The sequence below is a fragment of the Neobacillus sp. S1115 genome (assembly GCF_055385565.1).
The window spans coordinates 4,217,440-4,274,660 of record NZ_AP038275.1 but is presented as its reverse complement, the minus strand read 5'-3'; the positions used below and the strand labels follow the sequence as shown (position 1 = coordinate 4,274,660).

Below are 57,221 nucleotides of genomic sequence, written 5' to 3'. Positions count from 1 at the left end.
GTTGATACTGAAATTTTTTCATGCATGGATAATTCATGTATAGGCTGGATGAGAAAGGATTTTGTATCTGACGATTTACTGTGCCCAATGTGTGGTAATGAAATGATACAGGAAATTCGTGAGCTTCCGAAAATATAATAAGTTTCGTGACAAAGACTGTCTTGCTGATGACAGTCTTTATCTATACCCATATCTTCTACAAATTTTCATTTTGCTGTCCGATTTCACCGGCGGCAATAATTGAATTGGCTTCTTTAAGTAATTCATGCTCATCGACCGAATCACCGGGAACATTTTTTAAATTTGGATAGATGGCCCCATTATTAATGGTAATGGTTTTTTCTTTTGGAGCGGTTGTCAAATAATCTTCCTTCTTTGCCATTTCATCATCTCCTTACGTACAGGTTTTGCATTCCAATTGGCTTCTATGCTTCCCTATTTTTGACCAAAACGGAAAAAACTCTCCGGTTCGTCCGGAGAGTTTTTGTTATTCTTCTTTCTTTGATAGGCAGTGGTCACATTCCATTAGGTAAGATTCAGCTTGCTCTTCCATATGTTGACCACATTCTGGACATTCTTTTTTAGGAAGGTTACGGAAAAATTCAACTGGGCTCATTAACATTATTAAACATCTCCTTTATAGTACAGTTATTTTTATTGTTGTTTGTTGTAGTACAGAATAGGCAAAAATAAAAGTTTCCCTCTTTTTATTCTGCTTTTTTAGATAAACAGCGATCGCATTCCATTAGGTAAGATTCAGCTTGCTCCTCCATATGCTGACCACACTCAGGGCATTCCTTTTTAGGCAGATTACGAAAAAATTCAACCGGACTCATTAACATTTAAAACTCCTCCTTTATTAATACAGTTTATTTTAATCCCTCTTGTTATAGTACAGTATAAACAAAAAAATTAAAAATGTGTAGCCTTTTTTCTAAAAAAGTTAAATTTTTTTAAAAATAAGTCTTTTATCCCGGACAAGTAAGTTTATTAATGATTATTTATGAAGGATTTAATTTAGGGCAAATTAAACAAAAATTTATCTTTCCTAACATTTTGCTTTCCATTACAATCATAGTAGAAATAGGTTAAATGGGGGAATGCACGTTAATGAATGCATTTTTAGGAGATTTTCATCCTTATCTTTTTATAATTGCTGTTGGACTAACCTTTATGGCTTCTTATACGGCCTTAGACATGTTTTCCTTAATTAGGTCCTCAGATCAAAATAAAAGGCTGCTTTTTATAGGCGGCACACTTTCAATGGGAATTGGAGTATGGGTAACTAATTTTATTGGATTATTAACGACAAATAGTACTCTGTTTGCTAACTACCATATTCCATTAACGATTCTTTCCATATTTATTGGAGTTGCGTTTACTGGAATGGCGTTTTTTCCGCTGTTTGGAAAAGAAATTAAGATGTCACATCTGCTTGCTGGCAGTTCATTACTAACAATAGCCGTTTTTTCCATCCATATTATAGGCATTTATTCTATGAATGTGACAATTAAATATCATTTCCTTTTATTTGCTTTTTCTGGACTGTTAATGTTCGCAGCCTTCTTCTTTTCTTTTTGGATTTTGTTTTCTGTAAGGAATTTTCCGACTGAAAATCAAGTTTGGCTAAAGCCGGTAAGTTCGATTATTTTAACTTCGGCGATTGCTGAGGGACATATTTTATTAAAGAAATCGACACTATTTATCACCGATAACAATATGGTTAATAGTTCTGCTCCAGATAGTCTGTTTTTTACTTATTTGGTGCTGTTTGTTTCCGTCCTTATAATGGCGGGACTGATTGTTTCAAGTACCTTAATTAGCAAACAGTTAGCCACATCCGATTTCAACTTAAAGGAATCAATTAAAGAAGTAAAAGATATTACCTTTGCTTTAGATCAATCATCCATTGTAGCGATAACCAATTCAAAAGGTATTATTACATTTGTTAATGATAAATTCAGTGAGATATCAAAATACTGTCGGGATGAATTGATCGGACAGGATCACCGCATTTTAAATTCCGGATACCATTCAAAAGACTTTTTTAAAGATTTGTGGAAAACAATTGGCCAAGGTAATGTTTGGCACGGAGAGATTTGCAACCGTGCCAAGGATGGAGGCCTATATTGGGTGGATACAACGATTGTTCCCTTTTTAAATAGTCACGGGAAGCCGTATCAATATGTAGCGATTCGGACCGATATTTCAGACCGGAAACGTGCTGAGGGACATTTAAAAGAAACAATGAAGGAAAACACTGATATTAAATTTGCTTTGGACCAGTCTTCGATTGTTGCCTTTACAGATTCACGGGGGAAAATTACCAGCGTAAACGACAAGTTTTGTGAGATATCCAAATACAGCCGGGAAGAGATCATTGGAAAGGACCATAATATCTTGAATTCCGGTTACCATTCCAGGGACTTTTTCAAAAACCTATGGAAAACGATTGGGGAAGGAAAGGTTTGGAAAGGGGAAATCCGCAATAAAGCGAAGGATGGAACTTTTTATTGGGTCGATACCACGATCGTTCCATTTCTCAATGAACAGGAGAAGCCATATCAGTATTTGGCGATCCGCAATGATATAACAGAACGCAAGAAGACGGAAGAAGTCCTCCACCGGCAGGATAAGCTTGCCGCGGTGGGGCAATTAGCTGCCGGCGTTGCACATGAAATCCGCAACCCGCTGACATCTATGAAGGGTTACACGGAATTTTTGCAGTTAGATGAGCAAGATCCTGAACGCCTTGAGTTTTTGAATATTATTTTAGATGAAATTGAGCGCGTCAATACCATTGTCGAGGACTTCATGGTCTTGGCTAAACCAAAGGCAGTGGAATTAGAAGAAAAGAATGTTGTACCTGTTATCAAGAATGTGGTTTCACTGCTTGAGTTTGAGGCGCGTAAGAAAAACGTCCGTCTGATGTTTAACTGCAATCAGGAAATAATCCAGATAGAATGTGATGAAAATCGTTTGAAGCAGGTCTTTTTAAACTTTATAAAAAATGGTATAGAGGCCATGCCGAATGGCGGGGATCTGCATGTTAAAACGGTGATTCATGAGAACAATGTGCAAATATCCATTCAAGATACCGGTGTTGGCATTCCAAAAGAAAAGCTGAAAAAGCTCGGAGAACCTTTTTTCACTACCAAGAAAAATGGAAATGGACTAGGGTTAATGGTCAGCTTTAAAATTATCGAAAGCCATAACGGGAAAGTATTTGTAGAAAGTGAACCAAATAAGGGAACAACATTCAATATTCTATTACCGGCAAAAACAGCCTAAAACGGAAGAGCCTATCTTCCGTTTTTTCTTTTTTGAAAAATAGACAAAATTTTTTGCGAAAAAGGAAGCCGTAAATGTAATAATTAGATTAATATGATTATATAGATAGTTTAGTTATCACAGGGAGGGAGCATTTTGGGTGAAGCAAATTTAGTGAAGACAATTTGCGGCTATTGCGGTACAGGCTGCGGATTAGTCCTAGAGGTTCAGGATAATAAAATCGTCAAAATCCGCGGTGACAAGGAAGCACCTGTTAACAAAGGACAAACCTGTGTGAAAGGTGCATTTGCCTATGAGTATGTCCATGCCAAAAACCGGCTGACAGCACCTTTAATAAGAAGGGCCGGGGAACTGGTGGAAACCACTTGGGAAGAAGCTTATCAATTTATTGCAAGCAAACTTTCCGACGTAAAAAGCAAGTGGGGATCAAATGCCATCAGCATGTTCGCTTGTGCGAGAAGCACAAACGAATCAAATTATATAACACAAAAATTTATGCGGACGGTTATCGGCAGTAACAATATTGACGGCTGCAACCGAACGTGACATGCGCCAAGCGTTGCCGGTCTGGCAACTATTTTTGGAAGCGGTTTCCCAACAAACACTTTGGAGGATATCGACAAAGCAGAGGTATTACTCCTAATGGGCTCTAACACGACAGAGGCACACCCGATTATCGCTAATCGCATGAAAAAAGCAGCAAAAGCCGGCCTCAAAATCATTGTCGTCGACCCAAGAAAAATAGAAATGACAAAAGTGGCCCACCGCCACCTGCAAATCAATGTAGGCACTGATATTGCCCTAATAAATGCCTTGATTCGGGTAATTCTAAAGGAAGGTCTTTATAATCAAAAATTTATTGAGCAATTTACAATTGATTTTGATAAACTGGCAAATCAGGTTGAGCTATATACACCGGAATATTCGGCCAAGATCACAGGTCTTGCCCCAGAAGAAATCGTGGCCACTGCCAGGGACTATGCAAATGCGAGCGCTTCGATGATTGCTTATACACTAGGAATTACCGAACATCACTGTGGGGTGAACAATGTTTTCGACATTGCCAATCTTGCCCTTTTAACCGGGAATATTGGAAAGCCGGGCTCCGGAATTATGCCGCTAAGGGGACAAAATAATGTTCAAGGTGCCGGTGATATGGGCTGTCTTCCAAATCAATTGGCAGGAGCAATGAGCTTAACTAATGATGAATACAGAGCACGTTATGAAAAGGAATGGAATATTACCCTAAATCCCCAGGCGGGCGACACCCAAACCAGGACCTTTGATCGGCTTGAGATGGGAGAGCTAAAAGGACTTTATGTGATTGGGGAAAATCCACTTCTCGCCGATGTTGATATGAACCATACAAAAACATTGTTGAAAAAGCTGGATTTATTAATCGTTCAGGACATTTTTCTGACTGAAACCGCGAAAATGGCTGATGTTGTGCTTCCTGCCCGTTCCTGGGGTGAAGTCGAAGGGACTTACACAAACACGGACCGGCGGATCCAACGAGTACGTAAGGCAGTCGAGCCAGGTCTGAATACAAAGGAAGATTGGGTCATTCTTTGCGAGCTGGCGACATTGATGGGTTATCCAATGCATTATAACAAGAGCGAAGAAATTTGGGATGAAGTCAGGAAAATCGCATGGGAAATGTACGGGGGCATTTCATATGAGCGGCTGGAGAAGGAATACAGCATTCATTACCCTTGTCCAGATGAAAACCACCCAGGTACATTTATTATGCATGAAAGGTTCCATCAAACCGAAGCGGCTTCTAAAAAAGCTCCTTTTGTGCCTGTCGATTATACACCGCCTATGGAGCCACCGGATGAAGAGTATCCTTTTACGTTGACGACAGGCAGACGTTATGAGTCGTACAACACGCATACACAGACTCGGCATTACGCTGCGGGAGTGAAAATAAAACAGACTGAAGAGACTGTTGATATCCATCCTGAAGACGCCAAATCTCTTGGAATAGTCGATGGGGAAGTCGTCCAAGTCCGTTCACGAAGAGGAGAACTTCAAGTAAAAGCCAAAATTACAGAACAGGTTGTACCGGGGCTTGTCTTTATGAGTTTCCACTGGAGCGAAACACCGACTAACGTATTAACTTTAAATGAATATGACCCAATTTCGGGAACAGCCGAATATAAAGCTTGTGCCGTAGCGATTGAGCGAATAAGCTAAATAAATAGTAAAGAATAGTGGAAATGAGCAATCCACTATTCTTTTTTTTCCTGTATCGCCAAATCATGGACAGACTGGAATGTTCTGATGCGTTAGAAATGCTATTGTAATATAACTGCCATTCTTGTTAATGAATTAACATCTCCTTGTTCTTTTTCTGTTAAGAAACCATGTTAAGATTACTTTAGACATGCTTCGATGGGAACATAGGAGGTAGTTAAATGATTTTTAAAATAAAAACATTCATTGCAGCTATTGGATTATCAGCGGGTTTTGGGGTGCATGCACATGCTGCAGCGCTAGCAGTGCCTCAAGTGGACTCTATAGAAGAACAGCCAATAATGAATATTACAAATGTGCAAACTTTTGATGATTGGATGAAAATATCAACTCTAAATGATATTCCAATGTTACAAAGTGAAAAACAATTGATTGTTAACAAAACAGATACTTTCTGGGACAGTGCTAATCACATTCAGGAATCAGTCGCTAAAGCAAATGAAACGATTATTAGTCCGGAAACACAGATTGTTGCTCCAAAAATTGTGGAGAACAATGAGCAGAAACCAGAAACTGCTGCACCAATACAAGACAAAACTGAAATAGCCGTTAGCCAGCAGGATAACAGCAAACCAAAGGAACAGCCTGTTGTCGAAAATAAGGCGTCTGCTGAAACGCCTGACAATAACAATCAAAATAATAACGCTGTCGAAGCAACTACAAATGATAATAATAACAACAAGACCATCGATGCACAGCCGGTTGTAAATCAAAATCAACCAAAGGAGATCACTGTAGATGCCACTGCTTATACAGCTTCATGTGAAGGCTGCTCCGGCATTACCAAAACGGGTATTGATATAAAGGCTAACCCAAATGCAAAAGTGATTGCAGTAGATCCAGCAGTTATACCACTTGGAAGCAAGGTATATGTTGAGGGATACGGTGAAGCAATTGCAGGTGATATTGGCGGGGGAATTAATGGACATGAAATTGATGTGTTTATCCCTTCAGAACAAGATGCACTTAAATGGGGACGTAAAACAATTACAGTTAAAATATTAAATTAAACAAGCCGGATTAACATCCGACCTGTCAAATTGCCGAGAAAGGGTATTCTTCTCGGCATTTTTTTTAGTAAATTTATTGTCTCTACTGGTGGGCCTGTTGATTTCCGCTCCGGGCACTCGCTTTCCGTGGGGAGGTCCTGGAGCCTTCTCGGCGCTTTGGCGCCTGCGGGGTCTCCAGTGACCTCTATATCCCGCAGGAGTCGAGTGCCCTCCGCTCCAATCAACAGGGAGGCAAATCAACCTAAGTATTGCCACACACATTTTCCATCCTTGAGAATCGCGTTGCAAGCTTTTTCATATCTTGGCAGGCTGCAGTAAGAAGAGCTGTTCTCTTACATTATTCAATCCCCGCAACACAATAAAAGGGACGAACTTTATCAGGAAGAAACGAGAAATCAATATATTTTTCAATCAAGCAAAGAAAGTGATCATCTGGAACCAATTCTTCAATAGAAACAAATTCATATTCACTTTGGCTTTACTCTTTTGGCTTAAATATTAACTTCACCAATTATTTTATTGGAGTTGAAAGATTTAATTGAATACACCTGTTGATTGGCGCGGAAGGCACGAAGACTCCCGCGGAAAGCGAAGTGACTGGAGCGCCAATCAACAGACTTGTTGAACAGCCTTATATTAATAATATTACAACAAATTAACGCGGTGAATCGTTGAATCGTTAAATAAAATGAGTAAAATAAAAGGCAGTCGAAAGTTTCTCGACAGCCCGACAAGCCGGATGATTATCCGGCTTGTTTTGCTAGTTCTTGGGTTTTTGCAACAGTAGCTTTTCTTTGATAGAAGTACCAGTTTAATGCGAATGAAATTGCATAAAATCCAATAAAGAAATAAAACGCTGTTACTGGTGTGCCTGTGGCATTAACAGACCAGCCGAATAGTTTTGGAATTAAGAATGATCCGTAAGCGGCAAATGCTGCTGAAAAGCCTATAACTGGTGCTGCTTCCTTTGGTATGAAAATATTTGGAATCATTTGGAAGGTAGAACCAGAACCAATCCCTGATGCAAGGAACAAAATTAAGAAAGAAATTAAAAATCCTGCAAATTGTTTAGCATTAAGGAAATAGATTACTCCAATAGCACCAATTGTCATAACAACAAATACATAGGCTGTAACCTTTGCTCCACCCAGTTTATCTGCAATCCAACCGCCTACAGGTCTAGCGGCAGCTGCCACTAACGCTCCAAGGAAAGCTAGTGAAATGTATTCAGGGAATTGGGATTTTAATAATAACGGGAATGCTGCTGAATACCCAATGAACGATCCAAATGTACCGATATAAAGAATGGTCATAATCCATGTGTGTTTCCGCTTAACGATCACAAATTGATCTGCTACTGATTGTTTTGCGCCTGGAACGTTATCCATTTTAAATGCTGCAAGTAATGTTACGATCACAATTGGGATAACCCAAACAAATGCTGCGTTTTGTAACCAAACTTCTTGACCGTTAGATAAAACCTGCTTACCGCCAATTAAGGCAAATGTTCCAGAAGTAATGACTAATGGAGTGATAAATTGAACAACTGAAACTCCCATATTTCCTAAGCCGCCGTTAATTCCAAGAGCAGTTCCTTTTTTACTCTTTGGAAAGAAAAAGCTGATATTCGCACTTGAAGATGAGAAGTTACCGCCGCCTAATCCGCACAGTGCAGCAAGAGTCAGCATAATAGAATATGGCGTATCTGGGTTTTGTACTGCAAAGCCAATTCCAATAGCTGGTATCGCTAATATCGCAGTTGAAATGACGGTCCAGTTTTTGCCGCCTATCGTTCCGACTGCAAATGTATAAACAAAGCGAAGTGTTGCTCCGACAAGACCAGGGATAGCGGCTAAAGTAAAGAGCTGTTCCTCCGTAAAGCTAAAGCCAATATCATTTAAGCGTATTGCAACCACTGACCAAATTTGCCAAACGATGAAGGCAAGCATTAATGATGGGACGGAGATCCATAGATTTCTTTTTGCGTGTTTTTTTCCTTCTGCTTTCCAGAACTTTTCGTCTTCTGGGTTCCAATACGTTATTCGAGCCATTTTGATTTCCTCCAATGTGGGATTTCTATTTTTAAAATGTTAGTTTAGTTGTTTATGATGTTAATATAAACCAAAGGATAACACGATTTTTGTGACGAACGTCACAAAAGTAGTGAAGGAACTGTGAACTCGCTCAAGTTGACAAAAAGTTGTAATAAATTTACCGTGTTGGCAAAAAAAAGAGACCTTCTTAACGAAGATCCCTGTACCTTTTTAACTTTACGCACTTTCCTCTTTAAACATCCCAACGTAATTTTTGGTTTCACCTAAATCATCTTTAATCGCTGTTATAGTCAGCCATTCCTTATAAATTTCATTATTTTTACGCTTATTCCAAATGTGCCCTTCCCAGTATCCTGTCGATGAAAGGCTCGCCCACATTTGCTTGTAAAATTCGTTGTTATGCTCTCCGGATTGTAAAACGCTTGGGGTCTTTCCGATTACTTCCTCCTGTTGATAACCGGTAATTTTCGTGAAAGCCGGATTCACCCTTAGAATGATTCCATGTGGATCAGTGACGCATATTCCATCGACGGCATGGTTCACAATTTGTGTGGAAATATCAAGTTTTTCTTGGAAGTAAAGCCATACGACGATGACCAGACTGGCCAATGAAAATTCAGATAGGGCCATGAATCCAATGGCATAATGACCTGTAAGATTAAAGAGAATGGTTAGTATAATTGGCGGAAAAAAGCCTCCAAGTCCTCCCATTGCGGAAACAATGCCATTAACAATTCCGGCCTGCTTTGAAAAATAGAGAGGAACCAGTTTAAAAATAGCCCCATTTCCGATTCCAGCAAAGAATGCAACTAATAAACAGCCAAAAGAATAAATAGGCAGGGAGGGGGTAAAAGACAGTAAAAAGCCGGCAAATGTAAGGCTGAAGAAAACTGTTGCAAGAATCATAAAAGGATTTACTTTATCCCCTAACCATCCGCCGACGGGACGGAAAAGAGTAGCCAAAGCAATAAATCCTGCAGTACGTAGACCTGCGTCCACCTTCGATAGCTCAAAGTGATTCACTAAGAAGGACGGCAGATAAATCGTAAAGGCCACAAAGGCTCCAAAGGTTATAAAATAAAACAAGCTTAAAAACCAAAGCTTCGGATTTCGATAAACTTTATTAATTTGTTCCGATAATGGAAGGTTAGCCCTTTGTTCCTCCCGGTCACCAAAAAGAAAATTTAATAAGGCAAAAATGATCACAATGATCAGATATATTTGTATCGTTGTTCTCCAGCCAAACTCATTGGCCAGTATTGGTGCGAGGAAGGATGTAATAGCTGTGCCGATATTACCTGCACCATATATGCCATTAATAAAACCATGCTTTGTTTTGGCATAATATTTTGGGAGAGAAGTTACTCCAACGGAAAATATTGCTCCGCCAATCCCAAGCACAAATCCGCCTGCAATTAACATAGACATTGAATTGGCATAACTGATGATGGCAATCGGTACCACGAGAAGTACAAAACTGATTGAAAATAATATTCTTGCTCCATAGCGATTAGTCCAATAGCCAATTGGAACTCTAAGGAGTGACCCAAGTATAACAGGTACCGCTGTGGCCCAGGCAATTTCCGTTGAAGAAAGTGCAATATCTGCCTTAATAAAAGGCATTAATGAAGAAATGAGCACCCATACCATAAACCCGCCGATTAGGCTTCCTGTTTGCAAAAATAGCTGCTTTGTTCCTTGATTCATTCATATTCCTCCTCTGCCTTACAATAAATTAAAAATAAATCTTCCTAATTTATTTCATGCACCACCAACGAATTATTTCCTCCGAAGCATTATATTACATAAAACTGTCACATTCTGTGAGGAATGACACATAAATGTAGGAAAATTGTTTATTAAAGTTCAAAATTCATCAGTATCAGCCAATGTTATAGGGTGAGAAGAAGGATAGAATGTCAATAGAATTCATATTTCATGGACGGAATGGAAAATATATGACAAGAGTTTCGACTTTTAGGCATTTTAAAGTTAAAAGGGTGAGGAAGGAATGTATGAAGCGAAAAAAAAGATTTTATCTTGACCCGCCACAAATACTTGTGCTTGGATTTGCTCTAATTATTTTGATTGGCGCAATCCTGTTGACCCTCCCGGTTTCTACAATGGATGGAAAAGGTCTGCATTTTTTAAATGCCTTGTTTACCGCAACTTCAGCCACCTGCGTCACAGGCCTTGTGGTGGTAGATACGGGAACCACTTTTACTTTGTTCGGCCAATTGGTCATTTTATCCATGATTCAAGTAGGCGGCCTGGGCTTTATGACGTTCGCCACCCTGTTTGCCTTCCTCCTTGGTAAAAGAATTTCATTAAAAGAGCGAATCCTCCTTCAGGAATCCTTAAATAATATTTCGATGGAGGGGATTGTCCGCCTCGCAAAACGTATTTTAATTTTTACATTCGTCATTGAGTTAACAGGTGCAGTACTATTAACCATTCGTTTTTCATTTGATTTTCCCATTGGAAAAGCCATTTACTATGGAGTATTTCATTCTATTTCGAATTTTAATAATGCCGGTTTTGATTTGATGGGTGAATTTCATAGCTTAACAAGTTATGTAGACGACCCAATTGTCACATTAACAGTTTGTGCATTAATAGTATTGGGCGGAATTGGCTTCATCGTTATGAATGAGCTTTACGAATATCGACTCTCCAAGAAGTTGTCCCTGCATACAAAGATTGTTCTTGTTACCACGATTTTTTTTGTGGCACTTGGAACAGTCGGAATTTTCCTCCTCGAACTTACAAATGATAAAACGATTAAGCCATTGACACTGTCTGGAAAAATCCTTGGTTCCCTATTTCAATCGGTAACAGCAAGAACGGCAGGGGCAAATACCTTAAGCGTCGGCGATCTAAGTCATGCTTCGTTATTTTTGATAATTGTACTTATGTTTATTGGTGCATCTCCAGGTTCTACTGGAGGCGGGATTAAAACGACCACTTTTACCACTTTAATGGGAGCGGTTTGGTCGCAAATCCGTGGGAAAGATGATGTGATTTTCTACAGGCAGCGAATTGGTTATGAAACGATTTATAAGGCCCTTACGGTAACACTTAGTGGACTGTTTCTCGTTATGGTGGTTACACTTGTCCTCACTATAACCGAAACTGGGAAGGACTTTTTAATGATAATGTTTGAAACGACTTCTGCATTTGCAACAGTCGGCCTCTCGATGGGACTGACACCAGAACTGTCTTCTATTGGCAAAGGAATCATTATATTTACGATGTTTGCTGGACGGGTTGGACCGCTCACAATCGCTTATGCAGTTACCATACGCAGAAACCCGGATGCTTTCCGATATCCTAAAGGCAAAATCATGATTGGCTAAACTGACAGCGAGGAGGATACTTCTAAAAATGGCAGATCAATTTGCAGTTATTGGATTAGGCAGATTTGGACTAAGCATCGCCAATAAGTTATATGAATCTGGAAGGGATGTACTCGGTGTTGATGTAAACGAGGAAAGGGCAGATGAAGCACAGAGCTATGTAACCCATTCCGTTATCGCTGATTCGACCGATCCGGAGGCGTTAAAATCAATTGGAATTCGCAATTTTGATACCGTCATAGTCGCAATCGGCAATGATATTCAGGCCAGCATCTTAAGTGTCTTGCTATTAAAGGAATTAGGGGTAAAGAAAGTCATTGCCAAAGCCTTAAATAAACTCCATGGGGAAGTTTTAAAAAAGGTAGGGGCCGATTGGGTTGTCTTTCCGGAGCGGGATATGGGAATAAGAGTGGCCCATCAACTGATATCCCCAAAGGTGCTGAACTTTATTGAATTGTCCAAGGATTATAGTGTTGAAGAAGTAAAAATACCGGAAAAAATGACGGATAAAACCTTAAGAGAACTCGATTTGCGTGCCAAGTATAATCTTAGCGTCATCGCAATTCGCCACCATGACGATATTTTTATTTCCCCTTCACCTGATAAAATCATAGACCATGGTGATGTTCTAGTCGTCATTGGAGAAAACCGAGACCTTGAGCGATTTGCAAATCTCGAATAATCTAAGTCCCCCCATTTGAATGGGGGGTTTTTATTTGCGAAAATATAATTATGTTGAGAGGAGAGGTCGAGATGAAATTTACTGATTTAGAAACCACTACAGAACGGTTAGAATTAATGAAAACATTAGCAAATCGTTTCCAATCGAGAGCCCATAAGGTAGATGCGGAGGGTGGGTTTCCTTTTGATAATATTCAAGACCTGAAAGACACGGGCTATACCACATTAACAGTACCTAAAAAGTATGGCGGGAAGGGAATCTCTCTTTCCGAAATGATTAAACTTCAAGAACTGATTGCTGAAGGGGATGGTTCAACTGCCCTGGCGATTGGCTGGCATATGGGCATTATTTATAATTTGAACGAAAAAAATTCATGGAAAGAACCTATTTTCAAATTTTTATGTGAACAGGTAATGGCAGGCTCGTTAATTAACAGCGCTGCCACTGAACCAAGAACAGGGAGCCCGACGCGCGGCGGCAGGCCGGAGACAACGGCTGAACAAAAGGGCGGCAGGTGGCTTCTCAATGGCAGGAAAACCTTTACCACCATGTCTCCAGTTCTTGATTATTTTATCGTCAGTGCAAGTTTAAAGGGTACTGAGGAAATTGCAAATTTTCTTATTCCTCGATCTGCTGAAGGACTAAAAATCGAGGAAACTTGGGACGTTATAGCCATGAGGGGGACGGGAAGCCATGATTTGGTATTGGAGGATGTCATTATACCAGAAGAGCATATAGTCGAGCCAATTAAACCGGGTAAAAAGAGGGCGATGGGCTGGCTGCTTCATATTCCTGCCTGCTATTTAGGAATTGCGAAAGCGGCAAAAAGGTATTCCATAAATTTTGCCAAGGAATATTCGCCAAATAGTATCCAAGGTACAATAATTGATTTGCCAAATGTTCAGCAAAAAATTGGGGAAATGGAATTGAAAATCATGCAGGCGGAATTTTTCTTGTATGGTGCCGCCAAACAATGGGATGAATCAACTGAGGAAGAAAGAGAAAAGCTGGCTCCTGTATTGGGGGCCGCTAAATTAACGGTGACAAATTCCGCTATTTCCATCGTGGACCTTGCAATGAGAATAGTCGGGGCAAAAAGTCTTACATCCCAAAACCCACTGCAGCGGTATTACCGTGATGTGAGGGCTGGGCTCCATAATCCGCCAATGGATGACATGACTATCCAGCTGCTGGCAAAGCATAGTATCACTAATAACTAACCTGTAGAAACCACCAGACCAATTAAAGTACAATAAAAATTGTAAGGCAGGAACTAAGCTTCCTGCCTTACACCATGTCCTCATTTTCCTTTTCGAGATCAGCCGGCTGCGGCTGTGCTTGTTGAGTAATTGTTCCTAGAACTTCCCTATCATATTTACCTGGGTCTTTTCCTGCACCAGGCGCAATATTAGACATCGGCAGCTGTTCCATTTCTTTCCCTCGCGGCATTTATATTCATTCCTTTATTATAAAGTAAGAAATATTTTACTCCTCGATAAGCTCGCTGATTTCCACTGTTGTTCTTTCTTCAAGCGGCCCGCGCAAATGGACGGTCGCGGTTCTTCCATCCTCATTTAACTGGTCAATCCATACAGATGCACCATTGTATTTAACCATGATATCAGCGGATGAAGATAGGATTTGTTTTACCCTATTGACATTCATTACTTTCACTCCTCCATTAATAATCATTTTAGTCTGTGATGAAAGAAGTGATTTTATGCAACGATCTATATGTAACCGCTTTCTTCTATTATATATACAAAAAACTCCTATAAAAGATAAGACTAATATCCGATTGCACACGAAGAACCGAATGTATATGCTAGTTAGAAATACAATTCTACAGAAAAGCCAGAAAGAAAAATAAGGCAGTCCCAAAAAATAAATTAATAAGAAAATGCTGAAACTAAATTTAATATCATTCGTCTAATATTATTGAGTTTGAAAATAGTCATGTCCAACTCCCTAATAGCATAAGAATAAAGGGACATTCAGCAACATGTTAATGTTTTTCTTTTTATAGAAAATATGATATAGTTATTGAGGTTCGTTTACCGAAGTTAAATTTGGTAAGTGAGAGGAGAAGTTTTAAAAATGATTAAGGAAAGACTTTTAAAAAAAGTAAACAAAAGTCATATTACATTTTACGTCATTGCCGTTGTTTTATTTTGGCTAAAAACCTACGCGGCATATCAAATTGAATTTAATTTAGGAATTGATAACAGCCTACAAGAATTTTTATTATTTATCAATCCATTGAGTTCGGCGTTATTCTTTTTTGGAATTGCCTTGCTCTTTAAAAAGCGTACTAAGCTTGTTATGATTATCACAAATTTTATACTGTCCTTTTTACTTTACGCAAACATTGCTTATTATCGCTTTTTTAATGATTTTATAACCGTACCTGTTTTAATGCAGACGAAAACAAATGCCGGACAATTGGGCGATAGCGCTCTTTCACTCATGTCCCCACTTGATATTTTTTATTTTACAGACTTCTTTATTCTAATCGCCCTTGCGTTAACCATGTTCAAACAAGTGACGGTTACAAACAGGAAGTCATTTAAAATCGTTCTTTTGTTTTCGATTACGACATTTTTGTTTAACTTGGGTCTTGCGGAAAAGGATCGACCGCAGCTATTGACTCGTTCTTTTGACCGAAATTATTTAGTGAAATATCTTGGTGCATATAACTTCACGATTTATGATGTCATTCAAAATATCAAATCATCGAGCCAAAGAGCATTGGCAAATTCAACAGATGTTACTGCGGTAGAAAACTATGTTAAAGCGAATCATGCCGCACCAAATCCTGATTACTTTGGCAAGGCAAAGGGAATGAATGTGATTTATGTTTCAATGGAATCATTTCAAACCTTTATGATTGATTACAAGATGCAGGATGGCCAGGAAGTTACACCGTTTCTAAATTCATTAACACATGATCAGAATACATTTTATTTTGAGAACTTTTTCCATCAAACTGGGCAGGGAAAAACCTCGGATGCCGAGTTTTTAATGGAAAACTCATTATACCCGATGGCTCAAGGTGCTGTGTTTGTTAACAAAGCCCAAAACACTTATCAGGCTATGCCGGCCATTTTAAAAGGGAACGGCTATAATTCCGCCGTCTTCCATGGCAACTATAAAACATTCTGGAATCGGAATGTAATGTATAAGGCCTTAGGGTATGATCAGTTTTTTGATGCGGAATATTACAACATGACGGATGAAAACACGAAAAACTATGGCTTAAAGGATAAACCGTTCTTTGCTGAGTCTATGCCAATGCTAAAGAGCTTAAAGCAGCCATTCTATACAAAGTTTATTACCTTATCGAACCATTTTCCTTTCGAAATGGATCCGGAGGACACAGACTTCCCTGCAGGTAATACCGAAGATACGGTCGTTAATCAATACTTCCAATCTGCGCATTATATGGATCAGGCATTGGAACAGTTCTTTAATGATTTAAAGGCTGCAGGTTTATATGATAATACAGTGGTTGTTATGTACGGTGACCATTATGGCATTTCCGAAAACCACAACGATGCTATGGCACAAGTGCTAGGAGTGGATGAAATAACTCCTGCTATTAATGCTAAATTACAGCGGGTCCCTTTATTTATCCATGTTCCAGGAGTACAAGGCGGGATTCAAAAGCAATTTGGCGGCGAAGTAGATGTTCGTCCGACCGTTCTTCATTTGCTTGGTATTGATACGAAGGATTACCTTGAGTTTGGCTCAGATTTACTGTCGCCAAATCATCGCAATTGGGCGTTATTCAGAAACGGAGATTTTGTTTCCTCAGATGTTATTCAAGTAAAGGACAAATGCTATTCGACCGAAACAGGTGAGCTTCTTGAGAATTCAGAGGCGTGCAAGGATATTGCTGAAAAGGTAAGCTCAGAACTGCAAATGTCTGATGAAGTTGTCTACAAAGACCTGCTTCGTTTTTATCAGCCGGAAGGATATACGTCAATCAATCCGAACGACTATGAATACCTTGGACCTAAAACAGGCAAGACATCTAAAACAACAGAAAGCAACTAAACCAGAGGGAAGATTAAAATCTTCCCTCTTTTGTTTTTCCTAATTTTTGAAATAAAAATGTTGAAAAATCCTAATAATAGTGTAAAATTTCACTAAAGGGATATAATTGTATTTAGTGGGAAAATGTTCATTAATGAAGAAGGTGATGAAATGGAACCTAGCAAAAGAGAAGAGAGGCGAAAAATTTTTCGCCAGGAGCTTTTCACTCTTAGGGAAGAAGGATACCTTTCTGAGGCAATCGTCGAAACGGTTGCAAAAGCACACCATCAATACCATTTGGATTTATTAGAGCATGAGAGAATACCTATTCAAACGAAAATAACGGAGCCTGTCAAAAAAACGGCACCAAAACCCCAAAAGGCTAAAAAGGTACTAACAGCGGAAGAGATTCGTGAGAGAAATATCACTTGGTCATTAAACATTGGAGTTATCTTTTTGTTGATTGGCGGATTATTCGTAGCCACAAGCAATTGGGAATCCATGACAAGTGTGATGAAAAGCGGATCCATTGCAGTGGTTGCATTAATGTTTTTTGGAATCGCCATGCTTGCAAAAAAGGTACTGAAAATTGAAAAAACAGCGTTTGCCTTTATTGTTCTTGGGAGTTTATTTCTGCCTATTTTTATCTTATCGTTAGGCTGGTTTGGACTATTAGGCGGGTATTTATCCATCAATGGGGAAGGCAGATATTTGCTTGGTATGCTGGGGAGTATTGTTCCGGTCATTGTTTATCTTCATTTCGCCAAAAACTTGGGATCTAGGCTGTTCGTCTGGTTTTCCTATGTATCGGTTTCTGCGGGTGCTGCTTTTTTGCTGGCAGGACTAAAACTAAATGTCGACTTCTTTTATTTTGGGATGATGCTGTTTAATGCGGTTGTTATTTTTATTTATCACCAGCTTAAAGGCAAAGAAAATTATAAATTGTTTACCAAAGAATTTGTGCCCTTTATACAGGTCAATCTCGTCCTTTGCACCTTATTCATGCTGTTTTTATATGACAATGAGGTTCTCTATAGTTTTAACCTTCTTTTGACCGCTGTGGTTTATTTATCGATGATGTATGTAAGTGGAAGAAAGGAATATCACTTCATATTTAGTGTGATGATTGTTTATGGAGCTTATCAGTTGATTGAAAACAGTTTCCTGGATTACTTTGGAGAGATTGTCTATGCCTTAATCGGTTTTGCCTTTGTGTTTATTCCGAAAGCGCTAGATAATAAGTTTTCACTTGATCGGGTATTTCAATATACAAGTGCCATTATCTCTGGTTTTGCTTTTATTTATATTAGCTTGGAGGGCATTTTACTCCGCTCCGGAAGCCCTTCACTTGTACTAATGCTTGCCTATTTTATCATAGCAGCAAACTTTATCTATTTAGCTTATAGCAGCGGAAAAAAACTATTTCCATATTTAAGTTCTACTTTCATGGCATCAGGACTTTATGAGGCAATCCAATTAGTCTTATGGAAAATCGAAGGTATTGATATTTCACTCTCGATATTTTGCAGTGGATTCCTCTTGTTCACTTTAATAGGAGTAGTAAGAGTTAAATGGCTATCTATTATTCATAAAAGTTCCAAGGATATTGGCTTAGCAGTAATGGCTGCTAGCTTAATGGCCGCTATCCTGTTTAACCAATGGTGGGAGCTTGGGGTTATGCTGCTTCTAACGGTTATGGTCACTTATTTGATTTTGAAGAAGGAAGCAAGCGTTATTTTTAAGGAAATGGCTCTTTGGACTCTGCCAGCTTCACTTGGTTTTTCAGTGGTTAGCTTTGGACAGGAATTAAATATACGAAATGAATACTATTCTGTTGAGTTTGGAAATGCTGTCAATTTTGCGGCAGGGGCCATTCTGGTGGTCTTATCAGCAGTACTTTGGAAAAAGTGGAGTGAGAAAAAGTTAAGCAAAACTTTCCTTTATTCATCGGCCAGCCTTTATGCGATTGCCATTGCCCATGCTTTATTTGGGCCAGTTAACCAGTTATGGGTACAGCCAATAATTATTGCAATAGGCGTTGCACTTTACTTTTACCTATATAAAAAGATTGGAACGGAGTGGGCACCGTTTCCTGTAAGCATCAACACAATGTTAGTTTATTTTTCGGTCATCCATTCCGTTTCCCTGAAGGTTGAATTTGGCCAACTCACGAGTTCCTTAATGGCTGCAACAAGTGCAGTTTTCTTGCTGGGGATCGCTTACTTAACCAGAAAAATAGATTCCGTCTTGTCAGCTGCCTTTGTTTGGACGGGGCATATCTTATATCCAATTGCGCTGACATCTACGTTGGTTCTTTATCACACGGAGGCGCTATATAGCTTTGCCATATCATTGATTGTATACGGTCTGAGTGCAAATTTGGCCAAAAAAGAATGGAATATCAAAATATTCCTTTATGGTGCTTATACTTCGTTATTTTTACTAATTTCAACGGGTATGGATAAATGGCTGGATTCTGTTGTGGGATTGTATGAATTCCCAATTACAGCGGCTTTCATTCTATTATTCTCCTTGCTGGTGAATGATGAATATAAAAAGAGAACGGCCTACTACTTGATTCCATTCGCTATTTTCGGAATTGGCTGTCTTCTTTGGACGTATCCGTTTACCTGGCAGCCTTATATCGTGATAATTGCATACACTTTGGTCACATTACTTTATTTGCATAAAACAAAATGGGATGTGCTTGGTATCATACCGTTGTTTTTCTTGTTTGCGGCAACGGCACAATTTTCTTATTTAGGCGACCTGACCCCTTTACAAAATTTGCTCCTTTCAGGCGGGGTGGGGATTTTGATGTCGGCAATTGGACATAAGGTATACGAAAAGCTGATAACCAAGGGAACAAATCTTATTGCTATCAAAATAGACGGCTATACCATCATTTCCTTTTTGTATTTTTGGCTTATGTACTTCTTTATGGATGAATCACTATGGAGTCATGCTCTCCCTGGCATATTAATTGCCGGTAACTTTTTCTTGCAAAGAAAAAGAGTACCAGCAAATTTCTCGGTTTTTATCGGGATAATCGGCCTCGCTTATTTATTGCAGCCATACTATGCCATTATTGGGCTCCTTGATATTCCTCTTTTATGGGCGAGGGAAGTCCAGGTGCTGCCTTTCATTGTCCTGGTGATATTTATTCGCCGCTTATTAAAAGGCAGGTACTCACAAATAACTAAATCGATTCAATGGGCCGTTCTTATCATTGTTTCATTATTATTAATCCAGGATGGTCTGGCAAGCAATACTATTTATGATGCCATTATTCTTGGTTCCCTTTCCTTACTGTCCATGCTTGCAGGAATGTATTTGCAAATAAAAGCTTACTTTTTTACAGGTGCAGGTGTTTTACTTCTGAATGTATTTTTGCAGACAAGACCTTATTGGGGGAATATGCCATGGTGGGCTTATTTGTTAATCGCCGGACTTATTCTGATTACTGTAGCCAGCTTTAATGAATGGCATAAACAAAAACTCCTGAAAGGGGAAACGACTTTTATTACTGTTTTAAAGGAAAAGACAATTGATCGAATCAAGAGATGGGATTAACCCATCTGGAATCTGTCTATATTTCTTGAAAAATACCATAAAGTCTGTTACTATAGTGTTAACTTAATATTTGTCATTTAGGAGGAGTCTGTCACTTAGGGATACGTATGCCCTATGTTGACAGGCTTTTTTTGTTTCCATTTTTGTGAAGAGTCTGTTTGTAAAATTCAGACTCTTTTTTATTTTTTAGAAAGAAAGGTGATTTTGATGGAATTATTATTTCAATTGGCGGTTATTTTAATTGCCTCCAAAATAGCGGGGGATATCAGTGTCAGACTGGGACAGCCTTCGGTGTTGGGAAAACTGGTTATCGGTATTATTCTAGGGCCGGCTGTTTTAGGGCTAGTCGAAGAAACAACGACACTAGAACAGCTCAGCCAAATAGGAGTCATTTTGTTAATGTTCATTGCCGGCATGGAAACAGATTTGGATGAATTTAAGCGTTCAGGAAAAGCTGCCACCTTTGTGGGGTTAAGCGGAATAATTGTTCCTTTGGTGGTCGGTTTTCTGGCCGGAATTCTCATGAATATGACCACGATTGAAGCCATATTTTTAGGGTTGCTTCTTTCCGCCACAAGTGTCAGTATTTCTGTCCAGGCGCTTAAAGAGTTAAATAAAATGCAGTCAAAAGAGGGAGCAGCAATTCTTGGGGCAGCGGTCATCGATGATGTCGTGGTTATTATTGCACTGGCGTTTTTAATGAGCATGGCTGGCGGCGATGTGAATTTAAGCATAGTCATTATTAAAAAGGTGCTCTTTTTCGGTGGTGCCATTTTAGCGGCGTGGAAGCTTGTTCCATGGATTTTAAAAAAGTTTGCCCCTTTAAAGGTTACCGAGTCAGTCATTTCCGCGGCATTAATCATTTGTTTTCTTTATGCCTATTTAGCTGACGTAACTGGTGTGGCAGCCATTATTGGTGCGTATATTGCGGGTGTGGCGATCAGTTTAACAGACTTCAAAAAGGAAGTCTTTGAAAAGGTGGAAACAATCGGCTATTCCATTTTTGTTCCAGTGTTCTTTACATCGATTGGTATAAAGGCTAGCTTCGAAGGCCTTGCGCAAAATATCGGGCTTATTATTGTCCTTAGCATAATTGCTATTTTAACAAAACTTATTGGTGCAGCTGCGGGCGCTAAAATGGCCCATTTCTCATGGAACAGTTCGCTTGGAATCGGTGCAGCCATGGTTTCCCGAGGAGAGGTTGCTTTGATTCTTGCCACAATCGGTATTGAAGCTAAATTAATTAACCAGCAGCTATTTTCCATCCTAGTTATCGTTGTTCTTGTGACTACAATTGTAACCCCGCCAATGATGAAGTTTTTCTTTCAGCGAGGAGTCAAGCAAAATGCAATGAAGAGTACGGCATAAAGGAAGAGGCTGCCCTCCTGGGGCAGCCTCTTGCCGTATCAGCTGACAGATTTTAATGGACTTGACAGTGTATTGTCAGGTGTCTTTTTGCCAACATTCCGCAATCCCATTATAAATCTGGTGGTAAATATTAAGGCTGCAGCAATAATGAAAATCCCGCACAATGCCCCCACTTGGTCAGATCCTGTCCACTCAGGTAAGTGCACGGCCCACCTTCTCGGTGCACTAATTTTTCCGGCATAAAGGAATGAACCAACCAATCCGGTAAAGAAAATAAAATAAGTGGAAATAGCTAATTTATCAAAACCTGTTTGTTTCTGAGTACCCTCTGTTTTATTGAAGTAATACATGAAACCGAAAATCATCGCGATTACGCCCATTCCCATGTAGGTATGGAAATGGCCGGGAACCCATTTCGTATTGTGCATGACATGGTTAACGACAATCGTTGCATCAATAATAGCCGGTACAGCGCCAGCCACCCAGCCAAACATCGCTAGGAACATCATGCTTGAGGCAAAATCCCATTTCACGCTAGAGCGGAAAATAATCATTAAGGCGCCATAGGCTGTTACTACCATGACAGGAAGGCCGTTCGCATAGGAAAATACTTGTCCGATAATCAGCATCCATCGCGGTACGGCAAAGTCCATTAACAGATGGTGAGTATAAATCATAAGTGTGAATAAGGTAGAGAAGTTCCAAGCAATCAAAAAGGCTTTATTTGATTTCCATGGACGTCCTGTATATTCCTGCAGGATTTCATAAACCGCAATAACAGCCATATAAATTGTACAGTTAGCGAAAATATGGCCAAACGCATAGGTCAAATGCTTTGCAAGCATCGGATCAAAGGTGAAATCTGGATTGATAATGTTTATGATTGATTCCATTAGTGCAGTAGCACCAGCAAGAATTCCAACTGAATTGGCGATAATTACCATTGTTGTTGCCACAACTGCCGCCGGCGGTCCATATCCCTGTTTCCCTCTAAAGATATAATCCCAGCCCAGCGATTTTCCTAAGCCGCCGTATTCCTTGATCAGTCTTGCTGCCAAATAGAAATACATAACAAGGTAGCCGACACCAAGAATTAGAAGCCCAAACAGGAACAACAATGCCCCAGTCATCCCTTTGAATTTTGCTGAAAACGATGGAAGCGGGTACAGGAACGTCCATCCATCCGAAAAATTAAATCCGAAAATGGCGGTCAGAATTAAAACAACACCAATTAAAGACAAGGCCAAATTGGCAAAAAAGACTTTATGATTTAATTGGATATATTTTGATAGAAAGTACCACATGATGGCACTGCCGCCCAATGAAGCAATTCCAATCATACCTGTTCCATGAATGGTCATCACCTTATAAAACATCTCCGGTGAAATTTTAACAACATTTCCTTGGTTCAACAGCATAATTACGCCGAAAATCATCATCAGAACCAGTACAACTGAGGTAACCACTAACGAAAAAGCCACGCCTTTTTTAATAGATTTACGTGCATTGTTACTCATATTTAGTTACCTCCTTTTGGCTTGACGACAATATCCTTAATCATGACATGATGTCCGGTACTGCAATATTCCAAGCATAATATTTTGTAGGTACCCGGTTTTGTAAATGTTATCTCCACTACATTGGTATATTCAGGCATTGCCTGCGTCTGGGCAATTAACTGCATGTTTGGATCATATAGTCCAAAGCCATGGGTTACATCCTTGCTAGTGACACGAAACTGAACAGGTTCTCCAACGACAAAGTGGTCATCACTTAGTTCCCAGGAAAATTGCATCCCCGCAACATCCACAATCTTGCTTTTTGTATCTGCTTTGGCATGCTGGGCATGATAAGGCAGTTTACTTAATGACAGGGCAGTAGCGAACCCCATCACAGCAATAAGCCCTAAAAAATAAAACTTCCGGATTTTGTAGCCTTTCTCTTGAATAGGCCCATACTCTCGTTGTTTCCTCGACTCCCCATAAACGAAAGAAAAAGCAAGTGCAATGAGGAAAACAAAGAACAGTGTAGCGTACCATGCAATAGATTGGTACATGAAATCCCCTCCCAATATTGTTTCAAAAAACAAGTCATCCCCCAACAACTTGTTATTCCTTTACATTTTAATGTCCTTCTTGTGACAAAATAGTGAAAAAAATCATACATTCCAGTAAAACTGAAAATTTTCCTATTTAAATAACTTTTTTTCGAAAAAAATAGGAAAGTACCCCCAACATTTACATAACGTATTCGAATATTTTAGTAAATTACTATACTCGGGAGGTTAGATGATGGGAACCTTATTGATTGACATTGACAAATTACTAGAAGCTACTTCAGATCTAACATCTGAGAAAAATATTGGAAAATTGAAACCGGTAGAAATTGACAAGCTGCTTGACCGCACAAAAGATTGGTAAAAATTAGGACATAGTTCCTCCGGATATTTTTTATAGATTTTGCCTTCCATTATTGGAAGGTTTTTTTTATTTAAAAAAATACTAAAACAGTGAAACTCTTTTGATTTGCCGCTTTAAAGCAAAAAATAAATTTTGAATTTTCTATTGCTTTTGTACTAAAAAAATACTAGAATAATTTTTAATATAATTAATTTTTAGAAAAATAAATTAGGGGGATTACTTAATGAAGAAAAAAGTAAAAGGTCTTTCGATAGCTCTAGCCGGAATGCTGTTTCTTGCCGGCTGTGGAAGTAAGGAAACTTCCAGCGGCTCGGAAAAAGGCGGGGCGGATAAGGAATTTAAAGTCGGAATCAGCCAGTTTGCACCACACCCTTCATTGGATGCAGCAACAGAAGGCTTTAAGAAGGCATTAGCAGACAAAGGAATCAAAGTAAAGTTTGATGAACAAAATGCTCAAGCAGATATGAACAACACCCAAACAATTGCTAAGAATTTTGTAGGTGACAAGGTTGATTTAATCTTTGCAAATGCTACTCCAAGTGCTACAGCAGCCTTGAATGCAACAAAAGACATTCCTATTATTTTTACATCTGTAACTGATCCGGTTGGCGCAGGTCTAGTAAAAGCTTTTGACCAGCCTGGAAAAAATATTACAGGAACAACTGACAACCATCCAGAAGCAACAAAGAAAACAATAAATTTCATTACGGATGAAGTAAAAGCCAAGAATGTTGGCGTCATTTATAACTCCGGTGAGCAAAATTCTGAAGTCCAAGTAAAAGAGGTTAAGAAATTAGTAGAAGAGAAGGGTGCTAAGCTTGTAGAGGTTTCTGTTGCCAATACTTCAGAGGTTAAGCAGGCAGCTGAATCCTTGGTAGGCCGAGTGGATGCCATTTACGTACCGACTGACAATACGGTTGTTACGGCTCTTGATTCAGTTATCAGCGTAGCTAACAGCAAAAAGATTCCTCTGTTTGTCGGTGAACTTGATTCTATGAAAAAAGGTGCCGTTGCAGCAACTGGATTCAATTATTATGACATTGGCTATCAATCTGGTGTAATGGCTGCTGACATTTTATCCGGAAAGAAAAAAACTTCCGAAATTCCGGTTGAGCTGCCGAAGACTTTAAAATTGGTCATTAATAAAAAAGCTGCCGAAGCTCAAGGACTTGAAGTGAAAGAAGAATGGAGTAAGCTTGGCGAGTTTTATGACGGGAAATAGAAAAGCGGAAGCGCCTAGGCGCTGGAGCTAGACAAATAAGAGTGACGAATAGATTTTCGGGAGTCAATCTTTCTTTAGGATTGACTCCTTATGTGCTTGACACAAATTAATGTAGGTCAAATTGTTTTGGCTAAATGTCAAAAAAGGAAAGGATGAACACAATGTTTACAGCCATATTTGGATCATTCGAGGCAGGTATCATCTATGCGATTATGGCGCTGGGCGTCTATCTATCCTTTCGTATTCTAGATTTCCCGGATTTAACGGTAGATGGAAGTTTTGTTACAGGAGGCGCTATTGCCGCGGTCATGATTGCGGGGGGAGCGAATCCCTTTTTAGCAACTGTAATGGCTTTATTTGCCGGTTTTCTTGCTGGATGTATGACCGGGATCCTGCATACCTTTGGAAAAATTAACAATCTGCTTGCCGGTATTCTAATGATGATTGCCCTCTACTCCATTAACTTAAGAATCATGGGGCGTTCCAACATTCCATTATTAAATACGGATACAGCCTTTACGAAAATTGGCGATATTTTCGAAAAATCAGGAATTGATTCTTTCCTTAACGGACTGCTAACGGCAGCAGGCTTAGGTGACAGTCTTCCTGAAACATGGGGCATTCTTATTTTCATGCTTGTCGTTACCTTTATGATTAAATTCCTGACTGATTGGTTTTTACAAACGGAAATCGGGCTTGCTGTCAGAGCGACAGGAAATAATCAGCGCATGATCCGCAGTTTTTCAGCCAATACAAATCTTTTGACTGTTCTTGGACTGGGACTCTCCAATGCTTTGGTAGCTTTTTCCGGAGCATTGATTGCCCAGCAAGGCGGTTTTGCGGATGTCGGAATGGGTATCGGGATGATTATTATCGGGCTTGCATCTGTTATCATTGGTGAAGCATTGTTCGGTACTAAAACAATTGCCAGAACTACACTTGCTGTTATTGGAGGCTCCATTATCTACCGGATTGTCGTTTCAATGGCACTAAGAATTGAATTCCTCGATCCAGGAGATATGAAGCTGATAACCGCCATAATTGTCATTCTTGCTTTGACAACACCTAAGATTATTGAGCGTTCAAAAGAGAAAAAGCGGAAAGCTCGCAGAAAAGCAGAAAAACTGGGCGTAATGCAAGCATCTGTAGAGCGGAAGGGTGAAAATCATGCTGCAGTTAAATCAGATTCATAAAATTTTCAACGAAGGTTCGCCGGATGAAAAGATTGCCATTGATCATATTAATTTAACTATGAAAAAGGGAGATTTCGTTACAGTAATCGGAAGTAACGGAGCCGGTAAGTCAACGCTGATGAATATCATTTCCGGCGGTATACTACCTGATATTGGGGAAGTTTTTATCGACGGTAAAAATGTGACCACAATGTCCGAGTATAAACGTGCCAAAATGATTGGCCGCGTCTTCCAGGATCCGATGGCCGGTACCGCACCAAGCATGACAATTGAAGAGAATCTGGCAATGGCATATTCCCGGAATAAAACAAGAACCCTTAGCAGGGGTGTTACAAAAAAACGCCGCGATTATTTCCGGGAGGTTTTAGAGTCGCTTCATCTTGGACTGGAAAATCGTCTCAGTGCAAAGGTCGGGCTCCTGTCAGGTGGGGAACGTCAAGCCTTATCATTATTAATGGCAACGTTCACAGAGCCATCCATTCTCCTTTTGGATGAACATACCGCTGCCCTTGATCCATCTCGTGCAGAGTTAATTACGAATTTGACAAAGGAAATCGTCGATAAGTATAAGCTTACTACCCTTATGGTTACCCATAATATGCAGCAGGCTATAGACCTTGGGAACCGCTTGATTATGATGGATAAAGGTCAAATAATTTTAGAAGTAAACGAGGAACAGAAGAAAGGTCTAACTATTGAAGGATTACTCGAGGAATTCAAACGAATCCGCGGCGTCCAAATGGCCAGCGACCGGGCCGTCCTCTCGTAAAAAATTTTTTTGCTGGAAAGACGGACAATATTTTATTGAAATACATTTCCAACACTTAAATAGTAGAAACATACCGCTTTCGGGTATGTTTCTTTTTTATTTTAAAAAAATTAGTGTTTAATGCCTCAAAGCGTTATTGCTTTGCACTCTATTCTTGAGGGAATAGGCTGCCTCTTTATACAATGTATTTAAATTATAAATAAAGATAAGGGGGGTAAAACATGAAAGAAAGGATATCGAGAGCAGAGCAGTTGGTCGAGGACTTTTTCCCCGTAAGGGACGTGGATTATATAGAAATTTACACCGGGAATGCCAAGCAGGCATGCCATTATTTTTGTACTGCCTTTGGGTTTAGGCCAATTGCCTATTCCGGGCTTGAAACCGGGAATCGTGAAAACGTTTCCTATGTATTGAAACAGGGAAATATCCGCCTTGTTCTTACCGGATCCTACACAGAAAATACGCGGACAGCCCTATTTGTTAAAAAACATGGTGACGGCGTAAAGGATGTGGCCCTGCTGGTTGACGATGTTACAAAGGCCTTTGAGGAGGCAGTAAACAGAGGAGCTATTGCAATTGCCGCTCCATTTGAAATGAAAGATGAAAATGGTGTCGTGAAAAAAGCCGTTCTCGGTACTTACGGCGATACCATTCATACTCTTATAGAACGGAAAAATTATCAAGGTGCCTTTTTGCCTGGGTATAAGCCTTATTCTAACAATCTACCGGTAGAGGAAACAGGTTTAATTGGGTTTGACCATGTTGTTGGCAATGTTGAAAGCATGGAGGAATGGGTAGAGTACTATTCCAAGGTGATGGGCTTTAAGGAAATGAAGCATTTTAGTGATAAGGATATCACAACCGAATATTCGGCACTCATGTCAAAAGTGATGCATAACGGCGGTAGAATCAAATTCCCGATTAATGAACCTGCAGAGGGTAAGCGCAAGTCGCAAATTCAAGAATACCTGGAATTCTATAATGGCCCGGGGGTTCAGCATCTGGCCATTTTAACTGAGGATATCGTTTCAACGGTAATGGCGTTAAGGAAAAATGGTGTGGAATTCCTATCTACTCCGGGAGCCTATTATGATTCATTAGCAGAGCGGATTGGAAAGATTGATGAAGAGATTGGAAAACTGCGTGAATTGAATATTTTAGTAGACCGTGATGATGAGGGATATTTGCTGCAAATCTTCACAAAGCCGATTGTCGACCGTCCGACCCTGTTTATTGAAATCATCCAGCGTAAAGGGGCAAGGGGCTTTGGTGAAGGAAACTTTAAGGCTTTATTTGAATCCATTGAACGTGAGCAGGAGAAAAGAGGAAATCTATAAAAATAGAAAATTAGCTGTTTTTAAAAGGGCGTGGTGAAGAATGTACTACCGTCAAATGGGAAAGCTGCCCCGCAAGCGGCATACGATATTTAAAAAAGAGGATGGGAGCCTTTATAGAGAGCAGGTTATGGGTACCAGGGGGTTTTCCGGCACACAATCAATTCTTTACCATCATTACATGCCGACAGAAGTTGTAAAAGCGGAACTAAAGGGCAGTTATCTTCCGGAATATGAAGAGCAACAACCGCTTAAGCATCGACATTTTTTTACAAATAAAATTAACAGGCGTGGAGATTTCTTAAACGCAAGAGAGTACCTTTTGGGAAATCAAGATCTGTTAATCGGGACAGCGACTGTCACAGAAGGGATAAACAGCTTTTATCGAAATGGTGACGGAGATGAGATGCTGTTTATTCATACCGGCACAGGAAAGCTGGAGACGATGTTTGGGACGTTATCGTACGGACCAGGTGATTACCTGCTCATTCCGATAGGAACAATATACAGATTGATTCCTAAAGGTGCTGAACCGACAAAGATGCTGTTTGTTGAGGCATTCAGTCAAATCACGACACCTCGGCGTTATCGGAACGAATACGGGCAGCTGCTGGAGCATAGTCCGTTTTGCGAACGGGACATCCGCGGTCCGGAAAGGTTAGAAACCTATAATCAATCTGGGGAATTCGAGGTGTTAACGAAGTCACGCGGGGCTATCCATTCGCACATTATTGGCCATCATCCGCTTGATGTGGCAGGCTGGGACGGTTATTTGTACCCGTGGGCCTTTAATATAGAAAACTTTGAACCAATTACAGGAAGGATTCATCAGCCGCCGCCGGTTCATCAAACATTTGAAGGAAACAATTTTGTTGTTTGTTCATTTGTTCCGCGTCTTTACGATTATCATCCTGAGGCCATCCCGGCACCATATTATCATAGCAATGTAAACAGTGACGAGCTTCTCTATTATGTAAAGGGCAATTTTATGAGCCGTAAGGGTATCCAGGAAGGATCGATTACCCTGCACCCGAGCGGAATTCCGCATGGACCTCACCCGGGGAAAACGGAGGCGAGCATTGGGAAGAAAGAGACACTTGAATTGGCTGTTATGATTGATACCTTTCACCCATTGAAGGCTGTAAAAAATGCTCATGAATATGAGGACCCTGCCTATATGTATTCCTGGTACGAAAGGAAAGAATAGAATGGCTGAAGCAATCCAACATTAAGGTTGGGTTGTTTTTTCATTTAAGGAGGATTATTTTAATAAAAATGGTATGCTTTAGATAGAGGCTTTTGTGAGAGGTGAAATGAATGAAATTGGAAGCTATATTAGCAAAATTAAAGGAGCATACTCCAGAAATACTAGGGAGCAAGAAATTTTCAAAATATGCGGTTATGGTGCCGCTAGTATTAAAAGATGATGAAGTTCATGTCTTATTTGAGGTTCGGTCTCTTCAGTTAAAAAGACAGCCCGGTGAAATCTGTTTTCCTGGCGGCAAGATTGATTCCCATGACGAGGACGCTGAAGCCGCTGCCATCCGTGAGACAAATGAGGAACTCCGGATTGACAGAGAAGAGATATCAAAAGTCTATCCGCTTGATTACATGGTTTCGCCCTTTGGCATGATTATATATCCTTATGCAGGGTTCATAAAGAATCCGGAAAAGGTAAACCCAAATCCATCTGAAGTTGGAGAAGTTTTTACCGTGCCGTTGTCCTTCTTTTTTGAAAAAGAGCCGGAAGTTTATCATATTGAATTTAAAATGGAGCCGGAGAAAAATTTTCCGTTTGATTTGATTGTTGGCGGTGAGAATTATAATTGGCGTGCACGAGGGATGGAGGAATATTTTTATCTTTATGAAGATAAAGTCATTTGGGGATTAACAGGCAGAATTCTTGCCCATTTTATTGAGCTAATCCGCGGAGAATAAGCTTTCGCTTAGGCAGTGTGTTTATCTTAAAAATACACTGTTTTTTTTACCATTTTTCTGAATGTCCACCTGGAATGAACATTTGTACACATATAACGGAAAAAACACTTGAATAATTTCAAAATTGTACTAAAATTAAGTTTATATTTTTAAAAATTAGGAGATGTCAGAATGAAGGTCGTTAAGTTTGGGGGCTCCTCTTTAGCTTCAGGAAAACAACTTGAAAAGGTATTCCAAATTGTCATGTCAGATCCTGAACGAAAAGTGGTTGTTGTATCAGCACCGGGTAAGCGGAACCCGGAAGATATAAAAGTAACTGATTTATTAATAACTTGTGCCGAAAAATCGCTGGCAAACAGTAATCCTGTAGAAGAAATTAACACCGTTCTAGCAAGATATCGGGATATTGCAGAGGAGCTATCGCTTCCAGGAGAAATCATTGCAGATATCGAGGATGATTTATTTGCAAGATTGAACGGTGACAAGGATAAGCCTGATCGTTACATAGACCGGTTAAAAGCCGCTGGTGAAGATAATAATGCCAAATTGGTGGCAGCATTTTTCCGCAAGCGGGAAGTGGAGGCCTATTATGTCGATCCGAAAGAGGCTGGGCTGGTTGTAAGCCCGGAACCGGGAAATGCACAGGCACTGCCTGAAGCATATGAACGCTTATTTGCACTCCGGAATCAGCCTGGCATTTTAATTTTCCCAGGATTCTTTGGCTACAGCGAAGAAGGTGAAGTCTTTACGTTTTCGCGAAGCGGCTCCGATATTACTGGTTCCATTCTAGCGAATGCTTTAAAGGCTGATTTGTATGAGAACTTTACGGATGTGGATGCCGTTTATTCCGTTAACCCTTATATTGTTGAAAAACCAAAGGAAATAAAGGAATTAACATACCGAGAAATGCGGGAGCTTTCCTATGCAGGTTTTAGTGTATTGCATGATGAGGCGCTTGTGCCGGCCTTTCGTGCGGGAATCCCAGTTCATGTCAAGAACACTAATAATCCAAGTGCCCCAGGTACGAGGATTGTGGCTGAGCGAGAAAACACCAACGGGCCAGCCATCGGGATTGCCAGTGATAAAGGCTTTTGCAGCATTTATGTGAGCAAATACTTAATGAACCGTGAAGTGGGCTTCGGACGTAAACTTCTCGGGATTTTAGAAGACTTCGGATTATCATATGAGCATACGCCGTCAGGAATAGATGATATTTCCGTGATTTTACGAGAAAACCAGTTTGACGGGGAAATGGAAAAGGAAATTCTGCAGCGTATTAAATCAGAACTACACGCAGATGAAGTAAAGCTTGTCCATGGACTTTCTCTTATCATGGTGGTTGGAGAGGGAATGCGCCGAAATGTAGGGACAATGGCCAGAGCCTCCAAGGCCTTGGCAAAAGCCAAGGTTAATATTGAAATGATTAATCAGGGTTCCTCAGAGGTTAGCATGATGTTCGGTGTCAAATCAGTTGATGAAAAAAGAGCTGTAAAGGCGATTTATGAGGAGTTTTTTACAGCGGTGACCGTATAAGTTAAAAAGCAGCCTTAGTGATTGGGGCTGCTTTTATCTTCTCTTGTTCAGTTTTATCTTTGTCCTTATCCAGGACCATATCGCAATCACTAAACCGCCAAGGGTGTCGGCAATTAGGTCGGTCATCGTATCTTTATTCCCGCCGCCTTGTAGAGTCATCCCCAAAAATTGGTCACAGCTAAATTCATAAACCTCCCATAGCACACCGCCGAGAACGGCAAATGATAACGTAAATAAAAACACAAACCATGGAGATATATCTCCTCCGGCGGACCTGTGAATCAGCCGTTCATACAAGGCGATGCCGGCAAAAGCCAAAATTGCCCCGCTGACCAAATGCATAAAGCTGTCCCACCAGCCAAGCCCATACCAGCCGCGGATAGAACCCAAATATTGTGAACCCACTAAAAAAATTAAATAGGAGATGACAATGGGCAGATTAAATTGGAGCTTTGTAAATAACGCCAACAGAAGCGGGATTGCCCCGCAGACAATGCCGCCTATCGCCACCGTTGATTTAAAGGATTGCCCCTGATTATGGTAATAGACAGCTAAAATTGCCATGAAAATTACGTACAAACCACTTAATAAAAGGACAAGTTTTCGATTCATATATGCCACCTAACCTACACAGTCTGTTTTCTAACCTTTGCATAAACAGCCACGAGGATTCCCCCTGCAAGACCGAACAGCAGATCTAGCATCGTATCTTTATTGCCGCCTCTTTGCATCGTGTGCGTAAAAGTGATATCCCCTAAAAACTCGTAAATCTCCCATAGGGCACTTGCTAAAACGGATAATGAGAGGACAAACAGAAAAAGAATCCAGGAGGAGACCTCATTTCTTATGTTCGCTCTTATCATATTCTTAAATAAGGCAATTCCTACAATTCCCACATACACTCCTTTATAAAAATGAAGAGTGGAATCCCACCATTTGTGATGCAAATAAAAACTTGCGATGGACCCTAAATATAACGAGCAAAATAAAAAGAAATAATACCCTATGATAAGGGGGATGTTGAACGGATTGTTTTTAAAGCGCAATATAAATAGAGGAAGGGCACTGACCAAAATTCCGCCAAGGGCTACCTGCCATCTGGATGAGTCCCCCTTCATAATGTATAAAATAAATAGGACAGCCATAAATAAAATAAAAATCACACTTAAAACACCAAGAACCTTTCGCCACATAATTGCACCTCTTTACAAGAGTCCTGCCTGATATTATGCCCATTATGTTCCGATTTTACCCGAGTATGTATCCGGCACTCGCCAATTGCATATTAAAAATGTATAGTAATACTGGAATAGATAGTAACTTATATTGAATAACTTTGTGGAGGCTTCTTATGCAAAGGGCACAAATACCGACATATGAACGAATCGCCATCGATTTGGCCAATCGAATTTACGATGGGGAATTTAAAGTTGGGGATAAGATTCATGGAAGATCGACATTGGCTAGTGATTACAAGGTATCTCCGGAAACAGTCAGGAGGGCCATCAAGATTTTGGAGGATGTGGAAATTGTCCAGTCCACAAAGGGAAGCGGCATTGTCATCTCATCCCGTGAAAATGCTTTTAAATATATTTCACGTTTTTCGAATCTGGCTAGCATCAAGGAATTAGAAAAACAAATGAATACACTTATGTTGGAACGAAATAAGCTGGATGACCAGTTGTTTGATACGCTCCGAAAAATATTGGATTATTCAGGGAAGCTTCGTCACACAAATCCGCTTGCCCCGATTGAAATCGAAATTCTTCCAAACTGCAGCCATATCGGCAAGACTATTTCGGATTTGAAATTTTGGCAAAACACTGGCGGCACAGTAATTGGGATCAAAAGACAGGGAGGCCTCGTAATCTCTCCAGGACCGTACGCGCTTATTCTAGAAGGGGATGTATTGCTCGTGATTGGCAGCGAGGAAACCTATGACAGGGTGGTTCATTTTATACAGGAATAAGAACAGGAGGCGACGTTTTGTCTGCCTCCTGTTGTTTATTTGTCTAATAATCCCTCTTTTTCTAAAAATTCCTTCGCAACTTTTGCTGGGGATTGTTTTAGACTATCAACCTTATAATTTAGTTCCCTCATTTTATCCTCTGTAATCTTGCCGGCAAGGCTGTTAAGAACATTTTTCAGTTCAGGATGTTCTTTTAAAGTTTCCTCCTTGATGATTGGAACTGCATAGTAAGGCGGGAAGAAGTTCTTATCATCCTTTAACACTTTTAGCTTAAAGGCTTCAATCAAGCCATCGGTAGAGAAAGCGTCAATAACGTCGCTTTTGTGATTGTCGAGCGCTGTATAACGCAGGCCGCCGTCAACGGCTTTAACGTCCTTAAATTGCATATTATATGTTTTGGAGAGACCAATTAATCCGTCTTCTCGATTTGGGAACTCAATGGTGGGTCCCATAATTAACTCGTTACTGACTTTGGCCAAGTCGGAGATGGTTTTCAGTCCGTATTGATCAGCGGTATCCTTACGAATAGCCAGTGCATAGGTGTTATTAAAACCAAGCGGCTTTAATAATCTAATCCCGTACTTTTTGTTAAATTCCTTTTGAACATAATTGTACACCTGTTCGGGATTGTTTTGTGGGGGCTGTTTTAAAATATTGACAAGGCCAGTCCCTGTATATTCTATATATGCATCAATATCGCCGCTGTTAAGGGCGCTGAAGGTAACCTGAGAACCGCCAAGATTCAGCTTTCTTTCAACCTCTAAATCAGTTTTATTTTCAATTAAGTCGGCAAGCATATTACCAAGAATCAACTGCTCACTGAAATTCTTCGAACCAATGACAATTTTATCGCCAGCCTGGGCCTTTGAATAAACGGTAAAGACGCCGGCAATGACTAGAAGGACACTGGCAAAAGAAAGAATGATTTTTTTGGTTGTTTTTCCTGTTTTCGACGCAGACGATTGTTTTGTCTTATAAGATAGGGAGGTCTCAAGCTTTCCGACAATAAAGTCGATTAATAATGCAAGGATACATGCCGGAATCGCACCAGCCAAAATCATGGCATTATCGACCGTTTGCACACCGGAGAAGACAAGATAACCCAATCCGCCTGCTCCTACGAAGGCTGCAATCGTCATTAACCCAACAGCCGTAACGGCTGAAATTCTGATACCCGCCATAATCATCGGGAAGGCCAGCGGCAGCTGCACCTTTCTCATTGTTTGACCCTTGGTCAGACCGATGCCTTTGGCGGCTTCCAGAATGTCTCGATCAATATTGGTTAATCCCGTATAGGTATTTTTCACAATTGGAAGCAGGGAGTACAATACCACCATTACAATGGCAGGGGTACTGCCGATGCCGATAAATGGAATTAGAAATCCGAGCAATGCCAGACTTGGCACCGCCTGAATGACATTTGTAGTGCCTATGATTGGTTTAGAAAGCTTTGGCTCTCTGGAAATCAATATTCCAAGTGGAATTCCAATAACGGTAGCAATCAGAACAGACATGACACTTAAATATATATGCTGTCCTAAAAGTTCAAGGAGTTGGTTATAGTTGTTACTTGCATAGTTCCATAATTCAGCCATTAAAAGGCCACCTCCATGTCGATTAATTGGCTGCTTAGTGCAGATAAAATACTGCTTCTTGTAATAAGACCTGTTAACTGTCCAGTACTGTTAATAACAGGCACATAACCAATCTTATGTTCATTCATGGTTGCGAGAACGGAAATCAAATTGGCATCCTGTGATACTGACAGGACATTCTTCTCCATTACCCATTCAATTTCGGAGTTGCGGTTTAACAATTGAATTCCTTTCAAGGTCACCAATCCGATAAGACGGTTATTCTTGTCAGTTACCAATAAACTGTCTACCTTGTTTTCCTTCATGATTTCAATTGCCTGCAGGACGTTCCGTTTGGCGGTAATTTTAACCGGATTTGGAATCATGATATCCTCGGCCATTAACAATTCAGGATTATTCCATACCCTGCGCTTGCCGATAAAATCGGAAACAAAATCATTAGCAGGATTTTTTAAGATGTTTTCTGGCGTGTCATACTGAAGAATATCCCCATCTTTTAAAATACAAATCTTGTCAGCTATTTTAATAGCCTCATCCATATCATGAGTGACAAAGATGATCGTTTTGTTTAATTCCTTTTGCATTTGGAACAGTTCATCCTGAAGTGATGATCGTGTGACGGGATCGAGTGCACTGAATGGTTCATCCATTAAGATAATGTCGGAGTTTGTTGAGAAGGCTCTTGCTACGCCAATTCGCTGCTGCTGGCCGCCGCTTAATTCCTTTGGATAACGGTGCAGATATTCTTTGGGATCTAATCCTACTATTTCAAGTAACTCGTTCGTTTTCTTCTCAATAGCAGCAGGATCTTCCCCCTTCAGTTTAGGAATTAACTCTAAGTTTTCCTTAATCGTCATATGTGGGAACAAACCCGTGTTTTGAATGACATAGCCAATATTTCGGCGAAGCTCAATCGGATTCACGGTAGAAATATCAGATCCATTTACCACAATCTTCCCTGAAGTTGGCTGTATCAGCTTATTAATCATTTTTAACAAGGTTGTCTTCCCGCAGCCACTTGGACCGATAAAAACAACAAGCTGTCCTGCTTCAACTTTTAATGAAAAAGAATTTATAACTGTTTTGGATCGATATTTTTTAATAATATTCTTAAACTCTATCAATCTCATTCCCTCCTTTTTGGGATGTAACAACTTAATGTTATCACATAAGTTGTTGGTTGTCGAATTTGTTCAAAAATTGTCCAAAAGATATGCGGCTTCAGAATGGCGTGGTTATTGTTATTCTTTTTTAATTAATAGTGATAAAATATAGAAAATAATGAAAATTTTTAAAACAGAGGAGAATGTCAATTGAGCTTTGTTCGTGAAAAATTCAGTGCGAAGTTTTTTCTTTTCCTCGTGACTAGCGTTCTGTTAATTCATATTCCGTTTATGGGGAATTATTTTCGGATGATAAATACATTAATTCATGAGTCCGGACATGCATTCGTGGCTTTACTGGGCGGTAACGTAGAAAGAATTTCGTTATTTATGAATTCTGAAGGTGCCACGTATAGTAATCAATCCACTTGGATTGGCAGTTTTTTTACCAGCTTGGCGGGTTATACATTTGCATCATTTTCAGCCTTCCTTTTCTTTTTATTACTTGGAAGGAAAAAGCAGATACTATTAATCGATATCATATTGGGATTCATTTTTATTAATCTCCTTTTCTGGGTACGTAACCCATATGGAATATTTTGGCTCAGTTCATTTGCTGCGGGGTTCCTGTTCCTGCTCATTAAAGGGAGCCAAGGATTTAGAGATCATTTATTGATGCTGATCGCCTCTATTTTACTGGTGGATTCGGTTCAAAGTGCATATGAAATATTTTATATAAGTTTACTAAGCCCGCAATCTGCGGGAGATGCGGCGAATTTGGCGAATTTGACCATAATTATTCCCGCCCCATTTTGGGGAGCACTCTTTTTCTTTCAGGCACTCTGGTTTTGTTATTACGGCCTAAAAAGAGGATATTACAAAACTTAAGCTTATACTGGGAAATGAGCTGGCTCTAATCGGGTCAGCTTTTCTAATGAATAGGAAGATAAAATAAAAACCAAAATATACCTTATGGAAAAAATATGGGATGGTGTATGGAATGGTCAAACTTTTTACTGATGTTGATTTAGATGGCCTTGGCAGCGGGGTGTTGGCAAAGCTCGCTTTTGGGGAACAGGCAAAAGTATCCTATTGCTCTTATCGTAATTTAAATCAGCGGGTCGAAGCTTTTATAACTAACCAAGAAAATAATAATGAAGAAATGTTCATTACCGATTTAGCTGTAAATGAAGAAACTGAGAAAAAATTAGCCGCAAGATTTCAGGCTGGAAAACATATTCAGGTGATTGATCATCATGTGACAGCGTTGCATTTTAATAACTACAAATGGGGTAGTGTCAAAACAGAATATGAATCTGGAAAAAAAACCTGTGCCACATCGCTGTTTTACGACTATCTAATTGAGAAGGGAAGACTGGATAAAAGCAAAGCGCTCGATGAATTTGTAGACTTAATCAGGCAGTACGATACCTGGGAATGGGATGAAAATAACAATATCAAGGCCAAACGCTTAAATGATTTGTTCCATATTATGAACCGGGAACAGTTTGAAGAGGAAATGATAAAAAGGTTAACGGAGAACAGGGAATCATTTGATTTTACCGAAACAGAAAACATAATTTTGGATATCGAGGAACAAAAAATTAACCGATATATCCATTCTAAAAGTAGGCAAATGGTCCAAACCTTTGTGGAAGATTATTGTGTTGGTATCGTCCCTGCGGAACAAAACATGTCAGAGCTGGGGAATGCATTAAACACGCAAAATCCACATTTGGATATGATCGTCCTTCTTAATTTGGGTGGGAAAAAGATGGGCTTTAGGACCATTCATGATGAAGTGAATGTCGCGGAGTTTGCTAAAAGGTATGGAGGAGGGGGACATCCGAAAGCTTCAGGGGCAGATTTGACCAAAGCGGCCTTTGAAACATTTGTTATAAATGTATTTGATATCTTACCGCTTAAACCCGATGCTGACCGCAATGAATTTAATCTGAAGGAGTCGGAAACAGGGAGCAGCTACCAGAATCATAAAGGGGAGATTTCTTATATATTTCCTTCTGGAGACGGGGAGTTTTATGTCTTTCATAACGGTGAAAAGGCCACGACGATGTTCTTGACCTTTATGGAAGCTGAGCGATTTGTTAAAAGAAGCTTTTCCTCATGGCTGCGGTATGACCGGGAGTACCTTGTAGAACTTTCCAAATACTTAAAGATATCAGAGAAGGAATTAAAGGAAAACTATGCAGAAATTATCAGCAATCGATTGGTGGATATTGTTGGAGGAAAATGAGAGCTGGGCGGCCAGCTCTTTTTTTGCATGGAGTAAATTATAGGAAAATCAGCGCAGGAGTATTTTATCATTATCTTGAAATTGTAATTTTATTGAAAATGAAAAGTAAATTTATAAACATGTTCCTGTAATGAAGTAATGGTAAGTTTATAAAAAGGTATTTTTTATACACCAAATGGATATTTTATTTTTTAAGCAAAAGTTAATTTTACAATATTAATATACCTTTTGATTGAATCCATATGATGAGGTGATATTATGGCTAAATCAAAAAGGAGTAAGTATTTTGATAATGCAAAGTTTATCTTAATGTTCTTGGTCGTTTTTGGGCATTTAATCAGCCCGTTAAAGGATCAAGATGGGTTTCTCTTCACGTTGTATACAGTTATTTACTTGTTTCATATGCCAGCGTTCATTTTAATCTCAGGTTATTTTTCTAAGGGATTCCAAAAGCCGGGCTACTTTAAAAAACTGACCATAAAGCTATTAATCCCTTATCTCTTTTTTCAGACCATCTATTCTGTGTACTATTATATGAATGGCAAAGAAGCTGCCTTTCATGTTGATTTTTTCCATCCCCACTGGTCGCTTTGGTTTTTATTAAGCTTATTATTTTGGAACATCTTGCTGATTCCTTTTTCAAGAATGAAATGGCTGGGATTGGTCCTTGCTATTGTTCTCGGTGTGGCCATTGGTTATTTTAATGAAGCCGGCAGCTATTTGAGCTTGTCGAGAACATTTGTCTTTTTTCCATATTTCTTGCTCGGCTTTCTATTAAACGAGGGGCATTTAAAAAGGATTCTGAGAGGGAAGTATTCACTGCCGACGGCAATGGTCGTCCTCCTGGCTGCTGTCATTTTCTTTGGCCATTCCTTTCCTCAAGATGCTGTTTCCTGGCTTTTGGGTGACAGTTCCTATGCAGCAATGGGGGTAGAACACATTTCAGCCGGAGTATATCGGTCTTTGCAATATCTCTTAACCTTTCTAATGGTGTTTAGCTTTTTAACATTTATTCCATCGGCACAGTTCAAATTTACCGAAATTGGAGAAAGAACGCTTTATATTTATTTGTTCCACGGTTTTCTCATTAAACCGGTCCAATCCGTTTTTCCGGACCAAGGGTTTAGTTCCATCTCGGGAGTCTATTTATTTCTTATTGGTTTTTCGTTTATTGTCTGCTTGCTATTGGGCAGCTTTTTGGTTAAAAAATATACAAAACCGCTTGTTGAACCCAAGCTGCCGCTTACAAATGCTGGCGGAAAATAGGCTTCAAAGCTAAAAAGGCTATTCTCTATGAATGGCCTTTTTAAATTGCGACTTTCAAGTTGAAATATGGTAATATAGTGCTAAGATCTTCCAAAAATTTTTTGGAGGGTTCATTTTTTATGTGGGAGGAATATAACATGAAAAACGCAACAAAATTTTGCAGGAAGTTTAATCCGAGTATGGGGGCTATCTACTATGAACCATAGTGGTCAGGCCAACAAGCAGTACTTCCAAAGACAGCTTGTGTATATTGAGGAAAATATCAAGGATTTAACTAATCTCTACATTTCCTCGACGCCTATTCAGGAAAGACTGAAACATTTTTTCAGCCTTTATGTTTTGGAGTTGGAGGAGATATTAAAACAAAACCAAAAAAATGGCTTTATAGCATCAATTCCAAAGGTTTATATTGGGACAAAGGTTACCGTTATGTATCTCGATGATCAGGAAACAGAGGAATATGTTATTTGCTTTCCGGAGGAGTCTGACCCTGACAAAGGCTTTATATCCTTTTTATCCCCAGTCGGCAGACAGCTTCTTTTAAAAAATATCGGGGAAGAATTATCCTTGAAAATTCCGACTGGAGAACTTGGTGTCAGCATTAAGGAAATCTCGTACTTTGGGGGTCTGCTGGAATTCGATACACAGCAAACAAAAGAGGCTTAAACATGCATGCTTTTGAAAACGTTTTATAAGAGAACGACCGAACGTGTGAGGACCGCGTTCGGTCAGTTTAATTGATAATCAAAAGCCAAATAGGGAACTAACAAAATTCTTCTTTTTTCTTTTTACCTTACTGTTTTCTAAAACTAACGGTTTTTCGGCAGGTGCCGGTCCTTTTAATTTGGTTACCTCGTTTTGAAGCTGTGCAACCTGTTTCTCCAAGCTTCTCACAAGATTTTGCAGTTCTTCAATCTCCCTGCGATGCTGGAGGAGTTGATAGGAGGCAACAGAATCCGCCTTCGAATGTAAACCAAGCTCTAATTCCTTTACCTTGGCATACAGCTTTTCCAATGCCTCACCGTTTTCGACCGCTTTCACTGTCCCTTTGCGTGGACTTTTCTTTTCCTTTTCTTGGCTGATATCTTGCAATAAGGTTCCGTTCTGGAGCTGTTCGTGGATATTTTTAAACAGTTCAATATCCTCATCTTTGAAATGATAGTGGCCACGCTCATTTCGTTCCATTGGCAGTTCAAGCTGTTTTACCCAGCGCTGAATTGTGCTAATTGAAACACCCAATAATTTTGCAGCCTCTGCTGTATTCATGACAATCCCTCCATTTTTAAAAATGACCGAAAACCTTGATATCCAACGAAAAGAATCAGCGTTAATGAAGATTCCCGTACCTTAAATTTAACTCCAAAATTTCCACCACTTTTTTTCCTTTGCCGCGGCAACCTCTCGATAGTTTGCCAGCATTTGTTGAAAGGCGGCTTCCCTTTGCTGGACTTCATGACGGTATTGCTCACGGTCATCCATAAGGAATTCACGTTCCTTTGCGATTTCGTCAGCCAAATTGGAAATTTCATTATTGGTTTGGTCGATGTAATTTGATAGCTTATCTGAGGTTTCGACAACCTGTTTTGTGAGGGAATAAACTTCATCAGCAGTTTCGATGGTGACATTCTTGATGTTGGATGATAAATATCTCAACTTATCTGAGGTTTCCTCCGAAGCTTTCGAAATGGTCTCGGACAGTTCCTGAATTTGCTCTTTTGTGTTTTCTGAAGATTTATAAATGGAATCCTGCACGGATTTAACGGTTCTAAGCGTACCGTTTGAAATCTCCTTTTTTACCTCAGTTAATATTTCTTTTCGTACAACACTTCTAATTTCCTCTTTAACCTCATTTAAGAAGTTTTTCTTATAGGCATCCATCACCTCAAAAAATAAATCAGCATTCGATAAGCTGTTTTCGTTATCAGGGATAGAAGGCTGTTTGGTTAAATGGGTAACCATTTCGAATGTGACTGGCTCCGGGGGAGAAATAAACTCAATATCAGCGTCAGCGGCTGTTTCCTCGGGTTCCGTATCATGATTGGTGATGGATTGTTTTAGCAGCGCATCCCGAACTGCTTCTTTACCGATCTTTTTAGCAAATAGTTCCTTTACTTCGGTTAATTGGTTAATCTCAACATCTGTATAAATTCTTGCCCCTTGTTTTGATCTGGAAATATGGAGTATTCCTGTTAATTCCTTCTCCCATTGCCGGATGATGCCAGGTGCAGTATTTATTTTTTTGGAAACTTCTTTAAGTGTATAAGACTTCATGAGAATCATTCCTTTCTATTTATCTCGGAAAGAATTTTATGAGTTCGATACTAAGATATTCACCATCAGATATGGTTTTTTCCTGCCGCTTGACAAAAGCTATCAAAACAAGACGAAAATCTTGAAATAGTAACATATTATTGCAAATTGGGCAATTTGATGAGAGAAGGATGAAGGCAGAAATGTGTGGAATAATAGTGAATAAACATTTTTTGAAGAGGGATTGTATGAAAAAATTTCTGTTAGCAGTATCCTATTTATTACTATTAGTTTTTCCTGACCGGGTAATGGCAGCAAAAAAAGTGCCAATCTTAATTTATCACTCCATTGAGGAATATAGCGGTCATGGCCAAAAGGAGCTTTATGTAAGACCAGAGAATTTTGAAAAACAAATGACATATTTGAGAGATTACGGTTTTACATTGCTGACCTTTGAAAGATGGGCTGATCAGGAGAAGGTTGACAAGCCAATCTTTATAACCTTTGATGACGGCTATAAAAATAATCTTAATGTTTATTACATTTTCCAAAAATTGAAAACAGAAAGATTTAACCCAACAGGTACATTCTTTATTATTTCCGATTTTATTGAGCGTCCCAATCGATTATCCCCATCGGATTTAAAGATGCTAGCCAGTTCAGGGCTCATTTCTATTCAATCACATACAGCAACACATCCTGAATTATCTAAAATAGCTGATTACGAGTATGAATTAAACCACTCAAAGAAAAAAATCGAAAAAATTACGGGTAAATCGGTTATTGCTCTCTCATATCCATTTGGAGATTTCGATGAAAAAGTAGTGGAGGAAACAAAGAAGTATTACACCTATGGACTAACCACTACTCCAGGGCCTTATACAAAAACCGGAATAAAAAATGAACTATATCTACTGCCAAGGACGTATATTAAATATTCAACCACGCTAGAAGAGTTTGCGAAAATCGTGGAGGCTAAATAAACGGTTACGTGATTTCCTAGTAATCGTTTTTTTTTATGCTTGAAAAGGGTTTGTAATTTTTCCGAAACTTCCATGTAAACTAACATCGCTATAATAAATTAAATAAGGTAATAGAGAAGGTGTGTTTATGGAAGAGACGATGGTCAAGTCCTATCTGCAGAAATCATTGGAAGAGTGGAAGCAAGATATTTTAGTGGTGCTAGAAGAAATTGAAAAGGAATATGAGGAAGTATCTCAGGAATTAAAAGTCTATACCTATAAATACGGAATAACCAAGCAAGTGATTCAATCCACAGTAAACGAGGAGTTAATTGATAAAATCCGTGAAATGTATCATAAGCCGTTTGAAGAAAGCTATAATCAACTAAAAGAATACATACGTGACCTAGAGGAGAAAAAACGGGTCTTTCAAATGTTTACCCAAAAAATTGATGAAGTCAATCGGAAGGAATCCACAAAGGTCACTACTTATTAATGAAACACAAAGCAGCCATAGGCTGCTTTTCAGATTGTCGAGAAAGGGTATATTTCTCGGCAATTTTTGTTTTGTCTAAATTTTTTATTTATTGAGTGTCCCTGCTACTCGGCCTGTTGATTTCCGCTCCGGGCACTCGCTTTCCGCGGGGAGGTTCTGGAGCCTCCTCGGCGCTTTGGCGCCTGCGGGGTCTCCAGTGACCTCTATATCCCGCAGGAGTCGAGTGCCCTCCGCTCCAATCAACAGGGAGGCTAATCAATCTAGAGTATTGCGGACAAACTTTTTCAACTTTGAAAAGTGTACTGCAATCTTTAATGAATTTTGGCAAGCTGTAGAAAGGATCCTGTTCATATGCAATAACATTGGCTAGACTCATCTTGTTTTAATAGTTAATTCACCTCTTATTTTAATTATGTAGGTCCTCCCTTTTTGAAAACACCTGTTGATTGGCGCGGAAGGCACGAAGACTCCTGCGGGAGTACGGGGCAGGGGAGACCCCGCAGGAGCTTCAGCGACGAGGAGGCTCACCGGCACGCCCGCGGAAAGCGAAGTGCCTGGAGCGCCAATCAACAGACTTGTTGAAAGGTCTATAATATTTAAATAATTAAGGTCGTTGTGAAAGATTGTGAATAAAATATAAATCGCAGTCAAAATAGGCTGCTTTTATTTATATAGAACGAAACCAAGACCCATGAAAAAGCTTCTCGCATATACTGGTTATCAAGACTTTGTGTTGAGGTGGAATTGACATGATTACCGGTAAAATTGGCAGCAAAACCTTTCGCATTCCCGATAACCTCGAAACCTATTTTCAAAGCTTCCGTGACCACGTAATTGGAATTGATCATGAATTTGACTCTCCATATGGCAAAAAGAAGATTATTTATGGTGACTGGACAGCAAGTGGACGTCTTTACCGGAAAATTGAGGAGAAAATTACAGAAGTTTTTGGTCCTTTTATGGCCAATACCCATACAGAATCAAATATAACTAGTTTAATGATGACAGGGATGTATAAACAAGCAAAGAAAATCATCAAGGAGCATGTCCGTGCTGATAAATATGATGTGGTTCTCTTAGACGGTTTTGGGATGACCTCTGTGATTAATAAATTTCAAAGAATGCTGGGGCTGCGAATACATGAACAGTGGAAAAAACGCTTAAACCTGCCTGAGAAAGAGAGGCCGATTATTTTTCTAACCCATATGGAGCATCATTCGAATCAAACGACTTGGCTTGAAACAATTGCGGATGTTGTCATGATACAGCCTGACAGAAATGGAAATGTTGATATTTCTCATTTAGAACAGCTTCTAAAGCGATATGAAGACCGTCCGTTAAAAATTGGTTCGTTTTCAGCCTGCTCCAATGTAACGGGTATTCAAACGCCGTTTCATCAATTAGCCAAAATCATGCACGAACATGGCGGCCTATGTTTTGTTGATTTTGCCGCATCTGCCCCTTATGTCTCTATTAACATGCATCCAACTGATCCAATGGAAAAATTAGATGCTGTTTTTTTCTCGCCACATAAGTTTTTAGGAGGGCCGGGAACAAGCGGTGTGATAATATTTGATTCAAGGTTATATAAGAACAGGATTCCCGACCATCCTGGCGGAGGGACAGTTACTTGGACTAACCCTTGGGGAGGACATCACTATTATGATGACATTGAAACAAAGGAGGATGGGGGTACGCCCGGAATTCTTCAGGGTATTCGAACGGCTTTATGCATAAATCTAAAAGAACAGATGGGGATTGAAAATATTTTAAAGAGAGAGAAAGAAATGCTGCAGCAGCTGCTGCCGCGGTTAGAGGAAATCCCTGGGCTCCATATTTTAGAAGGTCATGTGAAAGACCGGTTAGGAATCGTTTCCTTTTACGTCGAAAATGTTCATTATAATTTAATTGTCCGCCTCCTAAATGACCGTTTTGGGATTCAGGTTCGCGGCGGCTGTTCATGTGCAGGAACATATGGGCATTACTTGTTTAATATTGACAAAAAATCCTCACAGCAAATAACGGACAAAATAGACCAAGGAAATTTATCAACAAAGCCTGGCTGGGTGCGATTTTCATTGCATCCGATTATGTCTAATGAAGAAATTCTAACGTTTGTTTCGGCAATGCAGGAGATTGTTGCCAATATAGAAATGTGGAAACAAGATTATTTATATGACGCAGCCAGTAATGATTATTTTTATATGGATTTTATTCGCGAAGATTTGTCGCCGCTTTTTGATATGGAATGATGATAATTAACAGGTAAAAAAAGCTCTCCCAATACCAGGAGAGCTTTTTTTGTTGTGGCTAATTATTCAGCTTTTGCTGCTTGAATTTGCAGATTGATTTTTACTTTATCGCCAACAAGCACCCCGCCAGTTTCAAGTGCCGCATTCCAAACCAAACCATAATCAGAGCGGTTTAAAGTGCCCGCTGCACTGAAACCAACTTTTTCATTTCCCCAAGGATCTTTGCCTTGACCTTCAAAGGAAACAGCAAAAGTTTCTTGTTTTGTCACGCCACGAAGCGTTAAATCGCCGGTTACATAGTACTCGCCATCATCAGTCTTTTCAATATTTGTTGCTTTGAAAGTCATAGCAGGATAATTGGCAGCATCGAAGAAATCCGCAGAAACTAAGTGGCCATCACGATCTTGGTTACGTGTATCCACACTTGAAGTTTCAACCGAGAACTCGATGTTTGCGGTTGTTAAATCTGCAGGATCTGCTTCGATATTGGCACTGAAGCTGTTGAATGTTCCTTTTACGTTTGCAATCATCATGTGACGAACAGAAAAGTCTACACTGCTGTGTGCAGGGTCTAATGCCCATTTTGTTTTAGTCATGTTAAAATCTCTCCCTTTTTAGTTTGAAATAATTTATCTTGATTTTGAAATAACTTAATTCAAGATAAATTATATGATTAGGTCATGCTGATTGTCAATTGTTTTTTTATAAATTATTTATAGGATTTTTCAAATACTACAAAGGGATTTAAATGAAGTTTGATATTGAGGAAAAGAGCGTCATAAAATGAAAAAAACGCCAAAGCGGCGTTTTTAAAAAATATACTTGAAAATAGACAAAAATACATGTTAAAATGAATTTTGGCAAGAAAATCTAATGGTAATTAGGATTATAAATATCCTATTATAACATTATCACATTCGTTCGCTGTTGTCAACTAATGCAGCCAAAATTTATTTGGGGAGTGGTTGAATGAAGGATTTACAAGATAATGACTGGGAATTGGAGCAGGAAAGAGTTAATTCGGTCGTGCATGAAGTGGATAAAAAGATAGCCAAATTACAAAAAAATACCGGCAGGGTTAGCTCTGATGTTCTGGAAATCCGCAAGACTTTTTGGGAGGGTGTTACAGTTAATCTGGATGAACCGGATGACGTTATCGAAACAGCGGCTAGTATTAAACAGCAGGCAGAACTTCTCTCAGAACGGGAACGGACACACAGTCAGCTGGACAGAACCCTCAAAACCTTGGATAAATTAAAATTTTCTCCTTACTTTGGTCGTATCGATTTTTGGGAGGATGGTGAAAAGTCGACCGATCAAGTATATTTGGGAATTGCTTCATTAATGGATGAGCAGGATGAAAACTTCTTAATTTATGACTGGCGTGCCCCTATTTCAAGTCTTTATTATGATTATTCACCCGGCCCGGCACATTATCAAACCCCGGAAGGGACCATCTACGGTGAAATGGAGTTGAAAAGACAATTTATCATCCGGTTTTCGGAAATTAAAGGAATGTTCGATACAGGTGTCACCATTGGTGATGAAATGCTGCAGGAGGTTCTGGGGAACAATGCCAGTACACAAATGAAAAGCATTGTCGCAACGATTCAGCGCGAGCAAAATGCGATTATCCGCAATGAACGAAGCAAATTGCTGATTGTCCAAGGTGTGGCAGGGAGCGGCAAGACCTCAGCGGCGATGCAGCGGGTGGCTTATCTTTTGTATCGATATCGTGGTACGTTGAAATCGGAAAATATTTTGTTGTTTTCTCCGAATCCATTATTCAACAGCTATGTCGCAACAGTATTGCCTGAGCTGGGAGAAGAGAATATGCAGCAATCTACCTTCCAGGAATACTTAAATCAAAGATTGGGACGGGAATTTGACGTTGAGGATCCTTTTACTCAGATTGAATACCTGCTAAGTGCAAAGGATAATGAACATTATCAATCAAGGTTGAATGGTATTCGCTTTAAGGCTAGTCTCGAGTTTAAGCGATTAATAGATGAATATGCAGCGAGGTTATCAAATCAAGGTTTAATTTTTAAGGATATAAGCTTTAGAGGAAATGTTTTAATCTCGAAAAAAGAAATTCACGATTATTTTTATACCTTAAATACCAATTTTTCAATTCCAAACAGGATGCAGCTTCTCATGGGGTGGCTTAAAAAAGAATTAAAGAAATGGGTCAAACGGGAACAGTCCCGAAGCTGGGTTGAGGAAGAGATTCAATATTTTGAGAAAGAGGATTATTTAGAGGTTTATAAAAAACTCCAGGAAAAGAAACGGTTTACAGAGAATTCATTTGATGATTTCGAACAGGAACAGAAGCTGTTAGCAGAAATGGTTGTGAAAGAAAAATTCAAGCCAATATTTGCGGCCGTTAAAAATCTAAAATTTATCAATCTGCCGTTAATTTATCTTGGGTTATTTAACAAGGAAAATAATCCTGAGGAACTGCCGTTAATGTGGGATGCAATCTGCTCTCAAACAAAGGCACAATTTAGCAGTATGGTAATTCCTTATGAAGATGCCACACCATATGTGTACTTGCAGGATTTAATTGAGGGGAGAAAGTCAAATTCCTCCATTCGTCATATATTTATTGACGAGGCCCAGGATTACACTCCTTTTCAGTTCGCTTTTATAAAAATGTTGTTTCCTTACAGTAAGGTGACCTTACTTGGAGACTTTAACCAAGCTATTTTCTCAGGGGCGACGGGAATGCAATCCGTTTTCGCTGATTTCCAGGCAGAAGAGGGAGAGGTTGAAACGTTTGTTTTAACGAAAACATATCGTTCGACTAAGGAGATTGTTGAATTCACAAGGGAGTTTATTGAGAATGGCGACAAAATTGAGCCTTTTAACCGGAGCGGTATCAAGCCTTCGCTGAAAGTAGTTGAAAGTAATTTGCTCAATAAACAGGTTTTGGAGAAAATTAAAGAACTTCAAACAAGGCATCGAACGATTGCGGTTATTTGCAGAACTGGCGAGGAAAGCAAACGGGTAAATGATGCTTTAAAAGAAGATGTTCCCCTTCATTTTATTGAAAAAGGAACAACTTCCTATGAAAGCGGGGTGTCGGTGATTCCCTCATATCTATCAAAAGGAATTGAATTTGATGCAGTCATCCTTTATGATAGTTCCCAATATAAAAAAGAAAGCGACCGGAAGTTATTCTATACAGTCTGTACCAGGGCGATGCACGAATTGCATTTATTTGCAACAGATGGAATAAGTCTCCTTATGGTTGGTGTTCCAAAAAACACATATGAAATAAATGGCTAAAAAACAAAAAGGCAGCGAATTTGCTGCCTTTTCAAACTTTATTTTTTCCATTGCTTTTGAACCTGTTCAAAAGCAAGGCGGAGTATTTCTTCATCAGATGTATTTTGGTCGGCAATGACATTTGTCCAATAGTTTCTTCCTTCGAAAGAAATATTTACCTCGATTTGTACCATATAAAATCACCTTTCTTTACAAATTATTTGAGTAGAAAATCCAATTTTTCACAACGGTTTAAGCTTATTCGGAGTACTGATTTTTATGACATAATTTTAAAATGTTAATAACTGATTATTTGATAAAATATCCTAAGTATGAATAAAAAAGGAGAAAAACGATGTCGATACATTTTGAAGAGATTAGGAAAGAAACACTCTATATTGCCCTTGAGATTGTGAATTCGAATCCCGAATACAATGTTTTGGAAAATGACTTGGCGGCTAGGGAGCTTGCCGATTTGGAAAAGGAATTTTTAAACCCTAAAACGATCAGTGTTTTTATCAAACTTGATGATACTTATATTGGTGTTATGGATTACATGTTGGAAAATCCCAACGATCATTTTCCTTGGCTAGGACTGCTGATGATTCATGCTGATTATCAAGGATATGGTTTTGGTGCACAAGCTTATGCACACATTGAAAATGAGATGGACAAGCGGGGTTTGGACAGAGTCCGAATTGGTGTTATAAAAGAAAATGCAAAAGCAATACATTTTTGGAAATTATTAGGGTTTAAATATTATAACACAGTTGACTGGGAAAACGGAAGAGTCATTTTTTGTTATGAAAAATTTATTGTATAAAAAGCCCCCGGTTTGGAAGCTTTTTATACTTCAACGCTCAGGAACTCCTCGGCGAACTGCTGGACAAGATTTTTGTCTAGATTATTTTTCTTTAATGTGGATTCTGCTAGAACTAAATGGGCTTGTACGGAAACATTTCTTTTTAAATCGCGGATTGATACATCCCCATTTAATAATTGAATAGCTTTCTCACGGATGTCTTGATTCTTAGATGAATTGTAAAGAAGATAGGCAATACAAGTGATTTTGTCCATAACCAACACTCCTAACCAATCAAGAATCGAACATTTGTTTACTAATTCGACCCCGATTTTTATTTTCCTGCTATTTTTTCAGAAAATTATTGAAAATCGTGTCATGGAATAGGTTAAACTTAACAAAAACGAAGGTTGAATTATCGATTTTGTTGAATATTGCTTATTTGTGAGGTTTTTAATATAATATGGAAGGGATAAACACTAACGGTAACAACAGGGGAAATTACCTTTCGTCCCAACTTGGGATGGGAGGTTTTTTATTTAAATGGTCACTCCTGCCTCTGGTTGTTCAATAACTTATACATATAAATTAGGAGGAAATTCAAGTGAAACAGGTCTTAATTAAAGATTTGTACAGAAATACTGAAAGCTTCATTGACAAAAAAGTTGAATTATCTGGCTGGATCCGGACGATTCGCGATTCTAAAACCTTTGGATTTATTGAATTAAATGATGGAAGCTTTTTTAAGAGTGTTCAGATTGTTTTCGATGACAAGCTAGAGAACTATAAGGATATTGCTAAGCTGCCAATTAGTTCATCTATTAAAGTAGAGGGAGACTTTATCCATACCCCTCAGGCGAAGCAGCCGTTTGAAATCAAAGCAACAGTTATTGCGATTGAAGGGACTTCAAACGTAGATTATCCGCTGCAGAAGAAAAGACACACATTTGAATATTTAAGAACGATTGCTCATTTAAGACCAAGAACCAATACTTTCTCTGCTGTTTTTCGTGTGAGATCAATTGCTGCATATGCCATGCATAAATTTTTTAACGAAAAAGGCTTCGTTTATGTTCACTCGCCGATTATAACAGGGAGTGATACTGAAGGCGCGGGTGAAATGTTTAGAGTAACCTCGCTGGATTTAAATAACCTGCCGAAAAATGAAGAGGGCAAAACAGACGATACAAAGGATTTCTTTGGAAAAGAAACTAATTTAACAGTAAGCGGCCAGCTTTCTGCCGAGTCCTTTGCTCTTGCATTCCGCAATGTCTATACATTTGGTCCAACATTTAGAGCGGAAAATTCCAACACGGCAAGACATGCGGCTGAATTCTGGATGATTGAACCTGAAGTGGCTTTTGCGGAGCTTCCTGATATTATGGACCTAGCTGAAGAAATGGTGAAATATGTAATCGGATATGTGTTAGAACAAGCTCCGGAGGAAATGGCCTTCTTTAACAGTTTTGTGGAGAAGGGATTATTGGATCGCTTAAACAATGCATATACAGCCGACTTTGGCCGAGTCACTTACACAGAGGCTATTGAACTTTTGGAAAAATCAGGCGAGAATTTTGCTTATCCAGTTGAATGGGGCCTTGATCTGCAAACTGAGCATGAGCGCTATTTATGCGAAAAGGTCTACCAAAAGCCGGTGTTTGTCACAGACTATCCAAAAGAAATCAAAGCCTTTTATATGCGCTTAAATGAAGACGACAAAACGGTGGCAGCGACTGACCTTCTTGTACCGGGAATCGGGGAATTGATTGGCGGCAGCCAGCGTGAAGAACGTGATGAGGTTCTTGCTGCGAAAATCAAAGAACTTGGCATGAACGAAGAAGACTATTGGTGGTACTTAGAATTAAGAAAATACGGCGGCACCAAGCATTCCGGCTATGGCCTTGGTTTCGAACGACTGATCATGTATCTAACCGGAATGACCAATATCAGAGACGTGATTCCATTCCCAAGAACACCAGGAAATGCAGATTTTTAAACTAATTAACAAAATGAGAAGACCAACCGAGTGGTTGGTCTTCTCATTTTGTCTGAATCTAAAGTTCTTCTAATTCTTCCTCGAAATAAAATAAACTCGGCTGTTCTTTGACGATATAGGAATATCGCTTCATATTTTTTATATATTGCCACTTTAAAATCGTAACTGTCTCTCCGGTTGTTTTAATGCTCACCATTTGTCCATTTTGGTATCGATTATTGGTGTTTTTCAAATTAAACACTCCTTCTGTTATCTAATTGAGTATACCACATATTAACAAAACTGTTTGGTTGTTCAGGAGATGTTTTTTGTTGCTTTGAATCTAACTTATTTTTTAATATTAGTTTTAACAAATTTAATTTTTTAAATAAATTAAATTAAAAATATTAATTTATACTTTAAATTTTTATGAAAGTAATGTATGATATGGGTAATAAAGGAAAGGGGAATAAAATGGCTTACCCGTTAATTACCAATTGTCCTGTTTGCAGCAAACAATTAAACATTACCAAACTACGGTGTAAACATTGCCACACGACCGTGGAAAATGAATTCGAATTATCAAAGCTTGCCTCACTTGGACAGGAACAGCTTCATTTTATTGAAATTTTCCTGAAGTGCCGCGGAAGTATTAAAGAAGTCGAAAAAGAACTTGGGATTTCTTATCCAACAGTAAGAGGAAAATTAGACGACATCATTTCGGCCATGGGCTACTCAGCAAACCGAAAGGCGGAGGTTGATAAGAAGAAGGTCGTATCCATGCTGGAAAAAGGGGAAATCACTGCCGAAGAGGCTATTGCCTTATTAAAAGAGGGGGATATGTAAATGAAAGATGAAATCTCTAGAGTGTTAACGTTGGTTGAGGAAGGCAAGCTTGATAAAGAAAAAGCGACTGAACTAATTAACGTCCTTCAAGGGAAGGAACCAACTGTTGAATTAAAGAAAGAAGCCTCATCATATGGCAGCAAAATGCTAAGAATCCGTGTTAATTCCTATGAAGGTGATAATGTTAATGTCAATCTTCCCATTAATCTTGTGAAAGCAGTGTTGAAGGTGGGCACCAGCATTGCCGAAAGAATTCCGCAAGCGGAAAAGTATGTGAAAGATATCAATGTAGATTTGTTAATAGAAGCGATTGAAAACGAACTAGACGGCCAAATTGTGGATGTTACTTCCGCAAATGGCGATAAAGTGTTTGTGGTGATTGAATAAGCATGTTAAAAGTGGGCTTAAAGATAAAAGAAAGAAACTTCAATGTACCCGTTCCTTATGTTGTCTTAAATCTTCTAAGTTCGGTAATCACGTCAAGACGATTTATTGGCTTTATCAATAAATCAATTGAAAAAGGCGGGGAAAAGTTCGTCCTTCCACAAATAGAAAAAAGCGATTTAAAGCCTTTATTAGATGGTCTAACCAAGTATAAAGGCCTGTTGTTAGTGGAAACGAAATTAAAAGATGGGACAGAAGTTACCATTATATTATAAAAAAATGGCTCCCAGGGAGCCATTTAGATTGTCGAGAAAGGGTATGTTTCTCGGCAATTTTTTATTTTGTCTAAAATCTAAACCTTCGAATTTTTATTGATTTATTGTCCCTGCTAAAAGGCCTGTTGATTTCCACTCCGGGCACTCGCTTTCCGCGGGGAGGTCCTGGAACCTCCTCGGCGCATTTGCGCCTGCGGGGTCTCCAGTGACCTCTATTTCCCGCAGGAGTCGAGTGCCCTCCGCTCCAATCAACAGGGAGGCAAATCACACTAAAGAATTGCAAACACTTTTTCCAACCTTGCAAAGTGTGTTGCAATCCTTTTTATATTTTTGGCATGCTGCAGTATGGATAGTCTATTCAATTCAATCCGCATCATTGTTCTTAATTAGCTTAATGAGGACATTTCTATTTTGGATTCCTTCGACTTTGTCCTTCATCAGTTCTATGAGGGACATTTTCATATTGGACTCCTTCGATAAAGTCCTTCATTTGCCTTATGAAGAACATTCTTTCTAAGATTCCTTTGATTTTGTCCCTCATGGATTTACGAGGGACTTAAAAAAATAAGAGGATTAGTTGTGCGTCCATTTTTCTTACTATAAAAAGGATAAATTAAACCTTGAAATCCACTAATTTTATTATTTATTGTGAGTTAATGCTCCATATTGAAGAACCTGTTGATTGGAGCGGAAGGCGCGAAGACTCCTGCGGGAGTACGGGGCAGGGGAGACCCCGCAGGAGCTTTAGCGACGAGGAGGCTTCCCGACAAGCCCGCGGAAAGCGAAGCGCCTGGAGCGGAAATCAACAGACATATTTAAAAGAGCCTTACATAAAAAAAGAGCTGCCCCCTAAAAGTTACACTTTTGGGACAGCCTCTTTTATTTTAATTATTTAAATCACACTTCTTCAAAGGAATTACCTTTGTTTTCTTTGTGAATTTATAGCCTAACCAAAGGATAAGGAATAATGGCAGACCGATATAGGATACTAATACACCGTTCCAATCAATATGGTCGCCCATAAATGCTGAATAGTTTTGCCCAATTACGACAATGGCGCAAACAACAAAAGCAAAGATTGGGCCAAATGGGAACAACTTTGATTTATATGGCAATAAGTTTAGATCTTTGCCTTGTGCCACATAAGCTCTGCGGAAGCGATAATGACAAATCGCAATTCCTAACCACGCGATAAAGCCGGACATACCTGAAGCATTTAAAAGCCATACATAAACTGTACCATCGCCAAAAAGGGATGCCAGAAAAGCAAGTGTTCCGACTAATGCTGTTACAATTAAAGCATTAACTGGCACACCATTTTTGTTCAATTTACCAAGGAATTTCGGTGCTTTTCCTTGACGTGCCAAATCCCAAAGCATCCGAGTCGATGCATACATTCCTGAATTACCTGCTGATAAAACAGCTGTTAAAATGACTGCATTCATGACAGAAGCAGCAAATGCGATTCCGGCTTTTTGGAAAACAAGCGTAAATGGACTTACAGCAACATCTCCATTAGCAAGGTTTTCATTTGTATAAGGAATAATAAGACCGATAACAAGAATAGCTAACACATAGAATAAAAGAATTCGCCAAAAAACTTGCTTTACTGCACGTGGGATTGATTTTTCTGGGTTATCTGTTTCACCCGCTGCAACACCTAAAAGTTCAGTTCCTTGGAAGGAAAATCCAGCTGCCATAAAGATTCCAAGCATGGCCATGAAGCCGCCATGGAATGGTGCATCTCCAACTGTAAAGTTTTTAAAGCCGATTGCTTCATTTCCCATAATTCCAAAAATCATTAATGTACCAGCAATGATAAAGATCACAACAGTTATAACTTTAATTAATGAGAACCAATACTCCGCCTCGCCAAATCCCTTAACAGAAAGATAATTTAACAAGAACATGATAACTAAAAAGAGGCTGCTCCACAATAGTGAAGGAGAATCTGGAAACCAAAATTTCATAATCATTGTTACAGCAGAAAGTTCTGCTGCAATCGTAATGGCCCAGTTGTACCAATAGTTCCAGCCTAGGGCAAAACCAAGGGATGGATCCACGAATTTCGTAGCATAGGTACTAAAGCTTCCTGCAACCGGCATGTAGGCACCCATTTCAGCTAAACTTTGCATTAAGAAATAAACCATAATGCCGATAACAAGATATGAAAGAATCGCTCCGCCAGGTCCCGCACTATGGATAGCTCCGCCGCTGGCAAGAAATAATCCGGTCCCGATGGTTCCACCAAGAGAAATCATCGTAAGATGGCGGGACTTTAAGCTCCGTCTTAATTCATTTTTATCATTTTTTGGACCCGTGGGCCTAGTGTATATTTCGTCTTTTCTTACCTGCGCTGTTTGCATGTTTATGACTCCTTTAAATTTTTTTATTGGAAGGAGTTTGGAATAAAAAATACCCTCGAAGCAGATTCGACGGCATTTGTATATACCCCGCATCATACCTTCCGAAAGATAGCTCAACACGTAAAGCTGGTAAGGCTAAACGTGACAGTTCTGTTCCTGTTCGGAGACAGCCCCAGCATGTTTCTCCAGAGAGAAAAACACACTTCGGCAGCTTTTCCTTTCAAACGGAGTCAAAAACATCTCTGCGTCTCGTCCATTTTACTGATAAAAACCGCGACCTCTACCTCATCGGTTTTGATGAGGATTTAATATTAAAAATGATATATTACTAGAGTATATACGTTTTAATAAATTTGTCAATATTATATATTGGAAACGAGGGATTAGGGCTTTTTGTAAGGTGAATATTAATGTAATATGCCTTTATAATTATTCAACTTATTCTTTGGGTGCTATTTCCAGATAATTAATTGTTTTTTAAATATATTAATTAGTTTACATCCTAGCTATGAATCGTTATCATTTTTTTAAAATAAATAGTGGAAAGACAGGAGAAATATTCATGCAGATGGTTGGAATTATGATCGGCTCTTTTGTAATTGTAGCTGCATTCAATCTTTTCCTCATCCCTCACGAGGTTTTAAGTAGCGGGATGAGCGGAATTTCGATGATAATAGGAATGATTACCCCCATAAACACAGGAGTGGCTAATCTTTTGTTGAACCTTCCCCTTTTAATCATTGGCTATAAAATGCTGGGAAAAAGATTTATCTTTAATTCAATCTTTTCAGTGTTCGTTATTTCTTTAGGCCTTTATTTAGTACCAGTATTTCCAGTCGCGAAAGATACCATCCTCTCATCAATATTTGGCGGAGCTTTGACCGGTCTAGGGGTTGGAATCGTATTTCGAAGCTCGGGTTCAACGGGTGGATTTGATATCATCGGAATGATTGTTTCCCGGAAGAAAGACTTCCCAATCGGGGTGCTACTCTCCGGAATGAACGCGGTTGTCATTGTAATTAGCGGATTTTTATTCAATTGGGATGCGGCCCTCAATACGTTGGTTTCGATTTTTGTTACAGGAAAAGTGGTTGACGCTATTTATACGGACCATGTCAAATT

Annotated in this window: 53 protein-coding genes and 1 riboswitch (2 of these 54 only partly in view); of the genes, 33 read left to right on the top strand and 20 right to left on the bottom strand. The window is 39.3% G+C overall.

Annotated elements, in window-relative coordinates; translation table 11 throughout:
• A protein-coding gene (locus ACZ5B7_RS20695) for a cold-inducible protein YdjO-related protein (protein ID WP_241113955.1) crosses the window boundary here: on the top strand, positions 1-138 show its 3' portion. Its footprint begins 117 nt before the window's first position; only the last 138 of its 255 coding nucleotides appear in the window; its start codon lies off the left edge, out of view; the stop codon is at positions 136-138.
• Positions 139-196: 58 nt separating this feature from the next.
• Here ACZ5B7_RS20695 and ACZ5B7_RS20690 read toward each other — a convergent pair whose 3' ends face one another.
• The 3 genes from ACZ5B7_RS20690 to yhfH (ACZ5B7_RS20680) all read right to left on the bottom strand — a co-directional run bounded on the left by ACZ5B7_RS20690 (position 197) and on the right by yhfH (ACZ5B7_RS20680) (position 842).
• Complete coding sequence (locus ACZ5B7_RS20690; RefSeq protein WP_464490843.1) at positions 197-382, bottom strand: hypothetical protein; 186 nt, start codon at positions 380-382, stop codon at positions 197-199.
• A gap of 105 nt (positions 383-487) precedes the next feature.
• Positions 488-616 carry a protein YhfH gene (yhfH, locus tag ACZ5B7_RS20685; protein ID WP_464494537.1) on the bottom strand — a complete coding sequence of 43 codons (129 nt, stop codon included), beginning with the start codon at positions 614-616 and terminating at the stop codon, positions 488-490.
• 91 nt (positions 617-707) lie between these two features.
• Positions 708-842 carry a protein YhfH gene (yhfH, locus tag ACZ5B7_RS20680; RefSeq protein WP_213120552.1) on the bottom strand — a complete coding sequence of 45 codons (135 nt, stop codon included), beginning with the start codon at positions 840-842 and terminating at the stop codon, positions 708-710.
• A 268-nt stretch (positions 843-1,110) separates the two neighbouring features.
• Here yhfH (ACZ5B7_RS20680) and ACZ5B7_RS20675 point away from each other — a divergent pair, with 268 nt between their 5' ends.
• From ACZ5B7_RS20675 to ACZ5B7_RS20665, 3 genes are all read left to right on the top strand, one after another.
• Positions 1,111-3,291: a PAS domain S-box protein gene (locus ACZ5B7_RS20675; RefSeq protein WP_464490842.1), complete on the top strand. Its 2,181-nt coding sequence runs from the start codon at positions 1,111-1,113 to the stop codon at positions 3,289-3,291.
• 153 nt (positions 3,292-3,444) lie between these two features.
• Positions 3,445-5,487: a formate dehydrogenase subunit alpha gene (fdhF, locus tag ACZ5B7_RS20670; protein WP_464494536.1), complete on the top strand. Its 2,043-nt coding sequence runs from the start codon at positions 3,445-3,447 to the stop codon at positions 5,485-5,487.
• A 221-nt stretch (positions 5,488-5,708) separates the two neighbouring features.
• The gene (locus ACZ5B7_RS20665; RefSeq protein WP_464490841.1) at positions 5,709-6,557 is read left to right on the top strand and encodes a 3D domain-containing protein; all 849 of its coding nucleotides are present in this window, start codon (positions 5,709-5,711) and stop codon (positions 6,555-6,557) included.
• Between the two features lie 743 nt (positions 6,558-7,300).
• On the opposite strand, the gene ACZ5B7_RS20660 is transcribed toward ACZ5B7_RS20665, so the two are convergent.
• Positions 7,301-8,608 (bottom strand): MFS transporter, encoded by a 1,308-nt coding sequence (locus ACZ5B7_RS20660; protein WP_464490840.1) that lies wholly within the window; start codon positions 8,606-8,608, stop codon positions 7,301-7,303.
• Positions 8,609-8,827: 219 nt separating this feature from the next.
• The gene (locus ACZ5B7_RS20655; RefSeq protein WP_464490839.1) at positions 8,828-10,318 is read right to left on the bottom strand and encodes a nitrate/nitrite transporter; all 1,491 of its coding nucleotides are present in this window, start codon (positions 10,316-10,318) and stop codon (positions 8,828-8,830) included.
• 308 nt (positions 10,319-10,626) lie between these two features.
• Between ACZ5B7_RS20655 and ACZ5B7_RS20650 the strand changes: the two genes are divergently transcribed.
• The 3 genes from ACZ5B7_RS20650 to ACZ5B7_RS20640 all read left to right on the top strand — a co-directional run bounded on the left by ACZ5B7_RS20650 (position 10,627) and on the right by ACZ5B7_RS20640 (position 13,869).
• Positions 10,627-11,967, top strand: coding sequence for a TrkH family potassium uptake protein (locus ACZ5B7_RS20650; protein WP_464490838.1), 1,341 nt, complete (start codon positions 10,627-10,629; stop codon positions 11,965-11,967).
• Between the two features lie 28 nt (positions 11,968-11,995).
• Entirely contained in the window at positions 11,996-12,649 is a 654-nt protein-coding gene (locus ACZ5B7_RS20645; RefSeq protein ID WP_213145196.1) for a potassium channel family protein, read from the top strand.
• A gap of 71 nt (positions 12,650-12,720) precedes the next feature.
• A complete protein-coding gene (locus tag ACZ5B7_RS20640; protein WP_464490837.1) occupies positions 12,721-13,869 on the top strand; it encodes an acyl-CoA dehydrogenase family protein in 1,149 nt (382 codons plus the stop codon).
• Between the two features lie 67 nt (positions 13,870-13,936).
• Here ACZ5B7_RS20640 and ACZ5B7_RS20635 read toward each other — a convergent pair whose 3' ends face one another.
• Together ACZ5B7_RS20635 and ACZ5B7_RS20630 are read right to left on the bottom strand one after the other, a co-directional pair.
• On the bottom strand, positions 13,937-14,098 hold the full coding sequence (locus ACZ5B7_RS20635) for a hypothetical protein (protein ID WP_241113956.1): 162 nt from the start codon (positions 14,096-14,098) through the stop codon (positions 13,937-13,939).
• Positions 14,099-14,134: 36 nt separating this feature from the next.
• Entirely contained in the window at positions 14,135-14,314 is a 180-nt protein-coding gene (locus ACZ5B7_RS20630) for an H-type small acid-soluble spore protein (RefSeq protein WP_213145198.1), read from the bottom strand.
• Between the two features lie 432 nt (positions 14,315-14,746).
• Here ACZ5B7_RS20630 and ltaS point away from each other — a divergent pair, with 432 nt between their 5' ends.
• From ltaS to ACZ5B7_RS20615, 3 genes are all read left to right on the top strand, one after another.
• Positions 14,747-16,705, top strand: a complete 1,959-nt coding sequence (gene ltaS, locus ACZ5B7_RS20625) for a lipoteichoic acid synthase (protein ID WP_423798793.1) — start codon at positions 14,747-14,749, stop codon at positions 16,703-16,705.
• Between the two features lie 150 nt (positions 16,706-16,855).
• Positions 16,856-20,257 carry a hypothetical protein gene (locus ACZ5B7_RS20620; protein ID WP_464490836.1) on the top strand — a complete coding sequence of 1,134 codons (3,402 nt, stop codon included), beginning with the start codon at positions 16,856-16,858 and terminating at the stop codon, positions 20,255-20,257.
• Between the two features lie 207 nt (positions 20,258-20,464).
• Positions 20,465-21,625, top strand: a complete 1,161-nt coding sequence (locus tag ACZ5B7_RS20615) for a cation:proton antiporter (protein WP_464490835.1) — start codon at positions 20,465-20,467, stop codon at positions 21,623-21,625.
• Between the two features lie 38 nt (positions 21,626-21,663).
• On the opposite strand, the gene ACZ5B7_RS20610 is transcribed toward ACZ5B7_RS20615, so the two are convergent.
• Both ACZ5B7_RS20610 and ACZ5B7_RS20605 read right to left on the bottom strand, forming a co-directional pair.
• Complete coding sequence (locus ACZ5B7_RS20610) at positions 21,664-23,142, bottom strand: cbb3-type cytochrome c oxidase subunit I (RefSeq protein ID WP_378583560.1); 1,479 nt, start codon at positions 23,140-23,142, stop codon at positions 21,664-21,666.
• Positions 23,143-23,144: 2 nt separating this feature from the next.
• Positions 23,145-23,681, bottom strand: a complete 537-nt coding sequence (locus ACZ5B7_RS20605; protein WP_464490834.1) for a cupredoxin domain-containing protein — start codon at positions 23,679-23,681, stop codon at positions 23,145-23,147.
• 232 nt (positions 23,682-23,913) lie between these two features.
• Between ACZ5B7_RS20605 and ACZ5B7_RS20600 the strand changes: the two genes are divergently transcribed.
• From ACZ5B7_RS20600 to ACZ5B7_RS20565, 8 genes are all read left to right on the top strand, one after another.
• Positions 23,914-24,045: a hypothetical protein gene (locus ACZ5B7_RS20600; protein ID WP_284035935.1), complete on the top strand. Its 132-nt coding sequence runs from the start codon at positions 23,914-23,916 to the stop codon at positions 24,043-24,045.
• Between the two features lie 223 nt (positions 24,046-24,268).
• Positions 24,269-25,267 carry an ABC transporter substrate-binding protein gene (locus ACZ5B7_RS20595; RefSeq protein ID WP_464490833.1) on the top strand — a complete coding sequence of 333 codons (999 nt, stop codon included), beginning with the start codon at positions 24,269-24,271 and terminating at the stop codon, positions 25,265-25,267.
• A 161-nt stretch (positions 25,268-25,428) separates the two neighbouring features.
• Positions 25,429-26,460 (top strand): ABC transporter permease, encoded by a 1,032-nt coding sequence (locus ACZ5B7_RS20590; protein ID WP_464490832.1) that lies wholly within the window; start codon positions 25,429-25,431, stop codon positions 26,458-26,460.
• The gene (locus tag ACZ5B7_RS20585; RefSeq protein ID WP_213145206.1) at positions 26,435-27,229 is read left to right on the top strand and encodes an ABC transporter ATP-binding protein; all 795 of its coding nucleotides are present in this window, start codon (positions 26,435-26,437) and stop codon (positions 27,227-27,229) included. The genes ACZ5B7_RS20590 and ACZ5B7_RS20585 overlap by 26 nt, the downstream gene beginning before the upstream one ends.
• A 221-nt stretch (positions 27,230-27,450) precedes the next feature.
• A complete protein-coding gene (hppD, locus tag ACZ5B7_RS20580) occupies positions 27,451-28,566 on the top strand; it encodes a 4-hydroxyphenylpyruvate dioxygenase (protein ID WP_464490831.1) in 1,116 nt (371 codons plus the stop codon).
• A 40-nt stretch (positions 28,567-28,606) separates the two neighbouring features.
• Complete coding sequence (locus tag ACZ5B7_RS20575) at positions 28,607-29,770, top strand: homogentisate 1,2-dioxygenase (protein WP_464490830.1); 1,164 nt, start codon at positions 28,607-28,609, stop codon at positions 29,768-29,770.
• 110 nt (positions 29,771-29,880) lie between these two features.
• The gene (locus tag ACZ5B7_RS20570; protein WP_464490829.1) at positions 29,881-30,501 is read left to right on the top strand and encodes an NUDIX hydrolase; all 621 of its coding nucleotides are present in this window, start codon (positions 29,881-29,883) and stop codon (positions 30,499-30,501) included.
• A gap of 171 nt (positions 30,502-30,672) precedes the next feature.
• The gene (locus ACZ5B7_RS20565; RefSeq protein WP_464490828.1) at positions 30,673-32,034 is read left to right on the top strand and encodes an aspartate kinase; all 1,362 of its coding nucleotides are present in this window, start codon (positions 30,673-30,675) and stop codon (positions 32,032-32,034) included.
• A 33-nt stretch (positions 32,035-32,067) separates the two neighbouring features.
• Here ACZ5B7_RS20565 and ACZ5B7_RS20560 read toward each other — a convergent pair whose 3' ends face one another.
• On the bottom strand, positions 32,068-32,646 hold the full coding sequence (locus ACZ5B7_RS20560) for a DUF2238 domain-containing protein (protein WP_464490827.1): 579 nt from the start codon (positions 32,644-32,646) through the stop codon (positions 32,068-32,070).
• A 14-nt stretch (positions 32,647-32,660) separates the two neighbouring features.
• Positions 32,661-33,227, bottom strand: coding sequence for a DUF2238 domain-containing protein (locus ACZ5B7_RS20555; RefSeq protein WP_464490826.1), 567 nt, complete (start codon positions 33,225-33,227; stop codon positions 32,661-32,663).
• Between the two features lie 158 nt (positions 33,228-33,385).
• On the opposite strand from ACZ5B7_RS20555, the gene ACZ5B7_RS20550 reads away from it, so the two are divergent.
• Positions 33,386-34,003, top strand: coding sequence for a GntR family transcriptional regulator (locus tag ACZ5B7_RS20550; protein ID WP_423798782.1), 618 nt, complete (start codon positions 33,386-33,388; stop codon positions 34,001-34,003).
• A 35-nt stretch (positions 34,004-34,038) separates the two neighbouring features.
• Here the strand turns inward: ACZ5B7_RS20550 and ACZ5B7_RS20545 are convergent, their stop codons facing one another.
• Positions 34,039-35,598, bottom strand: coding sequence for an ABC transporter permease/substrate-binding protein (locus ACZ5B7_RS20545; RefSeq protein WP_464490825.1), 1,560 nt, complete (start codon positions 35,596-35,598; stop codon positions 34,039-34,041).
• Positions 35,598-36,728, bottom strand: coding sequence for an ABC transporter ATP-binding protein (locus tag ACZ5B7_RS20540; protein WP_464490824.1), 1,131 nt, complete (start codon positions 36,726-36,728; stop codon positions 35,598-35,600). The genes ACZ5B7_RS20545 and ACZ5B7_RS20540 overlap by 1 nt, the downstream gene beginning before the upstream one ends.
• Positions 36,729-36,911: 183 nt before the next feature.
• Here ACZ5B7_RS20540 and ACZ5B7_RS20535 point away from each other — a divergent pair, with 183 nt between their 5' ends.
• The 4 genes from ACZ5B7_RS20535 (at position 36,912) to ACZ5B7_RS20520 (ending at position 40,887) form a co-directional block, all read left to right on the top strand.
• Positions 36,912-37,589: a M50 family metallopeptidase gene (locus ACZ5B7_RS20535; RefSeq protein ID WP_464490823.1), complete on the top strand. Its 678-nt coding sequence runs from the start codon at positions 36,912-36,914 to the stop codon at positions 37,587-37,589.
• A gap of 112 nt (positions 37,590-37,701) precedes the next feature.
• On the top strand, positions 37,702-38,955 hold the full coding sequence (locus ACZ5B7_RS20530; protein ID WP_464490822.1) for a DHH family phosphoesterase: 1,254 nt from the start codon (positions 37,702-37,704) through the stop codon (positions 38,953-38,955).
• Positions 38,956-39,213: 258 nt separating this feature from the next.
• A complete protein-coding gene (locus ACZ5B7_RS20525) occupies positions 39,214-40,221 on the top strand; it encodes an acyltransferase family protein (RefSeq protein WP_423798778.1) in 1,008 nt (335 codons plus the stop codon).
• 195 nt (positions 40,222-40,416) lie between these two features.
• The gene (locus ACZ5B7_RS20520) at positions 40,417-40,887 is read left to right on the top strand and encodes a GreA/GreB family elongation factor (RefSeq protein WP_423798777.1); all 471 of its coding nucleotides are present in this window, start codon (positions 40,417-40,419) and stop codon (positions 40,885-40,887) included.
• Positions 40,888-40,965: 78 nt separating this feature from the next.
• On the opposite strand, the gene ACZ5B7_RS20515 is transcribed toward ACZ5B7_RS20520, so the two are convergent.
• Positions 40,966-41,487 carry a MerR family transcriptional regulator gene (locus tag ACZ5B7_RS20515; protein ID WP_464490821.1) on the bottom strand — a complete coding sequence of 174 codons (522 nt, stop codon included), beginning with the start codon at positions 41,485-41,487 and terminating at the stop codon, positions 40,966-40,968.
• Positions 41,488-41,574: 87 nt separating this feature from the next.
• Positions 41,575-42,492: a MerR family transcriptional regulator gene (locus ACZ5B7_RS20510; protein ID WP_464490820.1), complete on the bottom strand. Its 918-nt coding sequence runs from the start codon at positions 42,490-42,492 to the stop codon at positions 41,575-41,577.
• A 227-nt stretch (positions 42,493-42,719) separates the two neighbouring features.
• Between ACZ5B7_RS20510 and ACZ5B7_RS20505 the strand changes: the two genes are divergently transcribed.
• From ACZ5B7_RS20505 to ACZ5B7_RS20495, 3 genes are all read left to right on the top strand, one after another.
• On the top strand, positions 42,720-43,454 hold the full coding sequence (locus ACZ5B7_RS20505) for a polysaccharide deacetylase family protein (protein ID WP_464490819.1): 735 nt from the start codon (positions 42,720-42,722) through the stop codon (positions 43,452-43,454).
• A 127-nt stretch (positions 43,455-43,581) separates the two neighbouring features.
• Positions 43,582-43,929 carry a hypothetical protein gene (locus ACZ5B7_RS20500; protein WP_213120585.1) on the top strand — a complete coding sequence of 116 codons (348 nt, stop codon included), beginning with the start codon at positions 43,582-43,584 and terminating at the stop codon, positions 43,927-43,929.
• 749 nt (positions 43,930-44,678) lie between these two features.
• Positions 44,679-46,181 carry an aminotransferase class V-fold PLP-dependent enzyme gene (locus tag ACZ5B7_RS20495; RefSeq protein ID WP_464490818.1) on the top strand — a complete coding sequence of 501 codons (1,503 nt, stop codon included), beginning with the start codon at positions 44,679-44,681 and terminating at the stop codon, positions 46,179-46,181.
• A 62-nt stretch (positions 46,182-46,243) separates the two neighbouring features.
• On the opposite strand, the gene ACZ5B7_RS20490 is transcribed toward ACZ5B7_RS20495, so the two are convergent.
• Complete coding sequence (locus ACZ5B7_RS20490; protein ID WP_464490817.1) at positions 46,244-46,777, bottom strand: YceI family protein; 534 nt, start codon at positions 46,775-46,777, stop codon at positions 46,244-46,246.
• Between the two features lie 373 nt (positions 46,778-47,150).
• Here ACZ5B7_RS20490 and helD point away from each other — a divergent pair, with 373 nt between their 5' ends.
• The gene (gene helD, locus ACZ5B7_RS20485) at positions 47,151-49,472 is read left to right on the top strand and encodes an RNA polymerase recycling motor HelD (protein ID WP_464490816.1); all 2,322 of its coding nucleotides are present in this window, start codon (positions 47,151-47,153) and stop codon (positions 49,470-49,472) included.
• Positions 49,473-49,510: 38 nt separating this feature from the next.
• Here the strand turns inward: helD and ACZ5B7_RS20480 are convergent, their stop codons facing one another.
• Complete coding sequence (locus ACZ5B7_RS20480) at positions 49,511-49,645, bottom strand: BA3454 family stress response protein (RefSeq protein WP_213145225.1); 135 nt, start codon at positions 49,643-49,645, stop codon at positions 49,511-49,513.
• A gap of 161 nt (positions 49,646-49,806) precedes the next feature.
• Between ACZ5B7_RS20480 and ACZ5B7_RS20475 the strand changes: the two genes are divergently transcribed.
• Positions 49,807-50,274 carry a GNAT family N-acetyltransferase gene (locus ACZ5B7_RS20475; RefSeq protein WP_464490815.1) on the top strand — a complete coding sequence of 156 codons (468 nt, stop codon included), beginning with the start codon at positions 49,807-49,809 and terminating at the stop codon, positions 50,272-50,274.
• 23 nt (positions 50,275-50,297) lie between these two features.
• On the opposite strand, the gene ACZ5B7_RS20470 is transcribed toward ACZ5B7_RS20475, so the two are convergent.
• Positions 50,298-50,528 (bottom strand): hypothetical protein, encoded by a 231-nt coding sequence (locus ACZ5B7_RS20470; RefSeq protein WP_464490814.1) that lies wholly within the window; start codon positions 50,526-50,528, stop codon positions 50,298-50,300.
• A gap of 329 nt (positions 50,529-50,857) precedes the next feature.
• On the opposite strand from ACZ5B7_RS20470, the gene asnS reads away from it, so the two are divergent.
• Positions 50,858-52,249, top strand: coding sequence for an asparagine--tRNA ligase (gene asnS, locus ACZ5B7_RS20465; protein ID WP_464490813.1), 1,392 nt, complete (start codon positions 50,858-50,860; stop codon positions 52,247-52,249).
• Between the two features lie 58 nt (positions 52,250-52,307).
• Here asnS and ACZ5B7_RS20460 read toward each other — a convergent pair whose 3' ends face one another.
• The gene (locus tag ACZ5B7_RS20460; RefSeq protein WP_423798769.1) at positions 52,308-52,481 is read right to left on the bottom strand and encodes a hypothetical protein; all 174 of its coding nucleotides are present in this window, start codon (positions 52,479-52,481) and stop codon (positions 52,308-52,310) included.
• A 221-nt stretch (positions 52,482-52,702) separates the two neighbouring features.
• Here ACZ5B7_RS20460 and ACZ5B7_RS20455 point away from each other — a divergent pair, with 221 nt between their 5' ends.
• Genes ACZ5B7_RS20455 through ACZ5B7_RS20445 form a run of 3 tightly spaced genes read left to right on the top strand, consistent with a single transcriptional unit; the run spans position 52,703 to position 53,733 of the window.
• Positions 52,703-53,074 (top strand): DUF2089 family protein, encoded by a 372-nt coding sequence (locus ACZ5B7_RS20455; protein WP_464490812.1) that lies wholly within the window; start codon positions 52,703-52,705, stop codon positions 53,072-53,074.
• A complete protein-coding gene (locus ACZ5B7_RS20450; RefSeq protein WP_464490811.1) occupies positions 53,075-53,461 on the top strand; it encodes an SHOCT-like domain-containing protein in 387 nt (128 codons plus the stop codon). It begins immediately after the preceding gene.
• Between the two features lie 2 nt (positions 53,462-53,463).
• Positions 53,464-53,733 carry a hypothetical protein gene (locus ACZ5B7_RS20445; RefSeq protein ID WP_464490810.1) on the top strand — a complete coding sequence of 90 codons (270 nt, stop codon included), beginning with the start codon at positions 53,464-53,466 and terminating at the stop codon, positions 53,731-53,733.
• Between the two features lie 884 nt (positions 53,734-54,617).
• Here the strand turns inward: ACZ5B7_RS20445 and ACZ5B7_RS20440 are convergent.
• Positions 54,618-56,099, bottom strand: coding sequence for an amino acid permease (locus ACZ5B7_RS20440; protein WP_464490809.1), 1,482 nt, complete (start codon positions 56,097-56,099; stop codon positions 54,618-54,620).
• Between the two features lie 101 nt (positions 56,100-56,200).
• Positions 56,201-56,390: riboswitch (Lysine riboswitch) on the bottom strand.
• 271 nt (positions 56,391-56,661) lie between these two features.
• Between ACZ5B7_RS20440 and ACZ5B7_RS20435 the strand changes: the two genes are divergently transcribed.
• Positions 56,662-57,221 carry the 5' portion of a YitT family protein gene (locus tag ACZ5B7_RS20435; RefSeq protein WP_464490808.1) on the top strand. The gene runs 256 nt beyond the window's last position, so the window shows 560 of its 816 coding nt (coding positions 1-560); the start codon lies at positions 56,662-56,664; its stop codon lies beyond the right edge, outside the window.

What these genes read in the sequence shown, in the direction of transcription:
- ACZ5B7_RS20690 (WP_464490843.1), bottom strand. Translation starts at nt 382, where the DNA reads ATGGCAAAGAAGGAAGATTATTTGACAACCGCTCCAAAAGAAAAAACC.
- yhfH (WP_464494537.1), bottom strand. Translation starts at nt 616, where the DNA reads ATGAGCCCAGTTGAATTTTTCCGTAACCTTCCTAAAAAAGAATGTCCA.
- yhfH (WP_213120552.1), bottom strand. Translation starts at nt 842, where the DNA reads ATGTTAATGAGTCCGGTTGAATTTTTTCGTAATCTGCCTAAAAAGGAA.
- ACZ5B7_RS20675 (WP_464490842.1), top strand. Translation starts at nt 1,111, where the DNA reads ATGAATGCATTTTTAGGAGATTTTCATCCTTATCTTTTTATAATTGCT.
- ACZ5B7_RS20665 (WP_464490841.1), top strand. Translation starts at nt 5,709, where the DNA reads ATGATTTTTAAAATAAAAACATTCATTGCAGCTATTGGATTATCAGCG.
- ACZ5B7_RS20660 (WP_464490840.1), bottom strand. Translation starts at nt 8,608, where the DNA reads ATGGCTCGAATAACGTATTGGAACCCAGAAGACGAAAAGTTCTGGAAA.
- ACZ5B7_RS20655 (WP_464490839.1), bottom strand. Translation starts at nt 10,318, where the DNA reads ATGAATCAAGGAACAAAGCAGCTATTTTTGCAAACAGGAAGCCTAATC.
- ACZ5B7_RS20650 (WP_464490838.1), top strand. Translation starts at nt 10,627, where the DNA reads ATGAAGCGAAAAAAAAGATTTTATCTTGACCCGCCACAAATACTTGTG.
- ACZ5B7_RS20645 (WP_213145196.1), top strand. Translation starts at nt 11,996, where the DNA reads ATGGCAGATCAATTTGCAGTTATTGGATTAGGCAGATTTGGACTAAGC.
- ACZ5B7_RS20640 (WP_464490837.1), top strand. Translation starts at nt 12,721, where the DNA reads ATGAAATTTACTGATTTAGAAACCACTACAGAACGGTTAGAATTAATG.
- ACZ5B7_RS20635 (WP_241113956.1), bottom strand. Translation starts at nt 14,098, where the DNA reads ATGCCGCGAGGGAAAGAAATGGAACAGCTGCCGATGTCTAATATTGCG.
- ACZ5B7_RS20630 (WP_213145198.1), bottom strand. Translation starts at nt 14,314, where the DNA reads ATGAATGTCAATAGGGTAAAACAAATCCTATCTTCATCCGCTGATATC.
- ltaS (WP_423798793.1), top strand. Translation starts at nt 14,747, where the DNA reads ATGATTAAGGAAAGACTTTTAAAAAAAGTAAACAAAAGTCATATTACA.
- ACZ5B7_RS20620 (WP_464490836.1), top strand. Translation starts at nt 16,856, where the DNA reads ATGGAACCTAGCAAAAGAGAAGAGAGGCGAAAAATTTTTCGCCAGGAG.
- ACZ5B7_RS20615 (WP_464490835.1), top strand. Translation starts at nt 20,465, where the DNA reads ATGGAATTATTATTTCAATTGGCGGTTATTTTAATTGCCTCCAAAATA.
- ACZ5B7_RS20610 (WP_378583560.1), bottom strand. Translation starts at nt 23,142, where the DNA reads ATGAGTAACAATGCACGTAAATCTATTAAAAAAGGCGTGGCTTTTTCG.
- ACZ5B7_RS20605 (WP_464490834.1), bottom strand. Translation starts at nt 23,681, where the DNA reads ATGTACCAATCTATTGCATGGTACGCTACACTGTTCTTTGTTTTCCTC.
- ACZ5B7_RS20600 (WP_284035935.1), top strand. Translation starts at nt 23,914, where the DNA reads ATGATGGGAACCTTATTGATTGACATTGACAAATTACTAGAAGCTACT.
- ACZ5B7_RS20595 (WP_464490833.1), top strand. Translation starts at nt 24,269, where the DNA reads ATGAAGAAAAAAGTAAAAGGTCTTTCGATAGCTCTAGCCGGAATGCTG.
- ACZ5B7_RS20590 (WP_464490832.1), top strand. Translation starts at nt 25,429, where the DNA reads ATGTTTACAGCCATATTTGGATCATTCGAGGCAGGTATCATCTATGCG.
- ACZ5B7_RS20585 (WP_213145206.1), top strand. Translation starts at nt 26,435, where the DNA reads ATGCTGCAGTTAAATCAGATTCATAAAATTTTCAACGAAGGTTCGCCG.
- hppD (WP_464490831.1), top strand. Translation starts at nt 27,451, where the DNA reads ATGAAAGAAAGGATATCGAGAGCAGAGCAGTTGGTCGAGGACTTTTTC.
- ACZ5B7_RS20575 (WP_464490830.1), top strand. Translation starts at nt 28,607, where the DNA reads ATGTACTACCGTCAAATGGGAAAGCTGCCCCGCAAGCGGCATACGATA.
- ACZ5B7_RS20570 (WP_464490829.1), top strand. Translation starts at nt 29,881, where the DNA reads ATGAAATTGGAAGCTATATTAGCAAAATTAAAGGAGCATACTCCAGAA.
- ACZ5B7_RS20565 (WP_464490828.1), top strand. Translation starts at nt 30,673, where the DNA reads ATGAAGGTCGTTAAGTTTGGGGGCTCCTCTTTAGCTTCAGGAAAACAA.
- ACZ5B7_RS20560 (WP_464490827.1), bottom strand. Translation starts at nt 32,646, where the DNA reads ATGAATCGAAAACTTGTCCTTTTATTAAGTGGTTTGTACGTAATTTTC.
- ACZ5B7_RS20555 (WP_464490826.1), bottom strand. Translation starts at nt 33,227, where the DNA reads ATGTGGCGAAAGGTTCTTGGTGTTTTAAGTGTGATTTTTATTTTATTT.
- ACZ5B7_RS20550 (WP_423798782.1), top strand. Translation starts at nt 33,386, where the DNA reads ATGCAAAGGGCACAAATACCGACATATGAACGAATCGCCATCGATTTG.
- ACZ5B7_RS20545 (WP_464490825.1), bottom strand. Translation starts at nt 35,598, where the DNA reads ATGGCTGAATTATGGAACTATGCAAGTAACAACTATAACCAACTCCTT.
- ACZ5B7_RS20540 (WP_464490824.1), bottom strand. Translation starts at nt 36,728, where the DNA reads ATGAGATTGATAGAGTTTAAGAATATTATTAAAAAATATCGATCCAAA.
- ACZ5B7_RS20530 (WP_464490822.1), top strand. Translation starts at nt 37,702, where the DNA reads ATGGTCAAACTTTTTACTGATGTTGATTTAGATGGCCTTGGCAGCGGG.
- ACZ5B7_RS20525 (WP_423798778.1), top strand. Translation starts at nt 39,214, where the DNA reads ATGGCTAAATCAAAAAGGAGTAAGTATTTTGATAATGCAAAGTTTATC.
- ACZ5B7_RS20520 (WP_423798777.1), top strand. Translation starts at nt 40,417, where the DNA reads ATGAACCATAGTGGTCAGGCCAACAAGCAGTACTTCCAAAGACAGCTT.
- ACZ5B7_RS20515 (WP_464490821.1), bottom strand. Translation starts at nt 41,487, where the DNA reads ATGAATACAGCAGAGGCTGCAAAATTATTGGGTGTTTCAATTAGCACA.
- ACZ5B7_RS20510 (WP_464490820.1), bottom strand. Translation starts at nt 42,492, where the DNA reads ATGAAGTCTTATACACTTAAAGAAGTTTCCAAAAAAATAAATACTGCA.
- ACZ5B7_RS20505 (WP_464490819.1), top strand. Translation starts at nt 42,720, where the DNA reads ATGAAAAAATTTCTGTTAGCAGTATCCTATTTATTACTATTAGTTTTT.
- ACZ5B7_RS20500 (WP_213120585.1), top strand. Translation starts at nt 43,582, where the DNA reads ATGGAAGAGACGATGGTCAAGTCCTATCTGCAGAAATCATTGGAAGAG.
- ACZ5B7_RS20495 (WP_464490818.1), top strand. Translation starts at nt 44,679, where the DNA reads ATGATTACCGGTAAAATTGGCAGCAAAACCTTTCGCATTCCCGATAAC.
- ACZ5B7_RS20490 (WP_464490817.1), bottom strand. Translation starts at nt 46,777, where the DNA reads ATGACTAAAACAAAATGGGCATTAGACCCTGCACACAGCAGTGTAGAC.
- helD (WP_464490816.1), top strand. Translation starts at nt 47,151, where the DNA reads ATGAAGGATTTACAAGATAATGACTGGGAATTGGAGCAGGAAAGAGTT.
- ACZ5B7_RS20480 (WP_213145225.1), bottom strand. Translation starts at nt 49,645, where the DNA reads ATGGTACAAATCGAGGTAAATATTTCTTTCGAAGGAAGAAACTATTGG.
- ACZ5B7_RS20475 (WP_464490815.1), top strand. Translation starts at nt 49,807, where the DNA reads ATGTCGATACATTTTGAAGAGATTAGGAAAGAAACACTCTATATTGCC.
- ACZ5B7_RS20470 (WP_464490814.1), bottom strand. Translation starts at nt 50,528, where the DNA reads ATGGACAAAATCACTTGTATTGCCTATCTTCTTTACAATTCATCTAAG.
- ACZ5B7_RS20455 (WP_464490812.1), top strand. Translation starts at nt 52,703, where the DNA reads ATGGCTTACCCGTTAATTACCAATTGTCCTGTTTGCAGCAAACAATTA.
- ACZ5B7_RS20450 (WP_464490811.1), top strand. Translation starts at nt 53,075, where the DNA reads ATGAAAGATGAAATCTCTAGAGTGTTAACGTTGGTTGAGGAAGGCAAG.
- ACZ5B7_RS20445 (WP_464490810.1), top strand. Translation starts at nt 53,464, where the DNA reads ATGTTAAAAGTGGGCTTAAAGATAAAAGAAAGAAACTTCAATGTACCC.
- ACZ5B7_RS20440 (WP_464490809.1), bottom strand. Translation starts at nt 56,099, where the DNA reads ATGCAAACAGCGCAGGTAAGAAAAGACGAAATATACACTAGGCCCACG.